A 56604-nucleotide genomic window follows, 5' to 3' on the forward strand; every position below is an offset into this window, starting at 1 on the left:
GTAACTTTCACTTCGCCGGTATCGGAGAGCAGCACATTTGCCGGTTTCATATCCCGGTGGATGATTCCCTCGCTGTGCGCGGCGCTGAGACCGTGGCAAATTTGTTCAAGGACGCTTAGCGCCTGACGCGGAGTAAAGCGGCCGCGTTCTTCAATGACCTGTTCGAGGTTCCGTCCTCGAACATACTCCATCACGAGGTACACCAGATTATCGCTCACGTTGTGATCGCGGATGGAGACCACATTCGGATGAGTGATATTCGCAGCGATGACAGCTTCGGATTCGAATCGCTCACGCACTGTATGCTCGCTGGAGAAGTTGTCGTTCAGGATCTTCACGACAACCGCTCGATGCAGGCGCTTGTCCATGCTGCGGTAGATGCGTGACATGCCACCCAGGGCAAGCAGATGGTCCAGTCGGTATCGACCATCCAGCGTCTTGCCCAGGTTGGGGTCGGTCAGGGCCGGGCTCATTTTGCGGTCGCACCTGCCTGAACGGTGCACGCGAAGCGGGCCAGAGTCACTAACGGATCCTTTCGAACATGAATACTACTTTTAATGTACCTAGCTGAGCTGACAATTTGTCGCTTAAACTCGAAATCCGCCAGTGGTGTTTACCTCTGGCGGATTTCGTATAGCGTCTCGGGTTGCGAGAATTACCTCGAGCGCAGCTTAATTAGGAAGCGCGGCGAGCTCGTGCTGCACGACGCTTCAAGGCACGACGCTCATCTTCGCTCATGCCACCCCAGACGCCTGCATCCTGGCCGGACTCAATAGCCCACTGCAGGCAGGTTTCGGTTACTTCACATCGACGGCAGACGCTCTTGGCCTCTTCGATCTGCAACAGGGCCGGACCGGTGTTTCCCACTGGGAAAAACAGTTCCGGGTCCTTTTCCAGACACGCCGCGCGGCTACGCCAATCCATGCTTATTGATGCTCCTTGAAATCTGAGAGGGTGTGAAACACCAACGACAATCAACACACAGGCAAAAAATAACTAGGAGTGAAATGAAATCCTGGTTGCCTAGCGGTTAACATCTGGCGTCTCGAAAGGTCGGAGAAGTCCATTCGGGCACTTCGTTTAACCGACCACATAAGGTTTTCATGTAACGCGGAAGTAAACAAGAGTCACGGTAGCGAAATGTTGCTGAATGCCTGAGTGCTTTCTCACATGGCATTTGGCACTAGGATCCGCTAGTTATCAGAGGTGTGGCGCGAGCAACAGCAAAAGTCAATTGTTGCGGTTTGAGTTCCTGCAGAAGGTCAACGAAAATTGTTGATGTGAGCAACGAAAATGCAATCTCGTCCCGCCCAACCAGTGTTTTCGTGGTTGCCGCGCTTGTCCTAATTGAGGCCCTGGCTGTTCTGGCGTACGCCGTCAGCTACATGTTGAACCTCGACACCAACGGAACAGTCAATATGGGCGGGCAGTTATTCATGCTGGCCCTGTGCTTGCTTCTTGCCGTTTGGCAAGGCTCGGTAGCTGTCAACTTCTTCAAGGGAAAAGCGTTCACTCGTGCTCCGATTGTCGTTTGGCAACTATTCCAGCTCATCCTCTCTGTTTCATTCCTGAGCTCCAATATCCCGATGGTGACGGCCGCGGCGGTACTTTCCATCGTGGTCGCCGGAACCACTGTGGTGATGCTCTTCGCGCCGAAGACCACCGCATTCCTCGGAGACCGGCCAAACCGCTGAATTGCCAGCAGATAATTCGTACGGAATATGAATCATCCGCGGTTTGCCTCGTTTGGAGATGACCGCGCACCAATAGTCTTTGGCTCCTTGATGAGGCACCTGATGGATTGGCTGCCAATTCATCGGTTGAAGATCTTGCGGATGATGGGCTTCGACAGCGACTACCTGGCGATCATCGAACCCGTTGGCGCTCAATCCCAGGTCGAAGGCCATCCTGCTGGACGGCGGAACGAATAGCGCGACACCGATTCCCCTCGAATTCAGAGCGTTCAAGAGCGGTGGCAACCGAGAGTCATTGGTGGTTTCGAGGAAGAGGCAAAGCAAGTCCTGCCGAACACGGTACGAGCCGTCCTCGAGAGAACGTACGAACCGTTCAAAGTCCGGCAGGCCGCAAATATGCGGGGAGTTCCAACGCACAGCGAGTACGGCAGTCAGCTGCCGGCGCTGTTGCGTATCGGGGCACAGCACAACAACCATCGGACCTGCTGGTCGAGGGACCGCCTCACCATCGAAGGGCGAGTATCCCAGAAAGTTTGCCGGTTGAAGGGCAGAACCTGAAGGCATCTGCCAAGCCGAAGGCACTTCGGGCCAGGTGCTTCCCGGGATTTCAGCTAATTGAACTTCGGTGAGTTGGAAGACCTGCGGAGGATGCCCCGAACTCAGCTTGACCCCTCGACCCGGCAAAAGCGAACAGGCCGGGATCTTGGGCCACATCATCTTTAATGACTCGGTAGCGTTGAATGGGAAGAACCATTGCTCTGTACAAAGACCGGTGGACTTCAACGCGTTTTGGTCGCGGTCAACTGAACAAATCACCATAGGCGATTGCGGGCCGCCGAAACGCAATAGCGTACCGAGTGCTTCGTCCAGGCGTTGGAAATGTTGCGGGTGGATATTGGACTGCAACTGGGCCAGTGAATGAACGAGAATGATCAATGCTGGATCACTGGGCATGGATTCCAGGAAGTCGACAGCATCGAAAAAGCCATAGGGATCCTCACCCGTGACAATTTTGACGTTTGCAGTGGCATCCGGGATCGGCGACGGACCGAAGCAAAGTATTTTTCTGGGCGAACGGGCGAGGGAAGCGAACAGGGTTCGGGCACCGGCTTCTGGCAAGCCGCAGATCAATGTTGATCGTGAACGGGCAGGGTCAAGAATCAAAGGTTCAAGCCGGGCCAAATGCAGATTATCTGCAACGCCGCAGTAAATCGTTCCTCGTTCCTTCCCATCCCACGTATCTGGCGAGTGCGTTGGTTCTGCTGGCCGAGGCAACGCTGGAGCAAAACCAGATACCGGGAGCTCCGAAGTGGACCACTGTGAGGAAAGTTCTGCTGCATGGTTTTGCAAGCGATCTCCAGCGACTGACGCGATGCTCTTTTCGAATCGGCACAACGGACGAAGGCTGAGATCTTGACGATTCCGCTCGAATAGTTCGCCGTGCAGTGGCGGCTCGATGGCCAGCTGGAATTGCATGTTCCTAGTGGGCTTGGAAGCGCCCTTGATGATCGCCTGTCCGGGGTGGAGGAGTTTGGACGCCTCGGTGGAGCCCACCAGTTCCACGGACTCACCCGGGTCGTTTACCCTCAATGCGATTGTCGTGTTTAAGTTCGCCTTGGTTTGTCCCGTCAAAGCGCCAGCCGGACGCTGCGTGCTGAGAATCAGATGGATTCCTAGAGCTCGACCCACCGCAGCTAAACGATCAATTCTGGCGCTGGCTTGAGGAAGCGTTTCGACGAAAACACGGAATTCGTCAATGACTACCAGCAAGCGAGGCAGAATCGGGCCTGATTCGTCGAGATCTTGATATTCCGCAATGTCGCTGCAGCCTTGTGTTGCCAGAAGCTCCTCGCGCCGCCGCACCTCATGTTCTAGTTGTTCCAACGTGCGCTGAGCCGCTGCCTCATCGAGGTCGCTTGCGAAGAGCTGGACATGGGGCAAACCTGCATAGACGCCTAGTCCAGCTCCACCCTTGAAATCAATAAGTGCGAAGGCAAGCTGAGTCGGCGGGTAGTTCCGGGCAAAATCAGCAATCAGGCGCCTGAGCGCTTCTGACTTGCCTGACCCTGTAGTGCCGCAAATCAGTACATGCGGACCATCCACATGAAGATCAAGGAACACGTCCTCTTGCTGTTCATCGAGGCCCAGATGTGCCCGTACGGCTAGTGATGGGGATGCAATGGATTCTGCGTTCTTGGTTATTGCCTGCTTTTGCAGCTGCACATACTGCTGCACCATCCTGTCGAACCGCGAAAGGCTCAGCGTGCTTAGGTTCTGCAGCACTAAGCGTTCGTCGGGCAAACGCGAGGACACGGGGCTTGGAACAATCCAATTCTCCACGGATTCGGCCAGCACCGGTGAAACGCCCAGCACCAGGGCGCCGGAAATAGGTTGAGGTTCCTGGGCAGTGACGTACAACGTCGCCAGGTTGGTTTCCTCTTTCCTGGTGAAGCTCGATTCTTCGGGAATCGACAGGTGGGCCACGGAAACGTTGCTCACCAAAAGCAGCGACGCCGGAAGACACCTGACACTGGGATCGAGCACGAGCCGTATCTGGCCGGAATGTATGGCCGGGAGATAGCGTGCAAGTACTGCGGCCAGAATAGCCCCAGCGCTTTGCCCTTGTGCAGAATTCAGCTGCCAGACGCTCGGGGTACTCGGGAAAAATACTGGACCGAACCAGGGCGCGTCCGACTTCGTCTTCCTGAGGCTACGAAATACTTTGCGGATCCCCGTGGGATCAGAACGAGAGGTGTCCTGCGGAGACCACAGTCCCTCGCCCCAAACCAGTGGTGGTATCCGGGCATGCGACAGTCCCAAAGAAGCGGAATCCAGTCCGGCTACGAACGATTCTCCGAGAGCCGGAGAATATTTACTTCTCGCGATAATGGCGGAAGCTCGTTGCACTTCCATTTCCCTTTTCCATTCGCGACGCTCCACGAACAGTTGACCGGCAGGCACCATACCCATAAGGGCCGAAACGCCACTCAAGATCAGAAAGAGCATCGAACCGGTAACCAAGGCAAGCAAGACGCCGGAGATGATCGGAACGAATGCTGCGAGGACCAGAGCAATTAAGCGGGACAGCTCGGGCTTGGAAGGTACTTGGATTTCCAATTGTTCGGGGGTTACCAATTGACCGGATTGGGCGGTTAATGGATCGCCGACAGCGAATTCAGTGTTGCCCAGAAAGAAGCGCGATCCGTGTTCCAATTCCACGGACTCGCAGCGGCTGCCATCTGGCATGGCAAGTTGCTGCTCAGAGCAGGCTACCAGGCGCAAGCTCCGGGTTGTCACGAATAACTTCGCGTGAACCCGGGACACCAGCGGATCTTCTAACCATAATGGGGCGGTTCTGCCGATGACATGTTCTCCCTTTGTGAGCGGAATCCAGGCACCAGCGTCGGGGCCGCGAACTACATATAACTTGAGGCACGAAGCTGTGGTGCTTGTGGCGCGAACAGGTTGGGGCAATTCATTGAGCAGAAGACGTTCAGACGCATGCAGGATCCCCAACTCTTCTATCCGCGTTATTCCCGAATACCATCGTTGTCCCGGGAAATGCTGCTGCAGCAGTGCGGCGAGCTGCTCGCCCGATATTCGTCCGGACATGACAAGTTCGAATTGCCGCGGATGCTGGAATTTTCGGGAAATCAGAAGTAATTCATAGCGGACCATGAGGTTTCCTGAATGTAATGGAATGTTGTCGTTCCCATCTAAACCAGCATTGAGGGCGGCGCTGGAAGATAAGAATCTTGGTGTGGAGAAAGTACCAAGAACTATCCACAACTTCGGGAACCTCTTGAAAGCGGTCTCTGCTGCAGATAGCATCCCTTGTCATACGAATAGGTATGCTGCACCGACGACGCGCTCGCCGATAGTCCCCGAGATCGGGATCCTCCAGTAGGGAAGCCAAAGGAGTCAGTCGTGGATGCGCTGTCCATTGTCGAAGACGAAGTACGCGAGCTGGTTCGCCGGCGTGGATTGGACCCGGCAAAGCAGCCAGCGATGATCCGATCACTTATTGAAGAGGTCATTCGCGACTACGACGAACGCGCATTGCTTGGCGCCGTGCCTTCACTTGGATCGCTAGAGGCCGCCCAACGTTCAGTATTCGATAATGTGGCCGGGTTCGGAGCGCTGCAACCCTTATTGGATGATCCTTCTGTTGAAGAGATCTGGGTAAATTCTCCACATCAAGTATTTTGCGCCAGAGGTGGCCAAAGCGAACTGACCCACATACGCATGGAATCGGCAGAAATCGCGGCTCTAGTAGAACGCATGCTCAAAACGTCGGGCAGGCGTCTGGACCTTTCCCAGCCATTCGTCGACTGCCAATTGCCTGATGGGTCTCGTCTTCACGTCGTGATTCCAGACATCACCCATGAGCATTGGGCCATCAACATTCGTAAGTTCATTGCTCGCGCGGGAAAACTTGAAGATCTAGTTGAGCTGGGAGCCTTGAGCGAACAAGCAGCGAGGTTCCTTTCTACGGCGATCAGTGCCGGTCTGAATGTCATCGTTACTGGCCCTACACAAGCCGGCAAAACGACAATGCTCAACTGTCTGGCATCAGCGATCGGCCCCAGGGAACGCATTATCACCATCGAGGAAATCTTTGAGCTGAATCTTTCACTAAGAGATGTCGTTGCAATGCAAACTCGCCTCGCCAATCTTGAAGGCACCGGTGAAATCACGATGCGCCGGCTGGTCAAGGAGGCCTTGCGCATGCGCCCGGAACGGATCATTATCGGCGAGGTCCGCGAAGCAGAGTCCTTGGATATGCTCATTGCCCTGAACTCGGGAATCGCGGGGCTATGTACCTTGCATGCGAATTCTGCCCGCGACGCTATCACAAAAATTTGCACTTTGCCGTTGCTTGCAGGACCAAATATCACCAGCGACTTCACCATCAAGACCGTGGCTGCATGCATTGACCTTGTGGTTCATTGCGTGCGGAGTCCACAGGGCCATCGCTATGTCAACGAGATTCTCAGCGTGCGCAACCGCGTGGAGGAAGGGCAAATTGAGTCCTCGACGCTATTCGAGCGGCAAGCCGATCGCCTGCTGCCGGCTCGGGGAGCCGATTGGTCCCATGAAAAGTTTGATGTCGCTGGAATCAATATTGCCGATTTGATGGCGGTGTAGCGGTGGTTGCTTTCTTTGCTCTCCTTGGCGGGCTAGGCATTGCCCTCATGGTTGACTGGTTGCTCTTCGCCCCGTGGGCAAAATCGCCCAAACGTAGCTCGGCCATCAAGAATGCTCTTTTGCATGCAGGAATGAGCAATCTGGCTCCGGCAAAATTCATCGTGATTTGCCTGGTCTGCGGGCTGACTTCCGCGTTGGTGACGTTGGGACTCACCGCTTCGTGGCTCTTCGCCTTGGTGTTTAGCATCTTCGGTTCATTCGCACCATGGGTCTACCTGCGCCATCAAGCCACCAAGCGCCGCACAGCATTGCAAGAACAATGGCCAGAGGTGGTTGATCACTTGCGAAGTGCCATCCGGGCGGGCCTATCTCTTCCCGAAGCATTGAGCCAATTGGCTGTCGTCGGCCCGCAGGTATTGCGTCCGCTATTTCGGGATTTCGCATTGGACTATCGAGCCACAGCGAACTTCTCCGTGGCGCTGGACCAGCTGGGCGAACGCTTGGCAGACCCGGTAGCCGACAAGATTCTCACGACATTGCGGATTACGCGTGAAGTCGGGGGCACCGACTTGGGGCATACGCTCACAACTTTGTCGGCATTCTTGCGCGATGACGTGAGAACACGAGGGGAACTCGCTGCCCGCCAATCATGGATTGTCTCGGCAGCGCGTTTGGCAGTCGCCGCGCCATGGATCTTGCTGTTGGTCTTGGGCACCCAGGAAGCTGCGAAGGATGCATATATGACGTTCGGGGGAGTGATAGTGCTATGCCTGGGCATGCTGGTTTCCCTCGTTTGCTATCGAATCATGCTCCGGCTGGGCACCTTGCCAGTAGAAGAACGAGTCCTGGCATGAACAGCTATACACCGTGGGCGGCGCTTTGCGGTTTGGGACTTGGCATAGGTTTTTGGCTGGTCTTTGTGAACCTGCCGGGCTGGCGAAGAATGGCCTTCGCTGATCGTATTGCGCCCCATGTTCGCGTTGGCGTTCGAAGCTCACGCATGCTGGAAGACTCATGGCACTCTGACTCCGGGCACTCGGCTTTAGGCCAACTCGCTGCCCCCATGTTGCTGCAAATCAAGAAGCTGGCTAGCCTGCACAGTCCTTCGGCAAGTACTCTTCGGAAGCGTCTGAACGCTGCCGGATTGGACATGAGCGTAATTGACTACCGGTCTCAAGAAATTGTTTATGCTCTGGCAGGCCTAGTAGCAGGATCTGCGCTCATGGCCTTTGCCGCCGTTCAGTATCATGTCTCTTTGATCCTATCGGTGCTAGTCGTTATTGGTTTCGGGATTGTTGGCTATGCATTGCGTGGTTGGTGGCTTGGCGAACAGATCCATCGGCGGGCCAGAAAAATATTGACTCAGTTTCCAACCGTGGCCGAAGTGCTGGCGCTAACTGTCGGCGCAGGCGAATCAACCACCGGGGCCATCGAAAGAATTTCACGAATCTGCCACGGGGTGATCGGTGACGAATTCACCAAGACTTTGAACGACATTCACGCAGGCACACCGATGGTCCAAGCGATGCAGAATATGTCCGACCGGATGCAAGTTGGAGCCATGACGCGATTTGTCGATGCAATCGTTGTTGCAACAGAGCGAGGCACACCATTGGCTCAAGTGCTCAGAGACCAAGCACAAGACGTCCGCGATGCGTCCAAACGAGAACTTATGGAAGTTGCAGGAAAACGCGAGATTTCCATGCTGGTCCCGGTCGTGTTCGGAATTCTTCCTCTCACGATCGTTTTCGCCGTATTCCCCGGTCTGGCGTTATTGGAGATGAGTTATTGATCGGAGCATAGAAAAACTTGAATCTCCCACTTTGAAATCCTTTAGCAAGTTAGAAGGGCCGTCATGAATCACATACAAGAAATGATGCTCAAACTGGTATTGCAAATCACTGCAACCGGTGAACTACTCTTTCGTAAGGTTTCCCCGAAACTCAGGGATAGCAGAGGCGACGTGCCCGGATGGGTCATGATTACACTCATGTCCGCGTTGCTGGTTGCCGCCTTGCTGGCCATTGCAGGGCCTAGGCTGCAGGACCTGTTCAACCAAGCGATCGATCGAGTTTCCGGATTGGGATAACCGCGCATGTGGTCGAGTGCGGGGTCTCCTGGAAATTCGGAATCTGCGGAACTTGTAGATTGCGAGAACGGGTCTGCTGTAGCCGAATTTGTCATGGTCACAACGTTGCTTGTGGTCATCGCAATGATGCTCATCCAACTCGCGTTGGTACTGCATGTGCGCAACACCCTGATTGACGCAGCATCGAACGGCGCCCATTACGGTGCTTTGGCCAATCGGTCAGTATCCGACGCTCGAAGCAGAACTCGGATATTGATCACCGAAAGCTTGCATGGCGGATTTGCCCGTGACATTGCTGTGAGCACAACCCGCGTTGGTGATAGCCAGTTGGTAACCGTATCGGTTAACACGAGGGTGCCCTTAATCGGGTTCTTGCCCAACGGGTGGGATTTGCAGGTTCAGGGAGAAGCTGTGTGTTATGGGTAGAGCCAAGTATCTCGCTGCCGCGATGCACAAGAGAATCCGGGCCGAAGATTGCGGCAGCGCGATAGTGGAGTTTATTTTTGCTTCAACTGTCTTGCTGATTCCCATGGTGTACCTGATTCTGGCCGTCGGACAGCTGCAAGGCGGTAGCTATGCCGTGGTTGGAGCTGCTGATCATGCAGCGAAGGTTTTCGCCGCCGCCGATAACCCCGCCCAGGCAAGGTCAGATGCGCACGCAGTCGTACGAAGAACCATGAACAACTTTGGATATGCCGACGCTCGCACATCGATTAGTTGCGACAAGGAATGCTTGAGTCCGGGCAGTGTCGTCACTGTGACGGTAGCGTTGGATGTTCCCCTTCCTTTCGTTTCCGACTGGGCAGAGGTATCTGTTTTCACCGTGGATTCTTCAGCCTCGCAAAGGACTGATCGCTTTGGCTAGGACAAAACGCGCTGCCCTGAATCCACGGGACGAGGATGGACAATCCTTAGTGCTGGCAATCGGCTTGTGCGCCATCACTTTGCTGACTATTTCAGTGGTGCTAGCAGTCAGCGCAGTCAACCTCAAAGCGCGTCAGCTGTTGTCAATTGCCGACGGGGCGGTCGTGGCTGCCGTGGATGAATTCGAATTTGTTGCGGACAATGGCGACCCGAGGATTCAGTTGGACCAGCAGCGCGTGCAACAAGCCGTGCAACAGTACCTTTCGGATGTGGGTGCGGCCGGCCGCGTCGACAATTTACGCATTGGCCGGGTGCAGATCACGCCTGATGGGCAAGGCGCGAATCTCGTGCTGCAGGGCTCGTTGCAACCGCCGATAGTGGGGTGGATCGTTCCAGACGGAGTACCAATATCTGTAGATTCATCAGCAAGAACTGTACTGAGCAGGTGAACACCTCCGCGCAGAGCAGCATGGATGTTCCAGGGAAGCGGGAAATGCACAAGTACGGGGAAGCAAGAGAAAGAACGTGTCAGCGAGCAACGCTGCTGCATGCCCCAGGAGCGGAATCCAAGAAGGATGGATCCAGCGCAACCGGATCCATCATTTTTGCGGTAGTTCGGGCTTCTTTGGAAGCTTGCGGACCCCACCTCCAAATCCCAGTTCAGAAATACTGTTCGAGAACTGACTGGCCGGATTCCCGATCGACCCGTGGATGCAAGCCTTGCAAGTTGGCTAGGGGTTCCACAGCGCGATTTTCAGTGAAAACCTCGATTGGAACTTCTTTTCGGCGATAGCACCGGACTCATTGATCAATGGCTAAATGACGTAGTCTTAGAGGACCATGGCAAAAACTGACTTCTCCGCTGAAATCCGCTCACTGCGTTCTACATTCTCCGCAATTGAAGACGTGAGCGATGTCGAGCAGATCAAAGCTGACATCGCAGTCCTCTCGGAGGAAGCTGGCGTTCCGAACCTCTGGGATGATCCGGCCGCCGCGCAGATCGTTACCAGCAAGCTATCGCATCGCCAGTCTGAGCTGGAACGGCTGACCCGGCTTAAGACCCGCATCGACGATTTGGAGGTCTTGGTTGAGCTTGCTGAACTTGAAGACGACGATGATACGTTGCACGAAGCGGATAGAGAGCTCGTCAGCGTCCAGAAGTCCCTTGCCGAACTCGAAATTGTTACCCTTCTCAACGGTGAATTCGATGCTCGCGGAGCGGTTGTCACGATTCGCTCCGGTGCCGGCGGCGTTGATGCCGCCGATTTCGCAGAGATGCTTTTGCGCATGTACCTGCGCTGGGCTGAACGCCGTGGTTACAAGGCCACCGTTATGGATACTTCGTATGCCGAGGAGGCCGGCCTTAAATCGGCAACCTTCGAAATCGACGCACCGTATGCCTTCGGCACACTCTCGGTAGAAGCCGGCACGCACCGTCTGGTTCGTATTTCACCATTCGATAATCAGGGACGTCGCCAGACGTCGTTTGCCGCAGTGGAGGTCGTGCCGCTGATTGAGCAGACTGACACCATCGAAATCCCTGAATCTGAAATCCGCGTGGACGTCTTCCGTTCCTCTGGCCCTGGCGGACAGAGCGTTAACACCACCGACTCTGCAGTACGCATGACGCATATTCCTACCGGAGTTGTCGTCTCGATGCAGAACGAAAAGTCGCAGATCCAGAACCGTGCTGCCGCACTTCGAGTTCTGCAATCGCGGTTGCTGCTTCTGAAGAAGGAACAAGAAGACGCCCAGAAGAAGGAATTCGCCGGAGATGTGAAGGCATCTTGGGGCGATCAGATGCGTTCCTATGTGCTTAATCCGTACCAAATGGTCAAGGACCTGCGTACCGAACATGAAGTCGGCAATACCCAGGCAGTACTTGATGGTGAAATTGACGATTTCATTGATGCAGGCATCCGCTGGCGTGCAGGACAGCGTCGCCCTAGTAAGTAAGCGAAATCGCGAATTCCAGCTGGTCTAAACGCTTTTGCCGCAGAGGGTGTAAGTATCATCACCGTTACGAACTCCGTTTCGCTAATTCCAGCTAGTCATGCCTAAGCTGAGCATTCTGCGTTAGCTGTATGTACGGCATGAATCTCGCAACACACCTTATATTTCGGCTGGTTAGCTACCTGGCACCGATAGTGTTTGGAAGACTGGCGCACCAAAAGACGTTTGATCTCGAGATTGGTATTCGTGGGTCGCGCCCCGACGAAGACTAGCGATTGAAGACATGATTAAATTCGAAAACGTCTCGATGGTTTACGAGCCAAAGCAGCAGAATGCAGCTTTGGACGATATAAGCATCGAGATAGACCGTGGCGAGTTCGCCTTCTTGGTTGGCGAATCCGGTTCGGGTAAGTCGACCTTCCTCAGCTTGGTGCTGCGCGAAAAGCGCTCCACCGACGGATCCGTCTACGTGGCGGGACAGAACCTCAACCGTATTCCGAGCCGCCGTGTGCCTAAGCTGCGCCGTGACATCGGTTTCGTTTTCCAGGACTTCCGCCTGCTGCGCGAGCGCACGGTCTTCGACAACGTCGCATTCGCCATGGAGGTCATTGGAGCTTCACGGGCCCAGATCCGCGAGCGTGTGCCAGATGCACTTAAAATGGTCGGCCTTGAAGATAAGGCGCGTCGCAAGCCAACTGAACTTTCCGGTGGCGAGCAGCAACGCGTCGGCATTGCCCGCGCAATTGTGAACAGGCCCTCGATCCTGCTTGCCGATGAGCCTACGGGTAACCTCGACCGCAAGAACAGCATCGAAGTCATGAACGTGCTCAACCGCATTAACCAGAACGGTACGACTGTCCTGATGGCTACGCACGCACATGAACTGGTGAGCGAATACCGCCACCGCGTTATTGAACTGAGTCGCGGGCAGGTCATCCGCGATGAAATTGATGGACAGTACGCCCCGATGACCACCGTGGTGAACCAGGACGGTTCGCGCGAACTGCTCGTCGGCGATTCCGCCGTGGAGTACGACGAAGAGTCACAGGTTGCTGAGGACAAGAAAGACGAGGACCAGTGAGACTAGGATTTATTCTCCGCGAAGCGGCGAAGGGCCTGCGGCAGAATGTCGTCATGGTCGTCTCTGTGGTGCTGGTGACTTTCGTATCGTTGACCTTCGTCGGTGCCTCGGTATTACTGCAGCTCCAGATCAACCAGATGAAGGGCTACTGGTACGACCGCATGGAAGTTGCGGTGTACCTCTGCGATGACACGAGCACTTCGCCCAACTGCGCTGGTAGCGCGGTTTCCGAAGAGCAGCGCCAGAGCATTGAAGAGATGCTCAAATCAGAGCAGCTTGCGCCGTATATCAAGGAATTCGCCTACGAGTCGAAGGACCAGGCATACGAAAACTTCCTCGACCAATACGAGAACTCGGCATTGGTTGACCAGGTCACTGCTGAGCAGCTGCCCGAATCATTCCGCGTCGCACTGGTAGATCCGGAGAAGTATCCGGTGATCAACGAAGCGTTCTCCACGGTACAAGGCGTTGACTCGGTCATTGACCAACGGGAACTGCTTGAAAAGGTCTTCCAGTTGGTGCGCGTGGCATCCGCCGCCGCTGCTGTCGTTGCAATCGTGATGATTGTTTGCGCGGTGCTGCTGACCGGTACGACTATCCAGCTCTCAGCCATGCACCGGCGACTCGAAACAACGATCATGCGACTGGTTGGTGCATCGAAAGCAACGATTCAGCTGCCGTTCATTATCGAAGGAGTCATCGCGTCGCTGATTGGTGGATTGCTGGCTTCTGGCACCTTGTGGTTGCTGCTGAAGTTCCTCGTCGAGGATAAGTTGGCCAATGAAAACGTCGGTGTAGCGTTCATCTCCACCAGCGAAATATGGCTAGTTGCTCCGATACTCTTGATTATTGGTATCGTTTTGGCCACAATTTCATCAGTGGTAACGTTGAAGCGTTACCTGAAGGTTTAGCTGAAACGTTATCTAGGCTTGGACTGAAGTACGCAATTTCTAAAAGGAGCTTTATGCTGTCGAACGCAGTGCGACGTAAATTCTTACGCGCCTCCATCGGTGGAGCAATGGCTCTCGCGCTCACGCTGCCCGCAGGGCTGGTAGCCGCCGATGAGCTGGACGACAAGAAAGCTCAAGTCGAAAAGAACATCGATACCCTCGAGAACGACATGGAATTCTTGGATGCCGACATTCAAGAAACCGACAGGAAATTGCGTGACCAGCAAGCACAGGTTCCTGTAGCCCAGCAGGCATTGGCTGACGCGCAAAGCCGCGTAGCCAATGCACAGGCCACCCTTTCCGATCTCAACAACCGCTTAATCAGCGCGCAAGCGACTCGTGATGAAGTGGCTAAGCAGATCGAGGAAAACGCGGCTAAGCTTTCCGACGCTCAAGATGCGATGGCGCAGATCGCTTCTGAGGCTTATAAGCGCGGCGGCGTTTCTGGCGGGCTGGACATGATCCTCAACATGGATTCGGCGACCAAGATGGCCGATGGCCTGGACATGGCCAACCGCGCCATGGAATCCCAGAATGCCGCATACAATGACCTGGCCCAGGAACAAGCCAGCAATGAAAGCAACAAGCTTCGCCTGGTTGCTGTTGAAAAGGAAATTTCCTCCCTGAAAGCCCAGGCTGAGGAAGCCTTGGCGCAAGAGCAGGCGGCGCGAGATGCTGCGCAGAACGCCAAGAACGAACTGGATGCGCTGGTTGCCAGCACCGAAGAACTCAGTGCTGAACTTGAAGCGCAGAAGCCGCGTATCCAGGCGAAACTGCAATCGCAGCAGAAGGAATACGCCGCGGTCAACCAGCAGATCAAGGAACGCCAGGAGCGCTTGATCAGGGAAGCTGCCGAACGCAAGCGCAAGGCAGAAGAAAAAGCGCGCCGCGAAGCAGAAGCCGAGCGAAAGCGCATCGCTGAGGAAAAGGCGGCCTACGAAGCTGAGCAGGAGCGCAAGGCAGCAGAAGCTCGCGCAGAGAAAAAGGCCTACAAGAAGAAGGCCTATGTAGCACCGAAATCCGAGCCAAAGGCACCGACATATGCCGAGCCAAGCAGCTGGGGTTTGGTTAAGCCCACTACCAGTAACCGATTGACCTCGACCTTCGGGTGGCGCCCGACTCCAGCTGGAACAATCGACTATGGCGGCCGTGGCGGCTATGTCCACGCAGGCATTGACTGGGGATTCGGCGGCCAGTGCGGCTCGCCAATCACGGCTGCTGCCTCCGGTGAAGTGTGGATGGCCGGTTGGGGCGGATCCTCGGGTAACAAGGTCACCGTTTCTCACGGCGTCATCAAGGGCAAGGCCCTGGCCACCAACTATCACCACATGTCCCGCATCGCGGTAAGCGTCGGCCAGCATGTGAAGCAGGGCCAGGTTATAGGCTACGTTGGCACCACCGGCAATTCGACCGGCTGCCATCTGCACTTCGAAACGATCATCAATGGTTCACATGTGAACCCCTTGGGACTTCTCTAGCGCTAGACTTGTAATCTGTGCGCGGGAATCCGCCCGCGACATGCAAGGAGTAACGTGGCTAAGAAGAATCAAGAAGATCGAGTAATCGCGAGCAACCGCAAGGCGCGCCACGATTTCGAAATACTCGACACCTTCGAAGCTGGCATGGTGCTCACGGGTACTGAGGTGAAGTCGCTTCGCGAAGGCAAGGCCTCGCTGGTTGACGGTTTCGGTCAGTTCTACCGTGGCGAGCTGTACATCGAGAACGTCTACATCCCCGAGTACCTCAATGGATCGTGGACCAATCACGCGGCCCGTCGTCGCCGCAAGCTCTTGCTGCACCGCCAGGAACTGCTCAAGATCGAACGCAAAATCAGTGAAGCCGGCCTGACCGTCGTCCCGCTGAGCTTGTACTTCAAATCCGGTCGGGCGAAGCTGGAGATCGGCGTTGCCCGCGGTAAGCGCGAATACGACAAGCGCCAGACCTTGAGGGAAAAGCAGGATAATCGCGAGGCGTTGCGTGCCATGCGCGAACGCAACCGCGGAAACGCATAACGCTAGCTTGTGGCGCATTTCGCATTGGGGGAAACCCGGGCAGTGCGCTATGATTGGTAGACACGCCCTAGGGTGTGGTTGTACCCGGGAGACCGGGACTGACAACAAAATACGGGGATGATCGGTTTCGACGGTGTGAGTCGCGACAGATGAAGCGGGCCGAGGACGCAAAGTTATCTCGTAAACGCCCTTTGCAAACCAATAAGTGCCGAATCAAAGCGCACTGACTTCGCTCTCGCTGCCTAAGCAGCCAGACGGTCCGTTAGCCAGGGGACGCTATCGCCCCTGTTCCTAACGTCATTTAGATAGCCAATGTATCCAGCGGATGTTGCCGCTTCTGGATACACATTTAGGCAACTGTGCCCGGATCAACCACATGTTTGCGTGATGGTTGGGGCAGAGAAAATCCGCAGCAAACTGCGCCCGGAGAAGACCTGGCAACACCACATCGGACGGGAGTTCAATTCTCCCCATCTCCACAATATCCAGCTCCGGAGCCAGGCCCATAGGTCTGGCTCCGGAGCTTTTTGTTTGTTTCGGAGTCCGCAGTCACATCGCGAGCCTGTTCGCGGGATGGAGAATTTACACATAGACTTGAAATGAAAGTCCAAGGCTTTCGAAACGACAGCGTGTGCAGAAACGGAGTGAGATTGAAGTCGATGGGTAAAAACAGTTCCCAGCGGGTATCGCCTTTCCTTTCAGCAAGCTATGCGGCAGTTGCCTTCCTCTTGGAAGTAGGATTGCTTTTCGCCGCGGCACTAGCCGCTATCGCTTTCATCCCATGGCCGACAATTCCAGCAATCCTTGTAGTAGTTGTCCCGCTGCTGATCCTCTGGTCGATTTTCTTCTCGCCGAAAGCCGTCATCAAGTTGAGGCTGCGAACCCGTCTGCTCCTGGTCCATATCATTTACCTCATCGGCGCCTACGTGCTGTGGCTGAGCGTCGACCATTCCTTCTACGATCAATCGCAGATTTGGGCCATCGGAATGCTTGCGTTGACCGGCATCAGCGCCATTCTGGTCATCGCCACCGGCGGATACGTGGTCCCGCACGATCGAACCAAGCAGCCACCGAAGCAAGTTCCGAGCCGGGCACGAGCGGGTGCTCCCAAGGGACGCCGGGCAGCACGCTAGAACTGATGGAATGCCAAGCCGAAAGGCTTGGCATTTTTTCGTTTGCGGCTAGAAGTGCCCAGCGACGTGGTAGCCGAGCAATGCCGCGAGCACCGCTCCAGCGAGGGTCCCCAATGCATTGGCCAGGCTGGCTGCGAGGCGGCCGGCCTGGAGCAGCCGGACAGTTTCGAAACTGGCCGCCGAAAACGTCGTGTAGCCGCCGAGCAGTCCTGAACCTATGGCCGCAAGCCATTGCGCCGACAACAACTGCTGGGCCATCAGCCCGGTCAGCGCACCCAGCGCGAAGGAGCCGGAGAGATTGACCAGGATCGTGCCCCAGGGCAGCGGGGCCGGAAGCCACCGCTTGATCAGGGCATCGACCACGAAACGCAGGCAGGCGCCAAGGCCGCCGCAGAGCGCAACGATAAGAAATAAGCCGGGGGAGAGCACTAGTGAAGCCCTCCCGATTTCCGGGCCATGCGCCTAGCACCGGCGGCGATTCCGCACCAGGTTGCCAATGCACCGAAGAACACCGTGAACAGTGCGTAACCCAGGGCATGGAGCGTTGCGCCGGATGCGAACATCTGCATGCTGCCGGTGGCCAGCGCGCTGTAGGTCGTGAAGCCGCCCAGGAAACCGGTGCCCAGCAGCAGCCGCAGTCGGTGACGCTTGCCCTCGTCGAGGCCGGGATGCGAAAGCGCCTCGAGCAGCAGGCCGAGCAGGAACGCCCCCAGCATGTTGGCTAGGAAAATCGCGATCGGGAAACCGCCGGGATCTGGCAGCAGCAGGCCCAGGCCTTGCCGGCAGGCAGTACCGGCAGCGCCGCCAAGGAATACCAGCAGCAGGAAACGCGGGTTGAGGAAGGAACCCTGCGCGGGGCGCTGGGCCATGGGTGTTGGCGGACGGGTCATGAATTGCGAATCTGTTCTGCGCGGCGTGGCGGGATGAGGAGCACCGGATGGCGCTGTCGATGGGTTAGATGCACCGCTACCGAACCGTTGAGCAGTTCCCCAATAGTGTTGGCCATGGAACGCTCCCGAACCCCGAGCACAATCAGCGCCGCATCATGCTGCAGGGCAAGATGCGACAGCTGCTGACCGGGGCCACCGGCCGCGGCATGCGCCTGCCATTCCAGTCCCGATCCGCCGAGCTGGGCTTCGAGCTGCTGCAGAAGCCGTGCCGGGAAACGCTCAATTGCTTCGTCCCCGGATTCGGGATCCAGCGGTGCGCTGCGGATGGTGCCATCGGGAAGCTCTTCGAGCGGATAGCGGGTGGGATCCACGTGGACGCAAAGCAACCGCGCTCCGAGCGCGCCGGCGAGGTCTGCGGCTGCGTCCAGAACGTGGGGATCGAGGCGATCCGGGATGCCCAGGATGATCGGTCGTGTCTCCAATGGCCCTCCCTTTGGCAGTGGGGCGCACCGTGCAGCGCGTCGCTGCTTTTAATTCTTGCACAGTCGGCAATCAGCTAGGCTTTACGCACCCAGATCAGCGAAGCCTCAATGAAATCCAGCTGATGCGGCAGCTCGATGACCGCCCCGGGAACCAGCCCCTGGGCGGCGGCACGACGCAGGAACTGGGGGTCTTCATCGCTGATCCGGTCGATGACGGCCCGGGCACCGGAGAAGCGGTCAAGCCGGATGGCCCCGGAGACCGGCAGTTCCCCTTCCGCGCTGGGAATCGCGTCGCCATGCGGATCGTGGCGCGGGTGGCCCAGCCGGGCTTCCAGGGCGTTGATGAAGCGGTCGGTGACGGTGTGCTCCAGGGCCTCGGCCTCGTCATGCACCTCGTCCCAGCCGTAGCCCAGCTCATCACGCAGGAAGGTTTCCAGCAGGCGGTGGCGGCGCACCATGCGCAAGGCCTCGCGCCGGCCGGTGCCGCTGAGCGTAATGGCCCCGCGCGGCACGTGATGGACCAGGTGCTTGGCTGCGAGCTTCTGCACCATGGCGGTGGCCGAGGCAGGGGACAAGCCCAGCTGGTCGGCCAGCGCGCCGGTGCCCACTTCGGTGTCTTCCCATTCGGTGAGCAGGTACACCGCCTTGAGGTAGTCCTCTTCGCTGGTGGTCAGCCCGGCCGGCCCGCGTCGTGCGGTTGCCATCGTCCTCGTGCTGCCTAGCTGCGGTTCAGGTAGGGAAGGATCGCCTCGTGCAGCTTGCCGTTGGTGGCCAGGGCGTTGCCGCCATGGCAGCCCTCTTCTCCGGCCACCGAGGTGAAGCGGCCCCCGGCTTCGCGTACCACCGGCACCAGGGCGGCCATGTCGTAGAGCTCCAGTTCGGGTTCGAAGGCCGCATCGACCGCGCCTTCGGCCAGCAGCGCGTAGGACAGGAAATCCCCGTAGCCGCGGGTGCGCCACGCGGTATCCAGCAGTTCCAGGAAGCCCTCGAGCTTGCCGGCCTCCTTCCAGCCGTTCAGCGAGGCGTAGGCCAGCGAGGAGTCAGACAGCTCGCTCACCGAGGAGACCTTGATCTGGCGGGTGGCGGTGGTACCGGCGGTGGCACCCGGTTCGGTGACGTACGCGCCCAGGCCGCTCGCGGCATGCCAGCGGCGGGTCATGGCCGGGGCGGAGATGACTCCCAGCACCGGTTCGCCGTCGATCTCCAGCGCGATCAGCGTGGCCCAGACGGGTACGCGGCGCACGAAGTTTTTGGTGCCGTCGATCGGGTCGATGACCCAGCGCCGGGAGCCGGTTCCGTGCACGCCGAATTCTTCGCCGAGCACCGAATCATCGGGGCGGTGGGCGGCCAGCTCGGCCAGGATCAGCTGCTCGGCGCCGCGGTCGGCGTCGGAGACCGGGGTCATGTCCGGCTTGGATTCGACCACCAGGTCGTTGGCGCCGTAGCGGGCCAGGGTGAAGGCGTCGACCTTCCCGGCCAGAGCCAGGGCGAAGTCGAGATCTTGCTGCAGGGTGTATTCAGCCATGGTGTTGCGGGCGCCTAGAGCGCGCCGAGCTCCTTTTCGTGCGTGGTTTCCTCGGTGGTGACCAGCCGGCGGTAGGAGGCCAACCGGTCAGCGGCCTGGGTGCCTTCGGCATTTTCGGCCCAGGCTTCCAGCGCGCAGCCCGCCTCGCCGGCGGCATGGGTGCAACCGCGCGGGCAGCCGGTGGCGATTTCTGCCAGGTCCTCGAAGGCGGCCAGGATATTGTCCCGGTCTACCAGTCCCAGCCCGAAAGAACGGATGCCGGGGGTGTCGATCAGCCAGGATCCAGGGGTGTCGCCCAAGCGCAGGGCCAGGGCGTTGGACGAGGTATGGCGTCCGCGGCCGGTGACCGCGTTGACGTGCCCGGTGGCGCGGGTCGAACCGGTCAGGGCGTTGACCAGGGTGGACTTGCCTACTCCGGAGTGGCCCAGCACTACCGAGACGCAGCCGGAGAGGATCTCTTCGAGTTCGGCCAGCGCGCCGGCATCCAGCCGGGCGCTGGAACCGTCGGCGCCGCGCGCGTCCACGCCGGAGGCGTCGGCAGTGGTGGTGCGGGAGATGACCACGGGGAACTCCAGTCCCTCGTAGTGCTTGAGGAAGTCGGCCGGATCCTTCACATCCGCCTTGGTCACGCACAGCACCGGCTGGATGCCGGCGTCGAAGGCGGCGACCAGCGCGCGGTCCACGAAGCCGGTGCGCGGCTCGGGATTGGCGGCGGCCACGACGATGACCAGCTTGTCGACATTGGCGACGACCACGCGCTCGGTGGCGTCGGTGTCGTCGGCGCTGCGGCGCAGCAGCGTGGTGCGCTCTTCGATGCGGATCAGCCGGGCCAGGGTATCGGGCTTTCCGGAGGTGTCGCCCACCAGTCCCACCAGGTCCCCGGGCACGATCGCCTGGCGGCGCAGCTCGCGGGCCCGGGCGGCGATGACGATGCGCTCCGTGGCGGTGTCCTCATCCAGGATTGCGGTGTAGCGGCCGCGGTCCACGGTGATGATGCGGCCGATGACCGCCTGTTCGTAGGCCGGGCGGTCCTTGGTGCGCGGACGGCTGCCCTTCTTGTTGGGGCGGACGCGGACCGAGGATTCGTCGTAGTCGGAGTAGCGCATTAGCCCTGGCCCTTTGCGGTAGCCGCCATGCGGGACCATAGCTGCGGGAAATCCGGCATGGTCTTGGCGGTGGTGGCGATGTTTTCCACGCGCACCCCGTCGATGGCCAGGCCCAGCAGGGCACCGGCGGTCGCCATGCGATGGTCCTCGTAGGAATCGATATCCGCTGCCTGCAGGGCTCCGGGAACGATTTCCAGCGCGTCCGCGGTGGCGGTGATTCTGGCGCCCACCTTGGACAATTCGGTTTCCAGCGCGGCCAGCCGATCGGTTTCATGGCCGCGCAGGTGCCCGATGCCGGTCAGCTTGCTCGGCGAATCGGCCAGCACGCACAGTGCTGCCAGGGTAGGGGCCAGCTCGGAGGCATCGGCGTAGTCGATGCCGCGGATGACTCCGGTTCCGCGCACGGTGAGCACGCCGTCGCCGCCGTGGCTGACTTCCGCTCCCATCGCGGCCAGTATTTCTACCCACTTGCCGCCGACCTGGGTGGTCCTGGCAGGCCAGAAGGGCACGCGCACCGTGCCATGGCTCGCCAGCGCGGCGGCCAGGAACGGTCCGGCGTTGGACAGGTCCGGTTCCACGGTGACGGTGAAGCCCGCCAACTGGCCCGGGGCGATGCTCCAGCGGCGCGCGTCGGCATCGACGCTTACCTCTACGCCCAAATCGCGCAGGGTCTGGACGGTCATCGCGATGTGGTCCGGGGAAGCGATAGGCCCCGGCGCGGCGCGCAGCTTCAGCCCGCCGGGCAGTGCCTGGCCAACCAGCAGCAGCGCGGAGATGAACTGGGAGCTGCCCGACGCGTCGATGACCACTTCGGCATCCTGCTTCAGCTCGCTGGCATCAATGGTGAAGGGCAGCATGCCGGTGCTCCCGGCGTAGTCGATGCGGGCGCCCAAGGCTGCCAGCGCGTCCAGTACCGGGGCCATGGGCCGCACGCGGGCCGCGGCGTCGCCGTCGAAGGCCACCTTGGCGCCGGCGACGGCAGCCAATGGGGGAACGAAGCGCATCACCGTGCCCGCCAAGCCGCAGTCGATCGCCAGCGGTCCGGCGGCCAGCTGGCCCGGGGTGATGTCCACGGTGGTGGAGCCGTCGGCCTGCTCGGTGCGCTTGATCCCGACCCCGAATCCGGCCAGGGCGCTGAGCATCAGCTCGGTGTCGCGGCTGATCAGCGTGTTGTGGATCGTGGATGGCGAGGAGGCCAGGGCCGCAAGGATCAGATACCGGTTGGTCAGCGACTTCGAAGCTGGCACCGGGACGGTTGCATCCAGTCCGGCGGCGGCATAGGGCGCTGCCCACCAGTTCTTTTCTGCGTCGTGCAGCTGATCGAGGGGGCTCCCGGGGGCGCTTGCAGTGCTGATTGGTAGATCCTTAGGCTCGAGGCTTCAATTCGGGGCCGCTGGCAGTACCGCAAGTACTGTGCGCCCACTGCCTAATTCTAGCCGAGATCGGTGCGGGAATAAGGCTTTAGCTCCGCTGGTTATACCTACTGTGACGATACGACAGGACACTTCAAACGCCGGCGGCACCGCTTGCGCCGTCGCCGAGCAACCGCGGCCGGCCCGGGCCCGCGCTGGCACGCGCATAAAGCCGTTCGAACGCGTAGACTCGGCAGTGATGAACAACAAGAGTGTGGACGAGAATTTGCCCGATGTGGCCTCCGAGTCCGAGCAGCAGCGCCGCGAACGCTTCGAGCGTGACGCGATGCAGTACGTGGACCAGCTCTATTCGGCTGCCCTGCGCATGGCGCGCAACCCGTCGGATGCCGAGGATTTGGTGCAGGAGGCCTACACCAAGGCCTATTCCGCCTTCCACCAGTACAAGCCGGGCACCAACCTGAAGGCCTGGCTGTACCGCATCCTGACCAACACATACATCAATTTGTACCGCAAGCGCCAACGCGAGCCGCTGCGCACTTCCACCGATACGGTCGAGGATTGGCAGATGGCCCAGGCGATGGAGCATTCGCCGACCGGCTTGCGCTCAGCCGAGGCCGAGGCGTTGGACCATCTTCCGGATTCGGATGTGAAAGCCGCGCTGCAGTCGATCGGCGAGGATTTCCGCATGGCCGTCTACTTCGTGGATGTCGAGGGCTTCAGCTACAAGGAAGCCAGCGAGATCCTGGGCGTGCCGATCGGCACCGTGATGTCCCGGTTGCATCGCGGACGGAAGAACTTGAGGGAACTGCTGGCCGATTACGCAGCAGATCGTGGGATCGCCACCGGCACCCAGAGCAAGAGTGCCGCCAAGGCTGACCGAGGAGCGAAATAAGATGGATTGCAATTCAATGGGTGATTGCGCCGATGACCGCATCGTCCGCATCTACGAGTACCTCGACGGAGCGCTGACGCTCGATGACCTCAAGGAGGTCAAGTCCCATCTGGATGGCTGCCCGGAATGCACCGAGCAGTACGATCTGGAGTGCATCATCCGCTCGGTGGTGCGCCGCAGCTGCCAGGAGCATGCCCCGCAGACCTTGAAGGCCAGCATCATCGCGCGGATCTCGCAGATCCGCGTGGAATCAGGCCACTAGCACGGCAAAGAGAAACCCCGTATCTTCCGAGTTAATCTCGAAGGGTACGGGGTTCTTTTTTGTTCGCTTCGCTTAGCTGTTTGGGCGCTTGCCGTGGTTGGCACCGCCACGCTTGCGATCGCGACGCTTACGAGCGCGCTTCGACATGGTGACTCCTTAGAGGGAACAATATTGCTTCCCGAAAATTCGGGCCGGCTCATAGTCTTTCACACTTCCGGCCCATTTTCCTAACGGACCGGCGGTCCCTAGCCCTCGCCTGGCTCAGGCAACTCCAGCCAGGAATACCAGCCGCGGTGCAGCACCAGCCAGGCCATCAGCCCGTAGCCTGCCTGGCCGGGCACCCCGCCGGAAGCGTTCAGATCGGCACGCCACTGGGCATGGGAACGCAGGGGCGTGAAAGTATCGACGTAGTGGTGGTTGCGGCGCAGCGCCACATCCGAGTAGACGCGGTTCAGTTCTGCCACGCGCTGGTTGCGCGCATCATCCAGGCCCGGGGCCGGGCCGACCAGCAAGGCCTTGATGTTCATCTGCGAAGCCGAATCCAGGATGTTGGCCAGATTCAGCCGGCTGCGCGCGGTGGTGACATGCAGATCGACGTCGCGGTCCGAGAGCGCGATGACCAGGCGGTTTTCGTATTGGTCGCTGAATCGGCGGGAAGCTTCCCCCAGCCAGCGTTCGGCCAGCGCTTCGGATCCCTCGGCCGGGGAAGCCAGGACGAAGGACTGCAGGCGCAGTGCCGGATCCTGGGTGCGGGCCATGACGCGGCCGAACCAGCCCAGGCCCCGCGGGTCGCCATGTCCGGCCAGTAGCTCATCTCCGATTGCGGTAATTCGGATTGTGCGTAACTCCAACTGGGCGACCTTTCGTTGGCTCAAAAATGATGAATCGCTCCCCACCTTAGCAGTCGGAACGCTGGCATCGGGGGAGGCGGTCATTGGTTAAACCCCACAATTCCCTGCGAAAAACCAGCGCCGGGGTTAAAGCGCTGTTGCCGGCGAACCTCCGAGGTGGAACCCCCGGATAGTTCGCCGGCAACAGTTGGCCAGCAGCGTTCAAGCGATGCGGTCTAGCGGGCGAAAGCCTGCTGGATCAGCACTGCGTTTTCTGCGTCGTGGCGCTTTGCATTGCCAGCGGAGGTCGCAGCCGATGCCGGGCGGGAGATCAAGGTGATCTTCTGCTGCAGTGCCGGTGCAACGTACAAGCCGAAGAACGGCCATGGACCCTGGTTCGCAGGCTCGTCCTGGACCCAAGCCACCTCGGCGTTCGGGTACTTGGCCAGTTCGGCAGCGATCTGCTCGGCCGGAGCCGGGTAGAGCTGCTCGACGCGTACCAGTGCGGTCTTGGTGTCGTTCGTCTTCGTGCGAGCGGCCAGCAGATCGTAGTAGACGCGGCCCGAGCACAGCAGCACCTTGTCCACGGCGTTCGCATCGGTGATCGACGCATCGCCGATGACCTCGCGGAAGCCTCCGGTGGTGAAGTCCTCTACCGAGCTGGCCGCGGCCTTCAGGCGAAGCAGCTGCTTCGGGGTGAAGACGATCAGCGGCTTGCGCGGACGGGCGTAGGCCTGGCGGCGCAGCAGGTGGAAGTGGTTTGCACCGGTGGAAGGCTGGGCAACGACCATGTTGTTTTCGGCGCACAGCTGCAAGAAGCGCTCGATGCGGGCCGAGGAGTGGTCCGGGCCCTGGCCTTCGTAGCCGTGCGGCAGCAGCATGACCAGCGAGGAGGACTGCGACCACTTCTGCTCTGCGGAGGAGATGAACTCGTCGATCACGGTCTGCGCGCCATTGACGAAGTCGCCGAACTGCGCTTCCCACATGACCAGTGCATCCGGGCGTTCTACCGAGTAGCCGTACTCGAAGCCGAGCGCGGCGTATTCGGAGAGCAGGGAGTCGTAGATCCACAGCGGTGCCTGGTCTTCGGCCAGGTGGTGCAGAGGGTACCACTCGGTGTCGTTCTCGCGGTCGTGGAAGACTGCGTGGCGCTGCACGAAGGTGCCGCGGCGCGAGTCCTGGCCTGCCAGGCGGACCGGCACGCCTTCCATGGTCAAGGTGCCCAGGGCTGCCAGTTCTGCGAAGCCCCAGTCGATGCCGCCTTCGCGGGACATCTTCTCGCGGCGCTCGAGCAGCGACTTCAGCTTGGTGTGCATGGTGAAGCCGGCCGGGATATCCAGGTGGGCGGCACCAATCTTCGCCAGCGTCTGGGCGGTGATGGCCGAGCCGCGTGCGCCGTCGACGGTGTTCTCGTCGGCAGCCTGGGCGAATGGCTTCTCCAGGTCGTTGATGGTCGAGCCCGGGGTGATGATCGGGATCGGCGAAGTCTGGGCCGCATGCGTCTCGGCGAAGATGCGCTCCAGGTTCTCCTTGTACTCGGCCAGCACGTTCTCGGCTTCTTCCTGCGTGATGTCGCCGCGGCCCACCAGGGCCTCGGTGTACAGCTTGCGGGTCGAGCGCTTGGCTTCGATCAGGTTGTACATGATCGGCTGGGTCATCGAAGGGTCATCGCCCTCGTTGTGGCCGCGGCGGCGGTAGCACACCAGGTCGATGACGACGTCCTTGCCGAACTTCTGGCGGTACTCGAAGGCCAGCTGGCCCACGTGCACCACTGCCTCCGGGTCATCCCCGTTGACGTGGAAGATCGGAGCCTGCACGGTGCGTGCAACGTCGGTTGCGTACACCGAGGAGCGCGAGGAGCTCGGCGCGGTGGTGAAGCCGATCTGGTTGTTCACGATCACGTGCACGGTGCCGCCGGTCTTGTAGCCCGGCAGCTGGCTCATGGCCAGTACCTCGGAGACAACGCCCTGGCCTGCGAATGCGGCATCGCCGTGAACCAGGATCGGCAGTACGGTGTTCTTCGAGTTCAGGCGGTCCAGCTTGGCGCGGGTGATGCCCTCGAGCACTGGATCGACTGCTTCCAGGTGCGATGGGTTGGCAGCCAGGTAGATCTTGGTCTGGTTGCCGGCATCCGAGGTGTACGAACCCTCGGTGCCCAGGTGGTACTTCACATCGCCCGAACCCTGGACCGAGCCCGGGGTTGCGGTGCCTTCGAATTCGCGGAAGACCTGTGCGTAGGTCTTGCCGGCGATGTTGGTCAGCACGTTCAGGCGGCCGCGGTGGGCCATGCCGATCGCGACCTCGTCCAGCTGCTCGTCGGCTGCGTCGGAGATGATCGCATCCAGCAGTGGAATCAGCGATTCGCCGCCTTCCAGCGAGAAGCGCTTCTGGCCGACGAACTTGGTCTGCAGGAAGGTCTCGAAAGCCTCGGCGGAGTTCAGCTTCGACAGGATGCGCAGCTGCTCTTCGCGGCTTGGCTTGGCGTAGCCGGATTCCAGCTTGGCCTGGAACCATTCGCGCTCTTCGGGGTTCTGCAGGTGCATGTACTCGGTGCCGATGGTGCGGCAGTAGGCATCGCGCAGCACGCCGAGGATGTCGCGCAGCAGGCCGCGGTCCTTGCCGCCCAGGCCGCCGGCCAGCCATTCGCGGTCCAGATCCCACAGGGTCAGGCCGTAGGAATTGATGTCCAGGTCCGGGTGCTTGCGCTGGACGTATTCCAGCGGGTTGGTATCGGCCATCAGGTGGCCGCGCACGCGGTAGGAGTTGATCAGGTGCTGGATGCGGGCAACCTTGTTGACCTGCAGGTCGATGTCGACCTGGTTGTCAACGGCCCAGCGAACCGGCTCGTAAGGGATGCGCAGCTGCTCGAAGATCTCGTCGTAGAAACCCTGCTCGCCCAGCAGCAGCGACTCGACCAGCTTCAGGAATTCGCCCGAACCTGCACCCTGGATGACGCGGTGGTCGTAAGTGGAGGTCAGGGTGATGTGCTTGCCGATACCCAGGGCGGCCACGGTCTTCTCCGAGGAGCCGCGGTACTCTGCCGGGTATTCCAGTGCGCCAACGCCGATGATCGCGGCCTGGCCCTTGGACAGGCGTGGAACCGAGTGAACGGTGCCGATGCCGCCTGGGTTGGTCAGCGAAACGGTGGTGCCTGCGTAGTCGTCAGCGGTCAGCTTGTTGCCGCGAGCGCGCTTGATCAGGTCTTCGTAGGTGGCCCAGAACTCGTTGAAGCTCAGGGTCTCGGCAGCCTTGATGTTCGGCACGGCCAGCATGCGGGTGCCATCCGGCTTCGGCATGTCGATCGCGATGCCGAAGTTCACGTGGGCTGGCTGGATCGCAGTTGGCTTCTTGTCGATCACGTCGTAGGTGACGTTCATCGACGGGATCTGCTTCAGCGCACGGATCACGGCGAAGCCGATCAGGTGGGTGAAGGAGATCTTGCCGCCGCGAGCACGCTTGAGATGGTTGTTGATGACAATGCGGTTGTCGATCATCACCTTGGCCGGTACGGCACGCACGGTGGTGGCGGTAGGCACGGTGAGGGAGGCATCCATGTTGGTTGCGATGGCCTTCATTGGTCCACGCAGCGGGGTGCGCTTTTCCTCACCGAAAAGTTCGGTGGACGGCGTAGCCTTCGGAGCCTGTGCCGGGATCGGCGCAGTCTTCAGTGCTGGCTCGGCCTTCTTGGCTTCAGCGGCCGGAGCTGGTGCTGCCTTGGCAGCCGGTGCTGGTTCGGAGGCACGGGCCTGGGCTGCGGCGCGTGGCGCACCCTGCCCGTTGGCTGCAGACGCTGCGGCAGGTGCTGCCGCTGCTGGCGCCGGCTGCGCTGCCGGTGCTGCTGGTGCCTTCTTTTCGGCGGCGAGAGATTCGAAAATATCCCACCATTTCTTATCTACCGAGTTCTTGTCGACGAGATACTGTTCGAACAGCTCGTCTACTAGCCACTCGTTTCCACCAAACTCTTCAGTAAGTCGGTGGTGTGCTTGCTCTGGCACGTGCAACGCCTCTTCCCTGATTTCTACGTTGTTCTAGCTTGAGCCGGTGGTCTTTCGAGGACGTGATACGACCACTGCGGCCCACAAGATTTCTAGACCTGCGCACCAGTCTAGTGACTTTTCCGCCCACTTGGCCACGGCACGTATGTAATGTCACGAAAGTGTTGCGCCTAACATGCCGTTCAGCGTATCCAAAGCACCGCTGGGCGAGCATGTGTCGAAGTGGTGCGCAATGGCCCTTCGTTCGATAGACTAATTCGCACTATGGAATCCCACTCTCCAAGCCGGTGTGCCGCCCAAGGGCGCAGTGCCGGCCACAACAGTCCATGTTCAGGAAGTTCCGCCTCCCTTTTGGAGCCTTCTAGTTGCCGCCCTGTCGGCACTGGAACTGAACTTCGCACGCCAGTGAATAGGCGGCGGTAAACGCCTATGGAATGGCTCTCAATACTTTTCGGCCTGCTGCTGATTCTCGGCACCGGCTTCTTCGTGGCCGTGGAATTCTCCTTGGTCGCCCTGGATAAAAGCACCGTGCAGCGTGCCGTAAATGACGGCGAGCGTGGCGCCAAGCCGCTGCTGCAGTGCCTCACCTCCCTCTCTACCCAGCTGTCCAGCTGCCAGCTGGGCATTACGCTGACCACGCTGCTGACCGGCTACGTGCTTGAACCCGCAATGAGCGCGCTGCTCGAGCCGTTGATGGAACAATTCGGCATTCCGGCCGCAAGTTCGCTGGCCATTGCCGTGGTGATCTCGATGGTCGTTGCCACTTTGCTTTCGATGCTGATCGGCGAACTGGTCCCGAAGAACATGGCAATTGCCCAGGCGATGAAGGTTGGCAAGCTGCTGGCCCGCCCGCAGCTGGTTTTCACCGCCATCTTCAAGCCGGCCATCATCGTGCTCAACGGCTTCTCGAATGCGGTACTGCGCAAGTTCTTCGGACTCGAAGCCAAGGAAGAAATCTCCGCGGCCCGCTCCTCGCAGGAACTGGCATCGCTGGTCCGCCGTTCGGCTCAGCTGGGCACCTTGGATGTGCAGACCGCTCGCTTCGTGGAATCCACCATTGAATTCTCCGAGCGCACCGCCGCCGACGTGATGACCCCGCGAACCTCGATGTCCACCATTGATTCCGAGGCGGCCCTTTCCGAGCTGATCGAGGTCAGCGCGGACACCGGCTTCTCGCGTTTCCCGGTCACCACCGGATCCACCGATGAAATCCAGGGTATCTGCCACGTCAAGGCAATTGTCTCGGTGCCCCGTGAACGCCGCGCAGCGCTGCAGGTAGGCGAGTTCGCCCGCGACGCGCTGTACGTTCCGGAAACCATTCACCTGGATGTGCTGCTTGAGCAGTTGCGCGCCGCCGAATTCCAGGTCGCGATCGTGATGGACGAATACGGTGGAACCGCTGGACTGGTGACCCTTGAAGACCTGGTCGAAGAAATCGTCGGCGAAGTTTCCGATGAGCACGACGAGGACGAGGAGGAAGCCGTCACCCAGCCCGACGGCAACTGGCTGTTCCCGGGCATGTACCGCCCGGACCAGATCAACGAGAACTTCGATACGGACGTCATCCCGGAAGAGTCGACCTATGAAACCATCGGCGGCTTCATGCTCGCCGAATTGGGCCGCTTGGCTGAACTCAATGACCGCGTCGCCACCGAGCATGGCACCTTCACGGTGACCGAGCTCGATGGCCGCCGCATCTCGCAGGTTCGTTTCGAACCAGCAGTGCAGGAGGATGGCAATGAATGACTTCATAGGCCTGGTCTGGCTGATTGTCCTGCTGGCTGGCAATGCCTTCTTCGTTGCCGGCGAATTCGCGGTGATGAGTGCGCGTCGTTCGCAGATTGAACCCTTGGCCGACGAGGGCAATAAGCGGGCAAAGATCGCGCTGTACGCCATGGAGCATGTTTCGATCATGCTCGCGGTGTGCCAGTTGGGCATTACCGTTTGCTCGCTGCTGATCCTGAATATTTCGGAGCCGGCGATCCACCACCTGCTGGCCGAACCGCTGACCATGATCGGCATGGCCGAATCAGCTGCGGACACCGTAGCGTTCCTGATTGCCTTGATCGTGGTGACCTTCCTGCACGTGACCTTCGGCGAAATGGTGCCGAAGAACATTTCGGTTTCCGTTGCGGACAAGGCCGTGCTGCTGCTGGCCATGCCACTGGTCGGCCTGTCCAAGGTGCTCAAGCCGATTACGGCGTCGCTCAATGGCGTGGCGAACCTGGTGCTGCACGCCTTCGGTATCGAACCGAAGGATGAGGTGGCCAGCTCGTATACCGCCGCTGAAGTCCGATCGATCATCGATGCTTCATCCGAGGAAGGCGCACTGGATGAGGACGATGCCGCACGCTTGACCAAAGCGCTGGAATTCTCCTCGGTTACCGCGCGCAGCTGTATGGTTCCGCTGGATGACCTGTTCACCTTGGAATACGGGCAGACCACCGCGCGCGCTTTCGAGAAGAAGGTCGGCAAGACCGGATTCTCGCGCATGGTGATCACCAAAAACGAGGTTCCGGTGGGCTACTGGCACGTGAAGGACGTGATGCTCATCGATGATGCCCACTCCACGCAGCCACTGCTTGATTTGCCATTGCACCCGCTGGGCCGGTTGGAGCAGGACACCGAAATCGAGGCCGCCCTGGAAGCGATGCGGCAGGAAGGCAACCACCTTTCGGCGGTTGTCGACGAGTCGGGGGCAACGCTCGGCGTGCTCTTCCTGGAGGACGTGATCGAGGTGCTGGTCGGTGAAATCACCGATACCACGCGAAAACGCGTCAACCCGCCTCGCAGCGAAAAACGGGCAAATTAGCTCAAGCTCACCCCAGAGTGCATATTGCGAATGACTCGCAACTGATACGATTGACTGCGGCACCCATTGCGGGTGCCGCAGTTTTTCGTTGCCGGCCCATCCTCAGCCAGCGCAATCCAGAAAGCAGTCAATGACAGAGACCCCCATCGTCAGGTTTGAAGACGCGCGCCTTGCCTATGGCTCCCGCGTGCTCTGGGATGAACTCAACCTATCCATAGCGGCGGGGGAGTTCCTTGCAGTTCTAGGGCCCAACGGCTCGGGCAAGACCAGCTTCATCAACACGATGCTCGGCACCACCGCGCTCAATCGAGGCAGGGTCTCGATCGCCGGGGAGGCCGTGCGCCGGGGGTCGGCTGCCGTGGGGTTGATCCCGCAGCAGCGCCCCTTCGGGGACAACGTTCCCCTGCGCGCTCGCGACCTGGTCGCACTGGGACTGGATGGAACCCGGCCCGGGATTCGCGTGGCCCGCAGGGCCGTGCGCAACAAGGTCGACGAACTGCTGGAACTGGTCGGCGCTACCGCCTACGCCAACCGTGCGGTGTCCGACCTTTCCGGAGGCGAGCAGCAGCGCCTGCGCGCAGCGCAGGCTTTGGCCAGTGATCCCCGGGTACTGCTATGCGACGAGCCGCTGCTCTCCCTGGACCTCAATCACCAGCAGGCGATCAGCGAAGTGATACACCGCCAGGCCGCAGAGCGCGGCAGCGCGGTAGTCTTCGTGACGCACGAGATCAACCCGATCCTGCCCTATGTCGACCGCGTCCTGTACCTGGCCGAAGGCCGCTTCCATCTGGGCAGCGTGGATGAAGTCATGCAGTCTGCGGTGCTCACCGAACTTTACGGTGCTCCGGTCGAGGTGCTGCGGGTCAATGGCCGCATCGTGGTGGTCTCGGGCGACGGCAATCGGGCATTGCCAGCCGATGGGCACGACCACGTTGAAGAAATCGATCTAGAGACCGGAAAGTAGGAGCAGGACATGGACTTTTCGGATCTCATCGAGAAGGCGTTCAACTTCCAGGATTACGGACTGCTGCTTCCGCTGGTGACCAATTCCCTGATTGCCGGTGCAGTTCTGGGCGTGGTTGGCGGTCTGATCGGCATCTTCATCATGATGCGGGACATGGCTTTCGCCGTGCACGGCATCGCTGAGCTGTCCTTTGCGGGGGCGGCCTTCGCCTTGCTCATCGGAGCCGACGTGGTGACTGGCTCGGTGTTCGGGTCCATGATCGCGGCGCTGATCCTTGGCATTCTCGGAACCCGGGCGAGGGACCGGAATTCCATCACCGGCGTGCTGATGCCTTTCGGCCTTGGCCTGGGCATCTTGTTCCTTTCGCTGTATGAGGGGCGAAGCGCCAATAAGTTTGGCCTGCTGACCGGCCAGATCGTGGCCGTGGATGACGTGCAATTGACAGGAATGCTGGTCCTTTCGGCGGTGGTAGTGATCGCGCTGCTGGTTATTTGGCGTCCGCTGACCTTCGCTTCGGTGGACCCGGTGGTTGCCAATGCCCGGGGCGTGCGCACGGCTGGCCTGTCCATCGTCTTCATGATGATCCTGGCGCTGGCTGTAGCGGTGACGATTCAAGTGGTCGGTGCCTTGCTGGTGCTGGCGCTGCTGATCACGCCCGCCGCAGCCGCCATGCGTGTGAGCTCCAATCCGGTCATCACCGTCGTGCTCTCCATCGTGTTCGCGGAACTGGCTGTCGTGGGCGGCATCCTTCTTGCGTTGGCTGGTTCCTTGCCGATCAGTCCGTATGTGACCACGATTTCGTTCGTGATCTATGTGGTCTGCCGCGGAATCGAAGCGGTGCGTTCCCCTCGCCGCCACCAAGTCTAGGAGCTGCATTCGGCCAGCGCGCCCCCGCTGGTTCCGGGCTCGGTTGACTAGCCGGCAGCCGAACCTCCAAGCTGGAGCATGAGCAAAATTCCAGCCAGTGAAATCTGGCCATTGGTGCATGCCGAACGCCTGGCCCTGATCGATGATCTGGGAACTTTGGATCCGGATCAGTGGGAAGTTCCCTCCCTGTGCGATGGGTGGAGCGTCCATGACGTGGCTGCTCATTTGGCAGATAACGCGCGTGCGACTTTCTTCCGCCTGCTTGCCGGGATGGCCAAGGCCGGATTCAGCTTGGACCGCCAGAACGACAATGGCGTGGCCGCCGAGAAGGCCGCAACTCCCGATGGGACATTGCGCAGGCTCGTTGAGGTCGCGGCTTTGCGGGCCACTCCACCGGTTCCGATTGCCAGCCGGTTGGTGGAGGAAATCGCCCATGGGGAAGACATCCGTCGTGCCGTGGGCCTGAAACGGGCCTATCCTGCAGAATCCCTGGAGCCAGCAATCAAATACCAGGCAGCCACGCCGCAAGGTGTTGGGGGTGCCAAGGAATTAGCGAGCAGGGTCCAGCTGTGCAGCGACGACGAAGGCTTCCGGCTGGGCATCGGCCCGCAGATTGCAGGACCGCGCCTGGAACTGCTGATGCTGGTTTCAGGCCGAAGCAAGCACGCTGTGGGCCTGACGGGTCCGGGGCTGGCCCTCGTGCGGTAAATTGCAGAAAGGTGAGGGGCCGCGCGGCATGGGCGCGGCAGAACGCGCGCCGTTGCCTAGGTTTCAGTAGTTCCTGGTCCGTCGGGCCTGGTGAGCCGTTCCTTGAAATCAGCGAACCATTTCGAGTCGCGCATTAGTTGCGGGAATGGCTTGTGCGTGAATCCAGTTGCCGGTGGCGCAGTGGATCGATAGGACATTGCCGACCCCGGACAGATCATCATCGAGTGCCGATCGCGGAAAGCGGTGTACTCGTACCAGCCGTCGGCCTGCTTTGCCTTGTTGCAGGTCGCGCAACGGCCCGAAGCATTGGCCACGGTCGTCTTGCCGCCACGTGCATACTGGAGCACGTGGTCTGTTTCTTCGACCAGCCCGTCGCAGAAGGGCGTTCGGCAATGCCGATCGCGAATCCCGATGAACCTCTTGAGCTTATCCGGGAAGATCCGGGCTTTGGAATCCATCGCGATTAGTTCCTGGTCCCCGGGAGCGGTGTAGAGACGAGTTATCTCCGTCATCACTTCGATCCGCTCAATATTCTCGGGGGCGAGTTCGGCTTCCATTTCCGCGAAGGTCAGCTCGTTGGGAATCTGGTGGCCGCCAATGAGTTCCCGCGCAGTCTGCGCGGGGATGAAGCCGTAGCCTTCCAAGTAGGCCGGTTCGCGATCACCCATGAACAGCGCTCTATCGGTCATGACCAGTCCGAGCTGGACGTTGATCTTCTGCTCATTGTTTTCATCGAAGAACATGTAGCGGGCCAGCAGATCGGCCTGGATCTGGGTGCGGGTGCGGGCATCGCCCTTGCGCTTGATCCTGCATGACTGGTTTCGCAGCGTCATCTGCAATCCGGTTCCGCCAACGATAGGCAGACGGGCCTGGAGGAAGACGCACCCTGCTTCCCGATCGGTGCGGAAGCGAACGTAGCGTTGCTGGTTGGCTTCCTTCAGCTTCTTGTCTTCCCGGTCCGATGCGTACTTGATCGTGAAGCTGGTGACCGTTTCCTTGATGCGCTTGGGGCCCATGGATTCGAACATGTCTGGATTCTGCCCGTAGATCGCATCGAACTCGGTGCGGCGCAATGGCCGGACTTCCTGCAGCGGGGTGAGCATTGCGTTGATCTGCGCTTCGGTGAATTCACCACGGGAGAATGCGGCAGCGATATTCGGGGTGTCCTCGAAGAGGACGCGGCAATTGGCCAGGTAGTTCCTGGAACCGCGTTGAGTCTGCTTGCGGGCGATGGCAACGCGGCTGGCCGCTCCGCGGACCTGGTCATCAATGTTGGTCCCGCGCTCTTCATTCTCGCGCAGGACTTCCTTCTCCAACTGGTGAGCCAGGCCGGCTTGCTGATAGCGCAAGGATGAGACCAGTCCTTCGACGGATTCGATAGCCCGGGCGCACGCGGCCTTGCCGCCGTGGTCATGGAACCATGACAGGTCGTTCTGCAGCTGGATCAGGTGGGATTCGAAATCCGGCTGATCTGCTGGGCGGGCTAGGCTGTTTCCGTGCGCCTTTGCTTGGAACATAGTACTAGTATACGCCCATTGTTCGAATATGTCTTCGAATAATTCAGCTGGGGATTACCGATCTCTTGGGGCGCCGAACAGTCCGCTGGACCCAGGTCCAGGTAGCGGAAAGGGCTACGAGGCAGCGGGGGCGCCAGCCTTGGCTTTGGCACGGCAGTCGGCGCAGAGGCCGTAGATTTCCACGGTGTGCTCGGGATCGGAGAAGTCGTGCTCCGCGGCAACCCGAGCGGCCCAGCGCTCGACGGAAGGGGCTAGTACCTCGACGGTCTTGGAGCAAACGCGGCAGACCAGATGATGGTGGTGGACCTCGGTGACGCACTGGCGGAAGCGGGCTTCGCCGTCTCCGCTGCGCAGCACATCGACCAGGCCATCGTCGGCCATGGACTGCAGCAGGCGGTACACGGTGGCCAGCGAAACCTTCTTCTCCGAATCCTGCAGCCAGCGATGCAGCTGCTGGGCGGTGGCGAAATCATCGACCTCGCCCAGTGCCTCGGTGACGGCCAGGCGCTGCTTGGTGACCCGGGTTTCTGGCTGGGACATCGACGTGCACCATTCCTTGAGTTTGTTGCGGACCGGCGATGAGCCAGCGAACTGGGCCAATCACCTGCGGTTTCCCTCAATTTTAGCCAACTTTGCGTTGCAATGCGTGTCTGGCTCTGGCATGGGCGGGGCGCTGAGCCTACGCTAAGGATATGCGCATCAAACTTAGGGGCCATTCCTGCTTGGAAGCGAGCACGATCGACGGCAAGGTCTTGCTGGATCCGGGCGGATTTTCGCAGCTTGACGACGCGTTCGACGGCATCAATGCCGTGCTGGTCACCCATGAGCATGCTGACCATGCCGACCAGCCGGCCATTGCCGCCGCGCTGGAGGCGAATTCCATCCTGGAGCTCTACGCGCCGGCCGCGCTGGCGCAGGCGATGCGCGACCAGCTGCCGCCAGCGGCCCAATCCCAGGTGGTGACGGTGCGAGCCGGGGCCGACTTCATCGTCGGCGGCATTCGGGTACGGACTTTCGGAGGCACCCACGCCACCATCCACCATTCCATTGCAGTGGTTGCCAACGTGGGCTACCTCCTGGGGGACCGCGCGGTAGGCCAGCTGGAGGTCTTCCACCCGGGCGACAGCTACCAGGTGCCGGTGGGGGCGCAGCCGGATGTGCTGCTGCTGCCGGTGATGGCCCCGTGGGGCAAGATGGCCGAGGCTGCCGACTTCGCGGTGGCCGTGGATGCTAGGTGCTGGATGCCGATCCACGACGGGCTGCTCAACGCCAACGGACTTGGGCTTTTCGATCGCCAGCTCGGCGCGATCGCCCAGCGGGCAGGATGCAGCTATGTGCGCTTGGAACCTGGAATCGAACATCATCTCGACGAGTTGCTGGGAGGCACCAACGAATGAACCCCTTGATAAGCGCCGCGCAGCTTCGCGAAATCCTGGACGCCGGGGGCCAGCCGGTGCTGCTCGATGTGCGGTGGGTCCTGGGCCGCGACGACGGGGCGCAGAGCTACGCTGCCGGGCATATCCCCGGCGCGGTGTTCGCTGACCTGGAAAAAGAGCTTTCCGGTGCGCCGGGCGAGCATACCGGCCGCCACCCGCTGCCTTTGCCGGCGGACTTCGAGCAGGCCGCGCGCGGCTGGGGCATCAATGCCCAGAGCCACGTGGTGGCGTACGACAACTCCGGAGCCCTCGCCGCGGCCCGGGCCTGGTGGCTGCTGCGCCATGCCGGATTCGACCGCGTGCAGGTGCTCGACGGCGGGCTCGGGGCCTGGACGGACGCCGGCGGAGAGCTGGCGCTGGGCTACGAGCAGGCCGCCAAGGGCAGCGTTTCGCTGTCGTGGGGCCGGATGCCGGTGGTGGAGTACGAGGAGCTGGACACCTTGCCCGGCACGCTGATCGACTCGCGGGCCACCGCGCGCTACCTGGGCATCGAGGAGCCCATCGACCCGGTGGCCGGGCATATTCCCGGTGCGCTGAACCGTCCCACCACCGACAACCTCGACGCGCAGATGCGTTTCCGGGCGCCGGAGGTGCTGCATTCCAGCTTCGTGACGCTGGGTGCCCACAGGCCGGGATCGGCCGCCTACTGCGGTTCGGGGATCACCGCGACGCACCAGGTATTGGCCGCGGCAAGTGCCGGGATCCCACTGGGGCTTTTCCCCGGCAGCTGGTCCGAATACTGCTCCTACCCGGATGCGCCGGTCGCCACGAGCGACGAGAAGCACCGCCACTAGAATTCAGCCATCGAGCAAGAAAGGCAGCAATGAGTACGCTGTTCACCAAGATCATCAACGGGCAGATCCCGGGCCGCTTCGTGTGGGAGGACGAAACCTGCGTGGCGTTCTTGTCCATCGGGCCGCTCTCCGACGGGCACGCACTGGTGGTTCCGCGCGAGGAAATCGACGAGTTCACCGATGCCTCCGACGAGCTGGTTGCGCACCTGACCCTGGTCGCGGCCAAGATCGGGCGCACCCAGAAGCGCGTGTTCTCCGCGCAGCGCGCGGGCCTGATGATCGCCGGATTCGAGGTGCCGCACCTGCATGTGCATGTCTGGCCGACCAACTCGCTGGCGGACTTCGACCTGTCCAATGCGGCCGATAACCCGGATCCGGCGGCCATGGACAAGAACGCGCAAGCGCTTCGCGCGGGCCTGCGCGAAGATGGCCATGGGGAATTCGTGCCCGAGGCCTAGCCGGTGCAATTCATCCGCTACCAGGGCACCGAGCCCAATCACCGCGGCGTGCACCTGGGGATTTTCGCGCTGGCCAATTCCCTGGGCCGCGGCGGGAAGCTGAGCGCCGCCGAACACGCCATCTTGCGTGCGGGCAATGACTGGTACGACGCTGCCTATCCGAACCCGAGCCGCACCCATCGGGCAATCTACGACCATGCGATCAACCCCGGGGCCGTGGCGTGGTTCAGGGGCAGCGCGCAGCACCTGCTGGCGCGCGTCGAGCCCTAGGTGCGGTTGCACGACGCGCACCGGATCGGCTGGGAGATGCTGGAAAGCAGTGCTCCGGGCACCATCATCTACGAAGATGACGTGCAGGTGATCGCCACGCCCGCAGTGCCTAGCCCTTCACCCGGCGCATGGTCATGTGGGAGGTGACGCGGCGGACCGCCGGCAGCGCGGTCAGCTTGGGAATCAGGTCCCGGTCGTAGGCCTCGGCATCGGCCACCTGGATGCGCAGGAAGTAGTCGGGCTGGCCGTAGAGGCGGCGTATTTCGGTGACGCCGGCAACGGTGTCCACCGCCTTCTCGAATTCGTCGAGGCTGTGCTCGTTGTTCATTTCGACGTCAATGGCCACGGTGACCTCGAAGCCCCTGCCATAGGCCTTGGGATTGACGATCGCCTTGTAGCCATGGATGATTCCCTCGGCCTCCAGGCGCTGGACGCGACGCAGGCAGGGAGCGGGGGTCAGGCCCACCCTGCGCGAGAGCTCGAGGTTGCTGATGCGGCCGTCATTTTCCAGTTCGGCAATAATTGCGCGGTCAAGATCATCCATGCATCTATTATTGCCGATCCAACCCGTCAGTTGGCTAGAATCAGCAACCATATTTGGCTTGGAATTTCCTAATATTGCTTCATGAGCGAAAAACTGGCAATTAAAGGTTCCCGGCCTTTGTCCGAAGAGGACCGATGGCAGCAGATCAGGCTGGGCGCGAAAAATGTGCTTCCCGCCAGTCTTGCGGTCATGCCATTGGGCCTGGCCCTGGGCGTGCTGCTGGTGCGCTCGGGATTGCCCTGGTGGTCAGCTCCCTTGCTTGCCGGGCTGGTGTTCGCCGGTTCCCTGGAATTCCTCTTGATCGGGCTGCTTGCCGCCGTGGCGCCGCTGTCCCATATCGCCCTGACCACGCTGGTAGTCAATTTCCGCCACGTATTCTATGCGATCTCTTTCCCGCTGCACCGGGTCAAGGGCCAGGGGGCGAAGTTCTACAGCATGTTTGCACTGACCGATGAGGCCTATGCGCTGACCCTGCAGGCCGAGCGGAAGGACTATTCCTCGACGCGGATCCTGGCCATCCAGAGCCTGTTCCATGCAAGCTGGACCACCAGCGTGCTGGGCGGATCGCTGTTGGGCGCAATGATCCCCGAATCCATCAGGGGCCTGGAATTCGCGGTGACCGCATTGTTTGCCGTGCTGGCGATCGAAGCGTTCAAGGCCTACCGCAGTGTGCCGCTGTCCATGCTGGCGCTGATCAGCGCCGTGGCGGCCAGCTGGATCGCACCGCAGAGCATGATGGTGGTAGCCATGGCGATTTTCCTTGCCGGACTTGCGGCGGCCTACCTGCTGCGCCGGCGCACCGGCACCGCTCAGCAGGCCGGCGGGCAGCAGGCGGGAGAAGCAGCCGATGCCCGATAGCCTCTACCTCTTCTCGGCCATCGCGTTGAGCACCGCAGTGACCTTCGGGCTGCGTGCCTTGCCCTTCGCCTTCATCGCCAAATTGCGCAGCAACGCGTTCATCAACTACCTGGCGCTGCGCATGCCCTTGGGAATCATGGTGGTGCTGGTTGCTTCCACGGTGCCTGCCGGCATTGCGGATCCGGCCGTGGCGTGGCCGGTGGCCACCGCCCTGGCGGCCACCGTGGTGCTGCACCTGCTCAAGTCCAATGCGGTGCTCAGCGTGCTGGGCGGCACCGCCGTCTACGTTGGGATCCTCAGCTGGCCGCTATAGCTGCGCCAGCGAATCCTTGATCGCCTTGCGGATGCGCTTTTCGCTGACCGAATAGGCGGTGCCCAGCTCCTGGGCGAACAGCGAAATGCGCATTTCCTCCAGCATCCACTTCACCTGGGCCAAGTCCGCCGGCACCCGGGCTCCGGGCGGAACCCGATCCAGGGCGGTATCGTATTCGTCTTCCAGCTTCTGGATCACGACCAGGGCCTGGGAATCACGGGTGACAGCACCTGCGCGCAGCTTCTCCAAGCGCTTCTCGATGCCCTGCACATAGCGCGGCAGGCGCATCAGGTTCGCTGCCCCGGTGGCCGCGATGAAGCCCGGATAGATCAGCTGCTCGAGCTGGGAGCGGATATCGGTGACTGCCGCGAACATCGCCAGGGAGTTGGTGCTCTTCAGATCCTTGTTGATCCGGGTCGAGGAGCCAAAGACCTTCGCCACGATCGCGGTAATCGTGAAGACCGTGTCGATCTGCTCGGCGCGCACCGTCTCGAACAGCGCCTCGAATTCGGCGCGGTTCATCGGCAGCTTCTCGGGCACCAGCTGGTCTATCGCGGCCATGGTGCAATCGGCAATCAGCTTCTCGATGGACCCGTGCGGGTTCTGCGTGAACACCAGCTTCTCAGCGTTCTTCAGGTGCGAAATCACGAACTTCCCGGCAGGCGGCAAGCGCAGCATCAGCAACCGGATGACACCGGTTCGGTGCGCCGCATCGCGCTCGGCCTGGGTGCGGAAAACACTCAGGTCGACCTTTTCGCCGGTGTCCATCAGCCCCGGATAGGCGGTGATCTGCTGGCCCATCACCGTGGTGGTAACCTTGGCAGGCAGCGTATCGCCCAGGGTATCGCCTGATGATTCCAGCTGCGGCCAATGATCCAGCGACTTCTGGTCCCAGGCGCCGGTGGCCGCCGATGCGGTGGCCGCGGCGCCCTTCTTCTTGGACTGCGCCTTCGACGCGGCCGCAGGCTTGCCAGGCATCCCCGGCTTGCCGGTGGCGACACCGGGGGAGTTGACCCCGCTGGCCAGCGCGGCGCGGTTGGCCGCGGCGAACTTGTACTGCAAGGCGGCCAGGTCATCGCCGCTGCCCAGCACCTTCCCCGAAGCATCGGTGACGGTGAAGCCGAAGCGCAGATGCGCAGGCAGGGTCGAGAAGTCGAAGACCGAAGGCTCGACGACCATGCCGCGCAGCCGGCGCAGCACCAAGGCCAGGGAATCGGCCAGATCATCGGCCGCCGGATCGAAGTCCGCCTCCAGCATGGCCAGCGCCTTGGCCGCCACATCCGGGGCAGGCACGAAGTTCTTGCGGATGGCCTTGGGCATCGAACGGATCAGCGCGGTGAGCAGCTCGTGGCGCAACCCCGGAATCAGCCAGGCGAAGCGCGCGGGATCCAGCTGGTTCAAGAACACCACCGGGACCGTGAGCGACACGCCATCGCCTTCTCCCGGGGCGGCCGCCGGGTTGTACTCGTAGGACAGCGGCAAGTGGATGCTGCCCAGCTGCCAGGTGGTGGGGAACGCGGCCTCGTCAACCGCATCGGACTCGGCCAGCAGCGCCTCGGGGTCGAAGTCCAGCAGCGACGGATCGGTGGCGCGGGCCTTCTTCCACCAGCGGTCGAAGTGGCGCTCCGAGTAGACCTCGGCGCCCACCCGGGCATCGTAGAAGGCGAACAGGTCCTCATCGGAAATGCGCAGGTCATGGCGGCGCATGCGGGTTTCGAGCTCTTCGACTTCTTCGAGCAGCGCCCGGTTCTTGGCGAAGAACTTATGGTGGGTGCGCCAATCGCCCTCCACCAGCGCGTGACGGATGAACAGCTCGCGAGCCAGGTCCTTATCCACCCGCCAGTAGTGGAACTGGCGGCGCGGGATGATCGGCAGGCCGAAAAGCGTGACCTTCTCGTAGCCCATGACCGAACCGGTGCGCTTGGACCAGTGCGGCTCGGAGTGGGTGCGCTTGAGCAGGTGCGGAGCCAGCTCTTCCACCCATTCGGGGGAGATGGCCGCGTTGGTGCGGGCCCACAGCCGCGAGGTTTCCACCAGCTCGGCGGACATCACCCAGGTCGGGGACTTCTTGAACAGGCCCGAGCCGGGGAAGATCGCAAAACGGGTGCCGCGCGCGCCCAGGTAGTCGCGCTTGCGCTCATCGTAGAGCCCGATGTGCCCCAGCAGGCCCGACAGCAGCGACTTGTGCACCTGGTCCTCATTGGCCGCCGGGTCTATCGGGGCGGCCGCCATGGTGATGCCCAGCGGCTTGGCCAGCTGGCGCAGCTGGGTGAACAGGTCCTGCCACTCGCGCACGCGCAGGTAGTTGATGAACTCGTTCTTGCACAGCCGGCGGAAAGCGGAGGAGGACAGGTCCTTCTGCTGCTCCTGCAGGTAGGCCCACAAATTCAGCAGCGCAATGAAGTCGGACTTGTCATCGGCGAAGCGCTTATGCAGCTCCACCGCACGATCACGCTGCCCGGTTTCCTCGCTGGGACGCTCGCGCGGATCCTGGATGCTCAGCCCGGCAGCCAGCACCATCACTTCCTTGGCGACCCCGCGTTGTGCGGACTCGACGATCATCCGGCCCAGGCGCACATCCAGCGGCAGCACCGCCAGCGCCCTGCCGGTTTCGGTCAGCTTCGCGGCCTTGTCCTGCTCCAGCGCACCGAGCTCGCGCAGCAGGTTCACGCCATCGGTGATGGCCTTGGCTTCGGGCGGCTGGACGAACGGGAAGCTGGCCACCTCGGTGGCCGAAGCGACCACGCCCATGGAGATCATCTGCAGGATCACGCTGGCCAGGTTGGTGCGCAGGATTTCCGGGTCGGTGAACTCCGGACGCGCCTCGTAGTCGGGCTCCGAGTACAAGCGGATGGCGATGCCCTCCGACACGCGGCCGCAACGTCCCGAACGCTGGTTGGCGCTGGCCTGCGAAACGCGCTCGATGGGCAGGCGCTGCACCTTGGTGCGGTGAGAATAGCGCGAAATGCGGGCGGTGCCGGTATCGATCACGTACTTGATGCCCGGCACGGTCAGCGAGGTCTCGGCGACGTTGGTGGCCAGGATGATGCGCGGGGCGCCACCGGGGTGGAAGACCCGGTGCTGCTCGGCCAGCGACAGCCGGGCGAACAGCGGGAGCACCTCATAGCGCGGCAGGCGCTTGTTGGCGGTGACCATGGCGCGCAAGGCTTCGGCCGCGTCGCGGATTTCGCGCTCGCCGGAGAAGAAGATCAGGATGTCCCCGGGCGCTTCGCCGCTCAGTTCCTTGACCGCGTCGGTGACCGCATCCAGTGGGTCGCGTTCTTCCTCCAGCGAGTTCTCCCGGGCCTCGTCCGCGTCGACATCGAGCTCGGCCTGCAGCGGGCGGTAGCGCAATTCGACGGGGAAGGTGCGCCCGGAGACCTCCAGGATCGGGGCAGGCTCGACGCCGCCGCCGGGCAGCGGCTTGCCGAAGTGCTCGGCAAAGCGCTGCGGGTCAATGGTGGCCGAGGTGATGATGATCTTCAGCTCGGGGCGCTTGGGCATGATCTGCTTGAGATAGCCCAGCAGGAAGTCGATGTTCAGGCTGCGCTCATGCGCCTCGTCGATGATGATCGCCGAGTATTTCTTGAGCAGCTTGTCGCGCTTGATCTCGGCCAGCAGGATGCCGTCCGTCATCACCTTCAGCTTGGTCTTGCGCGAAACCTCGCCGGTGAAGCGCACGTGGAAGCCGACTTCCTCGCCGATTTCGGTGCCCATTTCCTCGGCGATGCGCTCGGCCACGGTGCGCGCGGCCAGGCGGCGCGGCTGGGTGTGCCCGATCATGCCCTTCTCGGCCAGGCCGAGCTCGATGAGCATCTTGGGAAGCTGGGTGGTCTTGCCCGAACCGGTTTCGCCGGCGATTACCACGACCTGGTTTTCGCGGACCGCGGCGAGGATGTCCTCGCGGCGGGCTGAAACGGGAAGGGCTTCGGGATACGTAATGCTGAGCGCCATGATGTTCCCATTCTATTCGCGCCACGCATTTTCGTGGTGGCCGCCGGGCCGAAGCCCGATTCGGGGCAGGAAATGTGCTCCCGGACGCATTGCTCCATGAGTCAAATTTTCAGATTGTCCAAGCAATTGTCGACAAGTTCGGGCTGGTAAATACAAAACTTCCAGATTCTGCTTCCCTGCGGAGCATTTGTGTCCACAAGAATCCGTATCAAGATGCAAACGTCTAGGAATCGACCGTGATTGTAGGCAAGGTGAGGTCGTTCACATGTAAGATCGGGGGTAATCATCGACGTGATGCCTGGACGGTTCCCGCATGCTGCGCACCAGTTGCGCTTCATAATCAGGCTTCCGCGCTATCGGTGGGAATCACTCGCAAGGGAACTTTGAAAGGAACTTCAATGAAGAGCTTCACCGCCATGAAATTCGCTGCCATCGCAGCAGCTGGCGCACTGGCCCTGACCGCCTGCGGCGGCAGTGGCGAGCAGGGCACCGCGGAGGGCGGCGACGAGGCCGTCAAGATCGGCATCTCCCAGTTCGTCTCGCACCCTTCGCTGGACGCAGTGGTCACCGGCTTCAAGGCAGGCATGGAAGAAGCAGGCTACACCGGCGAGAAGATCAGCTACGACGAGAACAACGCCGAAACCGATCAGGCTACCAACACCTCGATTGCCGGCAAGCTCGCCGCTGATTCGGATATCGACCTGGTGCTGGCAATTGCTACCCCGTCGGCCCAGGCCGCGGCGCAGGCGATCACCAAGGTACCGGTCCTCTTCTCCGCTGTGACCGACCCGGTTGATGCCAAGCTGGTCGCCTCCAATGAAGCTCCGGGCGCGAACGTCACCGGCACTTCGGACATGAACCCGGTCGACGAGCAGCTGCAGTTGCTCAAGGACCTGGTGCCCGATGCCAAGAAGGTGGGCATTGTCTACTCCTCGGGCGAAGCCAACTCCGCAGTCCAGGTGAAGATGGCCAAGGAAGCAGCCAAGAGCCTGGGGCTGACCATTGAAGAAGCCGCTGTCTCGGCGTCCAGCGAAGTCCAGCAGGCCGCCAGCTCGCTGGATGTCGACGCGTACTACGTTCCGACTGACAACGCAGTCGTTTCCGCCCTGGAAGGCCTGCTGCAGGTTGCCGAGAAGAACGGCGTGCCGGTCATTTCGGCTGACGGCGAGTCCGTCAAGCGCGGTGCTACCGCAACCTACGGCATCAACTACGAGAAGCTGGGCGCGCAGACCGCTGCCATGGCCGTGAAGCTGCTCAAGGGCGAGGCCGAGCCGGCAACCCTGCCGGTGGAGACCATCTCCGAGGTCGATCTCTACCTGAATGAAGATGCCGCCAAGAAGGCAGGCATCGAATTCACCGACGAGATGAAGTCCGAAGCCGTAGAGGTCTACTAAGCCCCGGCAACAACTTACCGACGCAAGGCGAGGCGCATAACCTGGTGCCTCGCCTTTCGTCGTGATTACCTGCAAAACTTACAACTCAAGGATCCACACATGATCACAGCGGTTGAACTCGGCCTGATTTACGCCATCATGGCGCTCGGGGTGTATCTGACCTTCCGTATCCTGGACTTTCCCGACCTGACTGTCGACGGCAGCTTCACCACCGGTGCCGCCGTCGCCTCGGTGGGCATCGTGAACGGGATGAATCCCTGGCTGGCCACCGTGCTGGCCTTCTTCGCCGGCATGGTTGCCGGTGTCATTACCGGCCTGCTGCATACCAAGGGCAAGATCGACGGCCTGCTCGCCGGCATCCTGACCATGATCGCGCTGTACTCGATCAACCTGCGCATCATGGGCAAGGCCAACACCCCCTTGCTGGGGGAGGAGACCCTGATCAGCCCGATGCGCGTCTCGGGCCTGCTCGGCTCATGGGCGTCGGTGGCCATCCTCTTTGCCGTCTGCCTGGTCTTCGTGGCAGCGATCGTCTGGTTCTTGCACACCGAGCTGGGCATGGCCATGCGGGCCACCGGCGACAACCAGGAAATGATCCGTTCCTTCGGCGTGAGCACCGACAACCAGAAGATCCTGGGCCTGGCGCTGTCCAACGGACTGGTGGCGCTGTCCGGTGCGGTCATCGCCCAGTACCAGGGCTTCGCCGATATCGGCATGGGCATCGGCCTGATCCTGATCGGCCTGGCCTCGGTCATCGTCGGCCAGGCGATCTTCACCCAGCGTTACATCTGGCTGGCCGCCATCGCGGTGGTCTTCGGCGCAGTAATCTACCGCCTGGTGATCCAGATGGCCCTGTCGGCAGGCCTGGAGGTCAACGACATGAAGCTGATCTCCGCGGTCCTCGTCGTCGTCGCCCTGCTGCTGCCGAAGTGGAAGGGCTTCCAGAAGATCATCAAGAACTTCAAGCGCACCCCAGCAGCAGTTGAAACCAAGGAAGAGGTTCGCACCAATGCTTGAAATCAAGAACCTGTCGCGCACGTTCTTCCCGGGAACTGTCAACGAGCGCAAGGCGCTGCGCAACATCAACCTGAACCTGTCCGACGGTGAATTCGTCACCGTCATCGGCTCCAACGGCGCCGGCAAGTCCACCGTGCTGAATATGGTTGCAGGCAAGCTGCAGCCCGATGCCGGTTCGGTGTCCATCGCGGGGAAGAACGTCACCAGGATGGCCGACTACACCCGCGCCAAGTACATCGGCCGGGTATTCCAGGACCCGATGGCCGGCACTGCGCCGACCATGTCCATCGAGGAGAATATGGCTCTGGCCTACGCCCGCGGCCGTTTCCGCGGGCTGGGCCTGGGCGTAGGCACCAAGCGGCGCGAGCTGTTCGTCGAGGAGCTCAAGAGCCTGGAACTCGGTTTGGAAGGCCGCTTGAAAACCAAGGTGGGCCTGCTCTCGGGCGGCCAGCGCCAGGCGCTGAGCTTGCTGATGGCCACCTTCTCCAAGCCCAAGATCCTGCTGCTCGATGAGCACACCGCGGCCCTGGATCCGCAGCGTGCCGCGCTGGTCTCGCGCCTGACCAAGGAAATTGTCGAACGCCACCAGCTGACCACGTTGATGGTGACGCACAATATGGAACAGGCGTTGCAGCTGGGCACCCGGCTGATCATGATGCACGACGGGCAGATCATCCTGGACCTGGACCAGGAAGAGAAGTCCAAGATGACCGTCAAGGGCCTGCTGGAGGAATTCAGCAAGATCAAGGGCGCACAGCTCGATGACAAGACCATGCTCCAGTAATTAAGTGCTGGGCACAGACCCCGTCTTCTCTGATAAACGAGAAGACGGGGTCTGTCGGTTTTAAGGCAGCGGTTTGCGCAGGCGGTGCTCGACGCGTCCCGAGCTCCGGTCGATGACTTGCTGTCCTGTCCATTGGTACCCGCAACGGCGATAGAGCGCCTCGGCACGTGCATTGCCGGCGATCAGCAGACTGGACATGGCTGGGGCAGTGACCAGCAGGATAGATCAGTTCTACACCTGTCGGCCTGCCTGCGCTGTCAAGATTCTAATTCACGAGGTACGGCATAGTGGAAGACTCGATTTCTGCCGTTTCAACTGCTGGCTCATGAGAGAGCGCGACATACGCGGCCGCAGCTCTGGCATCATAGGTGGCATTAATGGGTTTACTCATGCAGCTGATCTTCGATACTCAATATGAATTTGAGAAATATTCATGCAATTAAAGATGCATTGCTATAAACCTGCCTAGGATTAACACCTTCTGCGAAACGAATGGTGGACTATTGAGAACCCATAGCGCGTACATAGCTGCAGCGACAGGAGTCGTCGGTCTGGCTCTCATCACTGGATTGCTGTCGGGTTGCTCTTTGACTGGGAAATACTCCGATGAAACCTGCGATGGCCGCAAACCCGTCAGCTCGTTAGAGCAGGCGGGCACGGAATTGGTAGTTGCTGCGTATGCTGGCGATCGCACTGGAGTTTGCCGGGTTACTTCGCCATTTCCAGGAGGAAACCTGAATGACGAGATGGTCAGCCAGACTCGGCAGATTCTAGAGAACCACGGCATTACACCTGAAAATGTGTCGGTCGTGGTTGGAGAGCAGTTTGGAAGCGCAGTATCCGTTCACCTGACTGACGGTAACCAGTATGCTCGGCACTCACTGTGGGTCGGTGGCCATAGTATCCGTGAGGAAGGATTCACTATAGGGCTACCGGAGGAACTGTATCCTGCTGCGCCCGAGCATCCGGCGTCCCAGTCATCCACGGTTGATCCCTAAGCTTTGCAATTCTAGTGATTCAGGATTCTTGGTATCCGGGTATCTCGTAAGCGCGATACAAAGCGAAATTTCCCCGGCTATTGCTCTAAGTGGAGCTTTGGTTCCCTCTCGGCAATGCCGGTTAGGCTTTCGCCGAATCATTAGCGCGGACAGTCAGCTGCCGCGCGATGTCTTTAGGCTTTTCGCCTAGTGTCCAAATGAAACATCGGAAACGCCTGTTTATTCTTCATTCGTGGCATAAACAGTGACCCAGACTCCCACCGGCTCTTTGAATTCGAGCTGTACCTCATTGGTGTTGATTTGATGTGCCGGGGTAGAAAGACTCGTATATATTTCTGAATTCGAATCGCAACCACTCGCACCGGTTTTTGATCCACCTAGCAGGATAATCTCCCAAGGGGACGTTGCATCACATGAAATTATGAAGCCAACTGAATCAAATCCTCCGGGAAGATCCCCGAGGCGCAGAGTGGTCGAGCCCACGGAATGAGTTTCATTGAGAATCTGGAAGGAGTCTTCGCTCTGGGCGAGGAATTCGGCATGCTTCTTTAGGGAATCTGGCGATTCCGAGGTGCTGGCCGACGTATCTGACGAAGGAATCTCTCCAAGCGCTGTCTCAGGGGAAGTCGAAGGGCTGCATGAAGACAGTGCCAAAGCAATCACAGAAGCAAGTGAAATGATTCCAAAGAGGCGTTTCGTCATGTGTCAAGATTATCTTTTAGCGGGATAAAATCAAGAGTTCATGAGAGTACTTCGATTTCCCACGTTTTCGCTCGGGTAGTTTGCCGAGGAACTCTTGAATGGCAGCGATGCGAATTCAGTGTCGAGTGGATGGCGTATCGCTCTTTCCATCAAGCGGTGGGCAGTTAGCGGCCACGGGCAATTTGATGCGGGTATCGCCATCTCGGATTGATGACGAGCCCGGTCCATGCCGGCAGTAGTTCCCGAATAGGCCGGTCGGGTCGACTCCAAGATCCCCTAAGTGCAGTTCTGGATTTGAAGCAAGGCCGCCGAGCGGTCCCAGAGTTGCTTCGCTAGTACCTCATCATGGATCAGCGGGTTGACCTTCGATGCGATCTTTCCCGACTCGTAGTAGGCGCCCGGTTCGAATTGCACGCCAGGCTTCGCCTCCGCAAGCCAGACGAGCTGGTCGGCGCCCTTGCTCGAGTCGACCGTGAAGAAGCGCCTAAGCGGACCGTGGTAAAGGAACTTCAATAACCCCTTGGAGTCGGAGGCGAAACTGGTGCCAACGATCCCGGGGTGGAACGCCACGGCGTTAAGCCCGGAACCGCCAAAGCGCCGCTGTAATTCCGAGGTGAACAGAATGTTCGCCAACTTTGCATTGCCGTAGGCGGCCCTCGGTGAGTAGCTGTTTTCGCCCTGTAGGTCCGCAATGTCGAATTTGGCCATGAGACGCGCAGCCATGCTGGCGGTCTGAATGACCGTGGCACCCGAATCGATTAGTCGTTGCAACAACAGATTCGTGAGCAGGAAGGGCGCGAGGTGATTGACTTGGAAAGTCTTTTCGAATCCATCCACGGTCAGTTCGCGCTCTGCCTTGATCCCGCCGGCATTATTAGCCAGCACATCAATTCGGGGATACTTCTGGAGCAACTGCGTGGCCAGGCCGCGTACCTGTGCGAGCTGGCTGAAGTCTGCCACGAAATAGCTGGCGCCTAGCTCATGGGCGATGGCCTGGGTTTTGGTTTGCGACCGACCGACAACGACAATCAGGTGCCCCTGTCGTGACAGTTCTCGGGCCGATGCGGCCCCGATCCCGTCGCTGGCTCCGGTAATGAGAATGGTTTTTTTCATGGTGCCCTTAAACGCTTGTCGGTTTATCCGAGTTTAGGGCCTAGCCGAAGCTAAAGGTTGTGGCGACGGGGAAGCTGCCAGAAAATGCTGACAGGAGATTATTCGCGGCCTCGCGCGAGCTGCGGCGTGAGAAGAAGAGCGAAAAAAATAGCAGGCCCTGGTAACCAGGACCTGCAATTTAGGTGGTGCCCCTGAAAGGAATCGAACCTTCGGCCTTCTGCTCCGGAGGCAGACGCTCTATCCACTGAGCTACAGAGGCGTGTTGCTGGGCAACAGGAAAAATACTATCAGGTCGTCACTTGATCTGCGCAATTCCAGCACCCTGGCACCCATGTGTTGCAAAAGTCACCGGGTTGGGCCAGTCTCACAGGCGATGCAAGTCATGAATGCTGAAGAAGCACGGCAATTGCCGGTATTCTTGAACGGTGACTCCTGAAGAACTCTCCGCAGCAATATCCGCATGCCTCACCGAAGCCGTAGCCGCCGGCGAAATCTCCGTCGAGGTGCCAGAGACCGTACGCGTGGACCGCCCGAAAAGCCGTGAACACGGCGACTGGGCAACCAACATCGCGCTGCAGCTGGGCAAGAAGGCCGGCATGGCCCCGCGCGACTTCGCCCAGATCCTGGCCACCCGACTTGCTTCGGTCCCAGGAGTCGGCGCCGTGGACATCGCAGGTCCCGGCTTCCTGAACATCACCCTCGAAGCCGGCGCTGCCGGCGAGCTGGCCCGCACCATCGTCGAGGCGGGTTCCGCCTACGGCAGCAACGAGGCCCTGGCCGGCCACGTGGTCAACATGGAATTCGTTTCCGCGAACCCCACCGGCCCGCTGCACATCGGCCACACCCGCTGGGCCGCGCTGGGAGATGCCATCTCCCGCGTGCTGCGCGCTTCGGGCGCTTCGGTGACCAGCGAGTACTACATCAACGATGCCGGCAACCAGATGAACGTCTTCGCCCGTTCGGTGTACAACCGCATCCACGGCCTGCCAGTGCCAGAGGGCGGCTACCCGGGCGAATACATCAAGGAACTGGGCGACGCCGTCCTGGCCCAAGCCCCGCAGCTGCGCGAGCTGGACGAAGCAGAAGCAATTCCTGCCCTGCGCGACGCCGCCTACAAGGCGCAGCTCGAAGACATCAAGTCCACCCTGGCCGACTTCGGCGTCAGCTTCGACGTGTTCTTCTCCGAAACCACCTTGCATGAGGGCGGTGCGGTGGCTGACGCCGTGGCACGCCTGCGCGAACAGGGCCACATCTTCGATCTGGAGGGCGCGGTTTGGCTGCGCACCACCGACTTCGGCGATGACAAGGACCGCGTGCTGATCCGCGCCAACGGCGAGCCGACCTACTTCGCCGCCGATGCAGCCTACTACCTGTCCAAGAAGGACCGCGGCTTCGAAGAGAAGATCTACCTGCTGGGCGCCGACCATCACGGCTACGTCAACCGCCTGAAGGCGATCGCCGCCTGCGCGGGAGATGACAAGGACAAGAACATCGAGGTGCTGATCGGCCAGCTGATCTCCGTCAACGGAGCCAAGCTGTCCAAGCGCGCGGGCAACATCATCGAGCTGCGCGATTTGATCAACTGGATCGGCGCCGACGCGCTGCGCTACTCGCTGGCCCGTTTCCCGGCTGATTCGCCGATCGCGCTGGATCCAGAGCAGCTGAAGAAGAACACCAATGACAACCCGGTGTTCTACGTCCAGTACGCCCATGCCCGTTCGTGCGCCGCGGCCCGCAATGCCGCCGCCAAGGGCGTGACCCGTGACGGCTTCGATGCCGCGCTGCTGACCGACCCGACCGAAAACGAGCTGCTGGCCGTGCTCGGCCAGTTCCCGTCGGTGGTTGCCGGTGCCGCGGAATTCCGCGAACCGCACCGCATTGCCCGTTACCTGGAGCAGGTCGCCGGCGCCTACCACTCGTGGTACGCCGCAACCCGCATCACCCCGGTGGGCGAAGGCGAAGCGGTCGCGCCGGTGCACGGCACCCGCCTGTGGCTGAACGACGCCGCCACCACCGTTTTGGCAAATGGATTGGAACTGCTGGGCGTTTCCGCCCCAGAGAGGATGTAAGACCTTATGGCCGTATCGCCGCTAGCCCCGCAATGGCTGCAATTCCCGGAAAACATCAACGCACTTCGACAGATCGAGTGGGCTTCGGGGGTTTCCCGCGAGGCTGGCGGCGAACTGTCCATCCAGGGCCTTCCCGTCTCCCAGCTGGCCGCCGAGTTCGGCACCCCGCTGTTCGTGCTCGACGAGAACGACTTCCGCGCCCGCGCCCGGGGTTTCAAGACCGCCTTCGACGACGCGTTCAGGCAGCTGTGCGGGGGAGTCGACGTCTACTACGCCGGCAAGGCGTTCTTGTGCACCGAGGTGGCCCGCTGGGTGACCGACGAGGGCCTGCGCCTGGATACCTGCTCCGGGGGCGAACTGGCCGTGGCCAACGCCGCCAAGGTGCCCGCTGCCAACCTCTCGCTGCACGGGAACAACAAGTCGGCTGCTGAGATCACCCGCGCCATCGAAATGGGCGTCGGGCGCCTGGTCATCGACTCGCTGGACGAGCTGGACCGGGTGATTTCGATCGCTGACGCCATGGGCCAGAGCGCGCAGGTCATGCTGCGCATTACCCCCGGCGTGCACGCCTCCACCCATGAGGCCATTGCCACCGCGCACGAGGACCAGAAGTTCGGGCTGTCCATCCTGGACGATGCCTCCGGCACTTCTCCTGCGCTGCGCGCGGTCGCCCAGGCGATCGAGGCGCAGAACATCAACCTGCTGGGCCTGCACGCCCACATCGGTTCGCAGATCTTCGAGGCCGAAGGCTTCGCAATGGTCGCCCGCACCATGCTCGGCCTGCTGGCCAAGATCCGCTCGATTCATGGTGTTTCCCTGCCCGAGCTGGATCTGGGCGGCGGCTACGGCATTGCCTACACCTCCGAGGACCACCCCTCCACCCCGGCCAAGCTGGCCGGGCAGATGGCCGAAGTGGTCTCGGCGACCTGCACCGAACTCGAGCTGGAATGCCCGCGCATTTCCATCGAGCCGGGCCGCGCCATCGCCGGCCCGAGCACCTTCACCCTCTACGAGGCCGGCGTGCGCAAGGACGTCCAGGTGGAAGACGAGGCCGGAGCCCTGCACCCGCGCCGCTACCTTTCGGTGGACGGCGGGATGAGCGACAACCCGCGCCCGGTGCTCTACGACGCGCAATATACCGCCGTGCTGGCTAGCCGTATGACGCAAAACGACGCAATTATTTCTCGTGTAGTTGGGAAACATTGCGAGTCAGGTGACATAGTCGTGAAGGACGTTTACCTGCCCGATGACGTGGCGGCCGGCGATTTGATCGCCGTTCCGGCCACCGGCGCCTACTGCTGGGCGCTGTCGAGCAATTACAACTACCTCACCCGCCCCGCGGTGGTAGCGGTACGCGATGGCCAAGCCCGTCTGATCGTGCGCAGGGAAACGGAAACAGACTTGTTGGCCCGTGACATGGGAGTTTAATTGAGCGGCGAAAAGAACCTGAAGGTAGCCCTGCTGGGTTGCGGCACGGTCGGAGCCCAGGTGGCCCGGATCCTGCTGGAAGATGCAAATGAACTGGCTGCCCGCTCGGGCGCCGGCCTGCAGCTGATCGGCATTGCCGTGCGCACACCGGATGCCAAGCGCGATGCAGTGCTGCCCCAGGAGCTTTTCACCACCGACGCCCACGGGCTGATCGCCCAGGCCGATGTGGTCATCGAACTGCTCGGCGGCATGGAGCCGGCCGGCGAATACATCGCCGCCGCCCTTGCCAAGGGTGCCAGCGTCATCACCGGCAACAAGGCGCTGATTGCGCTCAAGGGCGCCGAACTGAACGCGATCGCTGCCGACAACGGCGCCCAGCTGCGCTACGAGGCCGCGGTGGCCGGGGCCATCCCGATCCTGCGCCCGATTGCGGACTCGCTGGCCGGGGACCACATCACCAAGGTGATGGGCATCGTCAACGGCACCACCAACTTCATCCTCGACGCCATGGACACCACCGGTGCCGCGTTCGACGACGTGCTGGCCGAAGCCCAGGCGCTGGGCTATGCGGAAGCCGATCCCACCGCCGACGTGGGCGGGCACGATGCCGCCGCGAAGGCCGCGATCCTGGCTTCGCTGGCCTTCCACACCACCGTGTCCTCGGACCAGGTCTGGACCCAGGGCATCACCGAAGTTAGCGCCGCCGATGTCGCGGCCGCGGCCGCCGCCGGCTACGTGATCAAGCTGCTGGCCATCGCCGAGCAGGCCGAAGCCGGGATTTCGGTGCGCGTCTACCCGGCGCTGGTGCGCCGCAGCCACCCGCTGGCTACCGTGCATGGCGCGTTCAACGCCGTGTTCGTCGAAGCGCAGAACGCCGGCGACCTGATGTTCTACGGGGCTGGAGCCGGCGGCAACCCGACCGCGTCGGCGGTCATGGGCGACGTCGTTGCCGTGGCCCGCCAGATCGCTGCCGGAGCCCCGCTGCCCAACGGCTCGGTCAACCAGGCGCCACGGATGCTGGACTTCGAGGCCATCGACACCCGCTACTGGATTGGCCTGTCGGTCAAGGACCAGTCCGGCGTGCTGGCAGCCATCGCCACCGTCTTCGGCGAGCACGGGGTCTCCATCGAGTCGATGAGCCAGCAGGTGGACGCCGAAGCCGGCGCGCAGCTGCGCATCCTGACCCACCAGGGCACCGAAGCGGCCCTGGCCAGCACCGTCGAGGCGCTGACCGCGCTGGACACGGTGCACTCTGTTCTATCCGTTATGCGAGTTGAAGGAAACTAACGTGGCTCACCAGTGGCGCGGAGTGATCCGCGAATATGCCGATCGCCTGCCAGTAGACGAAAACACCAAGGTCATCACCCTGGGCGAGGGCGGCACCCCGCTGGTCTACGCCCCGGCGCTGTCGGCGCAGACCGGCAACGAGGTGTACCTGAAGGTCGAGGGCATGAACCCGACCGGTTCCTTCAAGGACCGCGGCATGACCATGGCGATGACCGCCGCGGTGGCTGCCGGCGCCAAGGCCGTGGTGTGCGCCTCCACCGGCAACACCTCCGCTTCGGCCGCCGCCTACGCAACCCAGGCCGGGCTGAAGTGCGCGGTGCTGGTTCCGGATGGCAAGATCTCCATGGGCAAGATGTCCCAGGCGATCGCCCACGGTGCGGACATCATCCAGATCGACGGCAACTTCGACAACTGCCTGGAAGTTGCGCGCAAGCTCAGCGAGAACTACCCGGTGTTCCTGGTGAATTCGGTGAACCCGGCCCGCATCCAGGGCCAGAAGACCGGCGCCTTCGAGGTCGTCGACTTCCTGGGCGACGCCCCGGATTACCACCTGCTGCCGGTAGGCAACGCGGGCAACATCACCGCGTACTGGAAGGGCTACAAGGAGTATTCCTCCAAGTGGACCAACGAAGCCGGCAAGGAACTGGAGCCGGTGTCCACCAAGAACCCGGTCATGTGGGGGTTCCAGGCTGCCGGGGCCGCCCCGATCGTGGCCGGCCACCCGATCACCGAACCGGATACCATCGCCACCGCCATCCGCATCGGCAATCCGGCATCCTGGGAACAGGCCGAAGCCGCCCGCGACGAATCCGGCGGGCAGATCGACTCGGTCACTGACGAGCAGATCCTCGAAGCCCACCGCTGGCTTTCCAGCCGCGAAGGCGTCTTCGTGGAGCCAGCTTCGGCAGCCGGCGTGGCCGGCCTGCTCAAGCACCACGCCGCCGGCACTGCGCCGACCGGCAAGAAGATCGTGATCACCGTGACCGGCCACGGCCTGAAGGACCCGGACTGGGCCCTGAAGCAGGCCGACGGCTCGGAAGTTGCGCCGAAGAAGGTGGCCTTCGACGTGGTCGAGGTCGCCGGCGCGCTGGGCCTGGCCTAGCGTCTTTTCGCCGGCCAGCCGCCGGCGGCACGACGGCCCGCCGCGTCATTGGCTCTCCCGGACCGGGGGAGCCAATCGCGGCGGGCCGTTGCGCACCTGATACCTATCGCACCGAATTCTTGAAGGAACCATGACGCAGCAGATCGCCCTGGGCCAGAAGTTGATCGTTTCCCCGCCGGCCACCTCAGCCAACCTCGGTCCCGGCTTCGACTCGCTGGGCCTGGCCCTGGAATACCGCGACCGCCTCGAAGTGCGCACCGCGCAGTCCAGCAGTGTCGAGATTTTCGGCGATGGGGCGCAGGAGCTGCCACGCGATGAGTCGCATCTGATCATCAAGGAAATGCACCGTTACTGGAAAGACGCCGGTTTTGAACCGGTAGGCGTCCAGCTGGTCGCGCATAACAACATCCCGCACGCGCGCGGCATGGGATCCTCGGCCGCGGCGATCGTCGCGGCCTACGCCGCCGCCGATGCGCTGCTTCCGGCCCCAGCCCGTGGCGGGACCGAGCGGATCTTCCAGGCGGCTGCAGCGTGGGAAGGGCACCCGGACAATGTGGCTCCGGCGGTCTTTGGCGGACTGAGCATCTCTGCCACCGATGCCGCCGGCAGCTTCAGCTCGGTGCAGGTGCCCCTGCACCCGGACCTGCGCGCAGTGCTGGCGATCCCGTCCAATGGCTTGTCCACCGAGGTCGCGCGCGGCGCGCTGCCTGCACAGGTCGACCACGCGGTAGCCGCGGCGAACAGCGCGAGCGCCGCGCTGCTGATCCATGCGCTGAGCAACGATCCGCGCCAGCTGCTGGGCGGCACCAAGGACTACCTGCACCAGGACTATCGCGCCGCGGCCATGCCCGAAAGCGCGGCGCTGATTGCCAAGCTGCGCGGTGCAGGACTGGCCGCAGTGGTGTCCGGCGCCGGACCGACCGTGTTGACCCTGGT

General features: G+C 61.1%; 55 protein-coding genes, 1 tRNA gene and 1 other RNA gene (2 of these 57 running past the window's edge). 35 read left to right on the forward strand and 22 right to left on the reverse strand.

Features of this window, described 5'->3' with window-relative positions:
* From ACIQTS_RS14940 to ACIQTS_RS14950, 3 genes are all read right to left on the reverse strand, one after another.
* Nucleotides 1-473, reverse strand: partial view of a PASTA domain-containing protein gene (locus tag ACIQTS_RS14940; RefSeq protein WP_402473777.1) — the beginning only. It extends 1744 nt beyond the left edge of the window; 473 of the gene's 2217 nt are visible here — the first part of the coding sequence; it begins with the start codon at nt 471-473; the stop codon falls past the left edge of the window.
* Between the two features lie 202 nt (nt 474-675).
* Complete coding sequence (locus tag ACIQTS_RS14945; RefSeq protein ID WP_013348560.1) at nt 676-924, reverse strand: WhiB family transcriptional regulator; 249 nt, start codon at nt 922-924, stop codon at nt 676-678.
* A 638-nt stretch (nt 925-1562) separates the two neighbouring features.
* Nucleotides 1563-5372, reverse strand: a complete 3810-nt coding sequence (locus ACIQTS_RS14950; RefSeq protein WP_402473778.1) for an FtsK/SpoIIIE domain-containing protein — start codon at nt 5370-5372, stop codon at nt 1563-1565.
* Nucleotides 5373-5621: 249 nt separating this feature from the next.
* Between ACIQTS_RS14950 and ACIQTS_RS14955 the strand changes: the two genes are divergently transcribed.
* The 14 genes from ACIQTS_RS14955 to ACIQTS_RS15020 all read left to right on the forward strand — a co-directional run bounded on the left by ACIQTS_RS14955 (nt 5622) and on the right by ACIQTS_RS15020 (nt 16924).
* Nucleotides 5622-6842, forward strand: a complete 1221-nt coding sequence (locus ACIQTS_RS14955; RefSeq protein ID WP_402473779.1) for a CpaF family protein — start codon at nt 5622-5624, stop codon at nt 6840-6842.
* 2 nt (nt 6843-6844) lie between these two features.
* On the forward strand, nt 6845-7696 hold the full coding sequence (locus ACIQTS_RS14960) for a type II secretion system F family protein (protein WP_105662565.1): 852 nt from the start codon (nt 6845-6847) through the stop codon (nt 7694-7696).
* Nucleotides 7693-8634: a type II secretion system F family protein gene (locus ACIQTS_RS14965; protein ID WP_402473780.1), complete on the forward strand. Its 942-nt coding sequence runs from the start codon at nt 7693-7695 to the stop codon at nt 8632-8634. The genes ACIQTS_RS14960 and ACIQTS_RS14965 overlap by 4 nt, the downstream gene beginning before the upstream one ends.
* 81 nt (nt 8635-8715) lie before the next feature.
* Nucleotides 8716-8931, forward strand: a complete 216-nt coding sequence (locus tag ACIQTS_RS14970) for a hypothetical protein (protein WP_286134310.1) — start codon at nt 8716-8718, stop codon at nt 8929-8931.
* A 6-nt stretch (nt 8932-8937) separates the two neighbouring features.
* Nucleotides 8938-9357 (forward strand): TadE family protein, encoded by a 420-nt coding sequence (locus ACIQTS_RS14975; RefSeq protein ID WP_402473781.1) that lies wholly within the window; start codon nt 8938-8940, stop codon nt 9355-9357.
* The gene (locus ACIQTS_RS14980) at nt 9350-9796 is read left to right on the forward strand and encodes a hypothetical protein (RefSeq protein ID WP_402473782.1); all 447 of its coding nucleotides are present in this window, start codon (nt 9350-9352) and stop codon (nt 9794-9796) included. The genes ACIQTS_RS14975 and ACIQTS_RS14980 overlap by 8 nt, the downstream gene beginning before the upstream one ends.
* 49 nt (nt 9797-9845) lie before the next feature.
* On the forward strand, nt 9846-10244 hold the full coding sequence (locus ACIQTS_RS14985; protein WP_402473783.1) for a hypothetical protein: 399 nt from the start codon (nt 9846-9848) through the stop codon (nt 10242-10244).
* 391 nt (nt 10245-10635) lie between these two features.
* On the forward strand, nt 10636-11751 hold the full coding sequence (gene prfB / locus ACIQTS_RS14990; protein ID WP_105658366.1) for a peptide chain release factor 2: 1116 nt from the start codon (nt 10636-10638) through the stop codon (nt 11749-11751).
* A 280-nt stretch (nt 11752-12031) separates the two neighbouring features.
* Entirely contained in the window at nt 12032-12829 is a 798-nt protein-coding gene (gene ftsE, locus ACIQTS_RS14995) for a cell division ATP-binding protein FtsE (RefSeq protein ID WP_402473784.1), read from the forward strand.
* Nucleotides 12826-13740 (forward strand): permease-like cell division protein FtsX, encoded by a 915-nt coding sequence (gene ftsX / locus ACIQTS_RS15000; RefSeq protein WP_105658368.1) that lies wholly within the window; start codon nt 12826-12828, stop codon nt 13738-13740. The genes ftsE and ftsX overlap by 4 nt, the downstream gene beginning before the upstream one ends.
* A gap of 107 nt (nt 13741-13847) precedes the next feature.
* Entirely contained in the window at nt 13848-15257 is a 1410-nt protein-coding gene (locus ACIQTS_RS15005; protein ID WP_332487267.1) for a peptidoglycan DD-metalloendopeptidase family protein, read from the forward strand.
* A gap of 54 nt (nt 15258-15311) precedes the next feature.
* Nucleotides 15312-15791 (forward strand): SsrA-binding protein SmpB, encoded by a 480-nt coding sequence (smpB, locus tag ACIQTS_RS15010; protein ID WP_105658370.1) that lies wholly within the window; start codon nt 15312-15314, stop codon nt 15789-15791.
* Nucleotides 15792-15904: 113 nt separating this feature from the next.
* Nucleotides 15905-16273, forward strand: a transfer-messenger RNA (tmRNA) gene (gene ssrA / locus ACIQTS_RS15015).
* Between the two features lie 177 nt (nt 16274-16450).
* The gene (locus ACIQTS_RS15020) at nt 16451-16924 is read left to right on the forward strand and encodes a DUF2568 domain-containing protein (protein ID WP_166650814.1); all 474 of its coding nucleotides are present in this window, start codon (nt 16451-16453) and stop codon (nt 16922-16924) included.
* A gap of 48 nt (nt 16925-16972) precedes the next feature.
* Here ACIQTS_RS15020 and crcB read toward each other — a convergent pair whose 3' ends face one another.
* The 7 genes from crcB to aroA form a co-directional block, all read right to left on the reverse strand.
* Nucleotides 16973-17353, reverse strand: coding sequence for a fluoride efflux transporter CrcB (gene crcB / locus ACIQTS_RS15025; RefSeq protein WP_400290723.1), 381 nt, complete (start codon nt 17351-17353; stop codon nt 16973-16975).
* A complete protein-coding gene (locus ACIQTS_RS15030; RefSeq protein WP_402473785.1) occupies nt 17353-17814 on the reverse strand; it encodes a CrcB family protein in 462 nt (153 codons plus the stop codon). The genes crcB and ACIQTS_RS15030 overlap by 1 nt, the downstream gene beginning before the upstream one ends.
* Nucleotides 17811-18296 (reverse strand): universal stress protein, encoded by a 486-nt coding sequence (locus ACIQTS_RS15035; RefSeq protein WP_332504504.1) that lies wholly within the window; start codon nt 18294-18296, stop codon nt 17811-17813. The genes ACIQTS_RS15030 and ACIQTS_RS15035 overlap by 4 nt, the downstream gene beginning before the upstream one ends.
* A gap of 74 nt (nt 18297-18370) precedes the next feature.
* Nucleotides 18371-19000 (reverse strand): metal-dependent transcriptional regulator, encoded by a 630-nt coding sequence (locus ACIQTS_RS15040; RefSeq protein ID WP_105658375.1) that lies wholly within the window; start codon nt 18998-19000, stop codon nt 18371-18373.
* A gap of 14 nt (nt 19001-19014) precedes the next feature.
* Nucleotides 19015-19821 carry an inositol monophosphatase family protein gene (locus ACIQTS_RS15045; protein ID WP_105658376.1) on the reverse strand — a complete coding sequence of 269 codons (807 nt, stop codon included), beginning with the start codon at nt 19819-19821 and terminating at the stop codon, nt 19015-19017.
* 14 nt (nt 19822-19835) lie between these two features.
* Nucleotides 19836-20927 carry a ribosome small subunit-dependent GTPase A gene (locus tag ACIQTS_RS15050; RefSeq protein ID WP_105658377.1) on the reverse strand — a complete coding sequence of 364 codons (1092 nt, stop codon included), beginning with the start codon at nt 20925-20927 and terminating at the stop codon, nt 19836-19838.
* A complete protein-coding gene (gene aroA / locus ACIQTS_RS15055; protein WP_400290992.1) occupies nt 20927-22243 on the reverse strand; it encodes a 3-phosphoshikimate 1-carboxyvinyltransferase in 1317 nt (438 codons plus the stop codon). The genes ACIQTS_RS15050 and aroA overlap by 1 nt, the downstream gene beginning before the upstream one ends.
* Before the next feature lie 295 nt (nt 22244-22538).
* Between aroA and ACIQTS_RS15060 the strand changes: the two genes are divergently transcribed.
* Both ACIQTS_RS15060 and rsrA read left to right on the forward strand, forming a co-directional pair.
* Entirely contained in the window at nt 22539-23192 is a 654-nt protein-coding gene (locus ACIQTS_RS15060; protein WP_166650812.1) for a sigma-70 family RNA polymerase sigma factor, read from the forward strand.
* A gap of 1 nt (nt 23193) precedes the next feature.
* On the forward strand, nt 23194-23454 hold the full coding sequence (rsrA, locus tag ACIQTS_RS15065) for a mycothiol system anti-sigma-R factor (protein WP_105658379.1): 261 nt from the start codon (nt 23194-23196) through the stop codon (nt 23452-23454).
* Between the two features lie 72 nt (nt 23455-23526).
* Here rsrA and ACIQTS_RS15070 read toward each other — a convergent pair whose 3' ends face one another.
* From ACIQTS_RS15070 to ACIQTS_RS15080, 3 genes are all read right to left on the reverse strand, one after another.
* A complete protein-coding gene (locus ACIQTS_RS15070; RefSeq protein ID WP_369299107.1) occupies nt 23527-23601 on the reverse strand; it encodes a 50S ribosomal protein bL37 in 75 nt (24 codons plus the stop codon).
* A gap of 98 nt (nt 23602-23699) precedes the next feature.
* Nucleotides 23700-24305 carry a GDSL-type esterase/lipase family protein gene (locus ACIQTS_RS15075; protein WP_402473786.1) on the reverse strand — a complete coding sequence of 202 codons (606 nt, stop codon included), beginning with the start codon at nt 24303-24305 and terminating at the stop codon, nt 23700-23702.
* A gap of 215 nt (nt 24306-24520) precedes the next feature.
* On the reverse strand, nt 24521-28279 hold the full coding sequence (locus ACIQTS_RS15080; protein ID WP_402473787.1) for a multifunctional oxoglutarate decarboxylase/oxoglutarate dehydrogenase thiamine pyrophosphate-binding subunit/dihydrolipoyllysine-residue succinyltransferase subunit: 3759 nt from the start codon (nt 28277-28279) through the stop codon (nt 24521-24523).
* A gap of 429 nt (nt 28280-28708) precedes the next feature.
* Between ACIQTS_RS15080 and ACIQTS_RS15085 the strand changes: the two genes are divergently transcribed.
* From ACIQTS_RS15085 to ACIQTS_RS15105, 5 genes are all read left to right on the forward strand, one after another.
* Entirely contained in the window at nt 28709-30025 is a 1317-nt protein-coding gene (locus ACIQTS_RS15085; protein WP_105658381.1) for a hemolysin family protein, read from the forward strand.
* Nucleotides 30018-31091 (forward strand): hemolysin family protein, encoded by a 1074-nt coding sequence (locus ACIQTS_RS15090; RefSeq protein ID WP_402473788.1) that lies wholly within the window; start codon nt 30018-30020, stop codon nt 31089-31091. The genes ACIQTS_RS15085 and ACIQTS_RS15090 overlap by 8 nt, the downstream gene beginning before the upstream one ends.
* A 130-nt stretch (nt 31092-31221) precedes the next feature.
* Nucleotides 31222-32055, forward strand: coding sequence for a metal ABC transporter ATP-binding protein (locus tag ACIQTS_RS15095; RefSeq protein WP_105662569.1), 834 nt, complete (start codon nt 31222-31224; stop codon nt 32053-32055).
* Between the two features lie 9 nt (nt 32056-32064).
* Entirely contained in the window at nt 32065-32922 is an 858-nt protein-coding gene (locus ACIQTS_RS15100; RefSeq protein WP_105658383.1) for a metal ABC transporter permease, read from the forward strand.
* Nucleotides 32923-33000: 78 nt separating this feature from the next.
* On the forward strand, nt 33001-33630 hold the full coding sequence (locus ACIQTS_RS15105) for a maleylpyruvate isomerase family mycothiol-dependent enzyme (protein ID WP_402473789.1): 630 nt from the start codon (nt 33001-33003) through the stop codon (nt 33628-33630).
* A gap of 56 nt (nt 33631-33686) precedes the next feature.
* On the opposite strand, the gene ACIQTS_RS15110 is transcribed toward ACIQTS_RS15105, so the two are convergent.
* Nucleotides 33687-35147, reverse strand: coding sequence for an HNH endonuclease (locus tag ACIQTS_RS15110; protein ID WP_402473790.1), 1461 nt, complete (start codon nt 35145-35147; stop codon nt 33687-33689).
* Nucleotides 35148-35261: 114 nt separating this feature from the next.
* On the reverse strand, nt 35262-35687 hold the full coding sequence (locus ACIQTS_RS15115; protein WP_105658386.1) for a Fur family transcriptional regulator: 426 nt from the start codon (nt 35685-35687) through the stop codon (nt 35262-35264).
* Between the two features lie 152 nt (nt 35688-35839).
* On the opposite strand from ACIQTS_RS15115, the gene ACIQTS_RS15120 reads away from it, so the two are divergent.
* Genes ACIQTS_RS15120 through ACIQTS_RS15135 form a run of 4 tightly spaced genes read left to right on the forward strand, consistent with a single transcriptional unit; the run spans nt 35840 to nt 38105 of the window.
* Nucleotides 35840-36544 (forward strand): MBL fold metallo-hydrolase, encoded by a 705-nt coding sequence (locus ACIQTS_RS15120; protein ID WP_400290739.1) that lies wholly within the window; start codon nt 35840-35842, stop codon nt 36542-36544.
* The gene (locus tag ACIQTS_RS15125; RefSeq protein WP_402473791.1) at nt 36541-37377 is read left to right on the forward strand and encodes a sulfurtransferase; all 837 of its coding nucleotides are present in this window, start codon (nt 36541-36543) and stop codon (nt 37375-37377) included. Before ACIQTS_RS15120 ends, ACIQTS_RS15125 begins: the two co-directional genes overlap by 4 nt.
* A gap of 29 nt (nt 37378-37406) precedes the next feature.
* Nucleotides 37407-37835 (forward strand): HIT family protein, encoded by a 429-nt coding sequence (locus ACIQTS_RS15130; protein WP_105658389.1) that lies wholly within the window; start codon nt 37407-37409, stop codon nt 37833-37835.
* Between the two features lie 3 nt (nt 37836-37838).
* A complete protein-coding gene (locus ACIQTS_RS15135; RefSeq protein ID WP_402473792.1) occupies nt 37839-38105 on the forward strand; it encodes a hypothetical protein in 267 nt (88 codons plus the stop codon).
* Nucleotides 38106-38214: 109 nt separating this feature from the next.
* Here the strand turns inward: ACIQTS_RS15135 and ACIQTS_RS15140 are convergent, their stop codons facing one another.
* Nucleotides 38215-38649: an Lrp/AsnC family transcriptional regulator gene (locus ACIQTS_RS15140; protein ID WP_105658391.1), complete on the reverse strand. Its 435-nt coding sequence runs from the start codon at nt 38647-38649 to the stop codon at nt 38215-38217.
* 81 nt (nt 38650-38730) lie between these two features.
* On the opposite strand from ACIQTS_RS15140, the gene ACIQTS_RS15145 reads away from it, so the two are divergent.
* Nucleotides 38731-39507 carry an AzlC family ABC transporter permease gene (locus tag ACIQTS_RS15145; protein WP_133834477.1) on the forward strand — a complete coding sequence of 259 codons (777 nt, stop codon included), beginning with the start codon at nt 38731-38733 and terminating at the stop codon, nt 39505-39507.
* A complete protein-coding gene (locus ACIQTS_RS15150; RefSeq protein WP_105658393.1) occupies nt 39497-39820 on the forward strand; it encodes a branched-chain amino acid transporter permease in 324 nt (107 codons plus the stop codon). The genes ACIQTS_RS15145 and ACIQTS_RS15150 overlap by 11 nt, the downstream gene beginning before the upstream one ends.
* Here ACIQTS_RS15150 and hrpA read toward each other — a convergent pair.
* On the reverse strand, nt 39815-43774 hold the full coding sequence (gene hrpA, locus ACIQTS_RS15155) for an ATP-dependent RNA helicase HrpA (protein WP_402473793.1): 3960 nt from the start codon (nt 43772-43774) through the stop codon (nt 39815-39817). The two genes, ACIQTS_RS15150 and hrpA, sit on opposite strands and share 6 nt — an antisense overlap.
* A gap of 398 nt (nt 43775-44172) precedes the next feature.
* Between hrpA and ACIQTS_RS15160 the strand changes: the two genes are divergently transcribed.
* From ACIQTS_RS15160 to ACIQTS_RS15170, 3 genes are all read left to right on the forward strand, one after another.
* Complete coding sequence (locus ACIQTS_RS15160; RefSeq protein WP_332731187.1) at nt 44173-45168, forward strand: ABC transporter substrate-binding protein; 996 nt, start codon at nt 44173-44175, stop codon at nt 45166-45168.
* Nucleotides 45169-45267: 99 nt separating this feature from the next.
* A complete protein-coding gene (locus ACIQTS_RS15165) occupies nt 45268-46185 on the forward strand; it encodes an ABC transporter permease (protein WP_105658396.1) in 918 nt (305 codons plus the stop codon).
* Nucleotides 46178-46969 (forward strand): ABC transporter ATP-binding protein, encoded by a 792-nt coding sequence (locus ACIQTS_RS15170; protein ID WP_105662577.1) that lies wholly within the window; start codon nt 46178-46180, stop codon nt 46967-46969. Before ACIQTS_RS15165 ends, ACIQTS_RS15170 begins: the two co-directional genes overlap by 8 nt.
* A gap of 60 nt (nt 46970-47029) precedes the next feature.
* Here ACIQTS_RS15170 and ACIQTS_RS15175 read toward each other — a convergent pair whose 3' ends face one another.
* From ACIQTS_RS15175 to ACIQTS_RS15195, 5 genes are all read right to left on the reverse strand, one after another.
* On the reverse strand, nt 47030-47167 hold the full coding sequence (locus ACIQTS_RS15175) for a hypothetical protein (RefSeq protein ID WP_402473794.1): 138 nt from the start codon (nt 47165-47167) through the stop codon (nt 47030-47032).
* A 67-nt stretch (nt 47168-47234) separates the two neighbouring features.
* Nucleotides 47235-47360: a hypothetical protein gene (locus ACIQTS_RS15180; RefSeq protein WP_402473795.1), complete on the reverse strand. Its 126-nt coding sequence runs from the start codon at nt 47358-47360 to the stop codon at nt 47235-47237.
* Nucleotides 47361-48186: 826 nt separating this feature from the next.
* Nucleotides 48187-48669 (reverse strand): hypothetical protein, encoded by a 483-nt coding sequence (locus tag ACIQTS_RS15185; protein ID WP_400290754.1) that lies wholly within the window; start codon nt 48667-48669, stop codon nt 48187-48189.
* A gap of 276 nt (nt 48670-48945) precedes the next feature.
* Complete coding sequence (locus ACIQTS_RS15190) at nt 48946-49782, reverse strand: SDR family NAD(P)-dependent oxidoreductase (RefSeq protein ID WP_402473796.1); 837 nt, start codon at nt 49780-49782, stop codon at nt 48946-48948.
* 183 nt (nt 49783-49965) lie between these two features.
* Nucleotides 49966-50041 (reverse strand) — tRNA-Arg (locus ACIQTS_RS15195).
* 166 nt (nt 50042-50207) lie between these two features.
* Between ACIQTS_RS15195 and argS the strand changes: the two genes are divergently transcribed.
* The 5 genes from argS to thrB form a co-directional block, all read left to right on the forward strand.
* On the forward strand, nt 50208-51851 hold the full coding sequence (gene argS / locus ACIQTS_RS15200; protein ID WP_105658399.1) for an arginine--tRNA ligase: 1644 nt from the start codon (nt 50208-50210) through the stop codon (nt 51849-51851).
* Between the two features lie 6 nt (nt 51852-51857).
* Nucleotides 51858-53279, forward strand: a complete 1422-nt coding sequence (gene lysA / locus ACIQTS_RS15205) for a diaminopimelate decarboxylase (protein WP_400290757.1) — start codon at nt 51858-51860, stop codon at nt 53277-53279.
* Entirely contained in the window at nt 53280-54566 is a 1287-nt protein-coding gene (locus ACIQTS_RS15210; protein WP_400290758.1) for a homoserine dehydrogenase, read from the forward strand.
* Nucleotide 54567: 1 nt separating this feature from the next.
* Entirely contained in the window at nt 54568-55668 is a 1101-nt protein-coding gene (thrC, locus tag ACIQTS_RS15215) for a threonine synthase (protein WP_332727313.1), read from the forward strand.
* Nucleotides 55669-55798: 130 nt separating this feature from the next.
* Nucleotides 55799-56604 carry the 5' portion of a homoserine kinase gene (gene thrB, locus ACIQTS_RS15220; RefSeq protein ID WP_105662582.1) on the forward strand. 127 nt of this gene lie beyond the right edge of the window, so the window shows 806 of its 933 coding nt (coding positions 1-806); it begins with the start codon at nt 55799-55801; the stop codon falls past the right edge of the window.

Source organism: Glutamicibacter sp. NPDC090743, assembly GCF_044769125.1.
In the GTDB taxonomy this organism is placed as follows: Bacteria; Actinomycetota; Actinomycetes; order Actinomycetales; family Micrococcaceae; genus Glutamicibacter.

What these genes read in the sequence shown, in the direction of transcription:
- ACIQTS_RS14945 (WP_013348560.1), bottom strand. Translation starts at nt 924, where the DNA reads ATGGATTGGCGTAGCCGCGCGGCGTGTCTGGAAAAGGACCCGGAACTG.
- ACIQTS_RS14950 (WP_402473778.1), bottom strand. Translation starts at nt 5,372, where the DNA reads ATGGTCCGCTATGAATTACTTCTGATTTCCCGAAAATTCCAGCATCCG.
- ACIQTS_RS14965 (WP_402473780.1), top strand. Translation starts at nt 7,693, where the DNA reads ATGAACAGCTATACACCGTGGGCGGCGCTTTGCGGTTTGGGACTTGGC.
- ACIQTS_RS14970 (WP_286134310.1), top strand. Translation starts at nt 8,716, where the DNA reads ATGATGCTCAAACTGGTATTGCAAATCACTGCAACCGGTGAACTACTC.
- ACIQTS_RS14975 (WP_402473781.1), top strand. Translation starts at nt 8,938, where the DNA reads ATGTGGTCGAGTGCGGGGTCTCCTGGAAATTCGGAATCTGCGGAACTT.
- ACIQTS_RS14980 (WP_402473782.1), top strand. Translation starts at nt 9,350, where the DNA reads ATGGGTAGAGCCAAGTATCTCGCTGCCGCGATGCACAAGAGAATCCGG.
- prfB (WP_105658366.1), top strand. Translation starts at nt 10,636, where the DNA reads ATGGCAAAAACTGACTTCTCCGCTGAAATCCGCTCACTGCGTTCTACA.
- ftsE (WP_402473784.1), top strand. Translation starts at nt 12,032, where the DNA reads ATGATTAAATTCGAAAACGTCTCGATGGTTTACGAGCCAAAGCAGCAG.
- ACIQTS_RS15005 (WP_332487267.1), top strand. Translation starts at nt 13,848, where the DNA reads ATGGCTCTCGCGCTCACGCTGCCCGCAGGGCTGGTAGCCGCCGATGAG.
- ACIQTS_RS15020 (WP_166650814.1), top strand. Translation starts at nt 16,451, where the DNA reads ATGGGTAAAAACAGTTCCCAGCGGGTATCGCCTTTCCTTTCAGCAAGC.
- ACIQTS_RS15030 (WP_402473785.1), bottom strand. Translation starts at nt 17,814, where the DNA reads ATGACCCGTCCGCCAACACCCATGGCCCAGCGCCCCGCGCAGGGTTCC.
- ACIQTS_RS15040 (WP_105658375.1), bottom strand. Translation starts at nt 19,000, where the DNA reads ATGGCAACCGCACGACGCGGGCCGGCCGGGCTGACCACCAGCGAAGAG.
- ACIQTS_RS15045 (WP_105658376.1), bottom strand. Translation starts at nt 19,821, where the DNA reads ATGGCTGAATACACCCTGCAGCAAGATCTCGACTTCGCCCTGGCTCTG.
- ACIQTS_RS15050 (WP_105658377.1), bottom strand. Translation starts at nt 20,927, where the DNA reads ATGCGCTACTCCGACTACGACGAATCCTCGGTCCGCGTCCGCCCCAAC.
- ACIQTS_RS15060 (WP_166650812.1), top strand. Translation starts at nt 22,539, where the DNA reads ATGAACAACAAGAGTGTGGACGAGAATTTGCCCGATGTGGCCTCCGAG.
- rsrA (WP_105658379.1), top strand. Translation starts at nt 23,194, where the DNA reads ATGGATTGCAATTCAATGGGTGATTGCGCCGATGACCGCATCGTCCGC.
- ACIQTS_RS15085 (WP_105658381.1), top strand. Translation starts at nt 28,709, where the DNA reads ATGGAATGGCTCTCAATACTTTTCGGCCTGCTGCTGATTCTCGGCACC.
- ACIQTS_RS15090 (WP_402473788.1), top strand. Translation starts at nt 30,018, where the DNA reads ATGAATGACTTCATAGGCCTGGTCTGGCTGATTGTCCTGCTGGCTGGC.
- ACIQTS_RS15095 (WP_105662569.1), top strand. Translation starts at nt 31,222, where the DNA reads ATGACAGAGACCCCCATCGTCAGGTTTGAAGACGCGCGCCTTGCCTAT.
- ACIQTS_RS15100 (WP_105658383.1), top strand. Translation starts at nt 32,065, where the DNA reads ATGGACTTTTCGGATCTCATCGAGAAGGCGTTCAACTTCCAGGATTAC.
- ACIQTS_RS15105 (WP_402473789.1), top strand. Translation starts at nt 33,001, where the DNA reads ATGAGCAAAATTCCAGCCAGTGAAATCTGGCCATTGGTGCATGCCGAA.
- ACIQTS_RS15110 (WP_402473790.1), bottom strand. Translation starts at nt 35,147, where the DNA reads ATGTTCCAAGCAAAGGCGCACGGAAACAGCCTAGCCCGCCCAGCAGAT.
- ACIQTS_RS15115 (WP_105658386.1), bottom strand. Translation starts at nt 35,687, where the DNA reads ATGTCCCAGCCAGAAACCCGGGTCACCAAGCAGCGCCTGGCCGTCACC.
- ACIQTS_RS15120 (WP_400290739.1), top strand. Translation starts at nt 35,840, where the DNA reads ATGCGCATCAAACTTAGGGGCCATTCCTGCTTGGAAGCGAGCACGATC.
- ACIQTS_RS15125 (WP_402473791.1), top strand. Translation starts at nt 36,541, where the DNA reads ATGAACCCCTTGATAAGCGCCGCGCAGCTTCGCGAAATCCTGGACGCC.
- ACIQTS_RS15130 (WP_105658389.1), top strand. Translation starts at nt 37,407, where the DNA reads ATGAGTACGCTGTTCACCAAGATCATCAACGGGCAGATCCCGGGCCGC.
- ACIQTS_RS15140 (WP_105658391.1), bottom strand. Translation starts at nt 38,649, where the DNA reads ATGGATGATCTTGACCGCGCAATTATTGCCGAACTGGAAAATGACGGC.
- ACIQTS_RS15145 (WP_133834477.1), top strand. Translation starts at nt 38,731, where the DNA reads ATGAGCGAAAAACTGGCAATTAAAGGTTCCCGGCCTTTGTCCGAAGAG.
- ACIQTS_RS15150 (WP_105658393.1), top strand. Translation starts at nt 39,497, where the DNA reads ATGCCCGATAGCCTCTACCTCTTCTCGGCCATCGCGTTGAGCACCGCA.
- hrpA (WP_402473793.1), bottom strand. Translation starts at nt 43,774, where the DNA reads ATGGCGCTCAGCATTACGTATCCCGAAGCCCTTCCCGTTTCAGCCCGC.
- ACIQTS_RS15160 (WP_332731187.1), top strand. Translation starts at nt 44,173, where the DNA reads ATGAAGAGCTTCACCGCCATGAAATTCGCTGCCATCGCAGCAGCTGGC.
- ACIQTS_RS15165 (WP_105658396.1), top strand. Translation starts at nt 45,268, where the DNA reads ATGATCACAGCGGTTGAACTCGGCCTGATTTACGCCATCATGGCGCTC.
- ACIQTS_RS15170 (WP_105662577.1), top strand. Translation starts at nt 46,178, where the DNA reads ATGCTTGAAATCAAGAACCTGTCGCGCACGTTCTTCCCGGGAACTGTC.
- ACIQTS_RS15175 (WP_402473794.1), bottom strand. Translation starts at nt 47,167, where the DNA reads ATGTCCAGTCTGCTGATCGCCGGCAATGCACGTGCCGAGGCGCTCTAT.
- ACIQTS_RS15180 (WP_402473795.1), bottom strand. Translation starts at nt 47,360, where the DNA reads ATGAGTAAACCCATTAATGCCACCTATGATGCCAGAGCTGCGGCCGCG.
- ACIQTS_RS15185 (WP_400290754.1), bottom strand. Translation starts at nt 48,669, where the DNA reads ATGACGAAACGCCTCTTTGGAATCATTTCACTTGCTTCTGTGATTGCT.
- ACIQTS_RS15190 (WP_402473796.1), bottom strand. Translation starts at nt 49,782, where the DNA reads ATGAAAAAAACCATTCTCATTACCGGAGCCAGCGACGGGATCGGGGCC.
- lysA (WP_400290757.1), top strand. Translation starts at nt 51,858, where the DNA reads ATGGCCGTATCGCCGCTAGCCCCGCAATGGCTGCAATTCCCGGAAAAC.